54 protein-coding genes and 7 pseudogenes (2 of these 61 only partly in view) are annotated in these 57,671 nt (G+C 35.0%); 9 read left to right on the top strand and 52 right to left on the bottom strand.

Features of this window, described 5'->3' with window-relative positions; all coding sequences use genetic code 11:
• On the bottom strand, positions 1-323 hold the 5' end (the start) of the coding sequence (gene rfbB / locus OQE68_RS21900) for a dTDP-glucose 4,6-dehydratase (RefSeq protein WP_180567596.1). 745 nt of this gene lie to the left of the window's left edge; only the first 323 of its 1,068 coding nucleotides appear in the window; the start codon lies at positions 321-323; its stop codon lies beyond the left edge, outside the window.
• A 1,013-nt stretch (positions 324-1,336) separates the two neighbouring features.
• Here rfbB and OQE68_RS21895 point away from each other — a divergent pair.
• Positions 1,337-1,888 (top strand): sugar transferase, encoded by a 552-nt coding sequence (locus tag OQE68_RS21895; RefSeq protein WP_180567597.1) that lies wholly within the window; start codon positions 1,337-1,339, stop codon positions 1,886-1,888.
• Between the two features lie 217 nt (positions 1,889-2,105).
• On the opposite strand, the gene OQE68_RS30975 is transcribed toward OQE68_RS21895, so the two are convergent.
• Entirely contained in the window at positions 2,106-2,339 is a 234-nt protein-coding gene (locus tag OQE68_RS30975; RefSeq protein ID WP_353618526.1) for a DUF6399 domain-containing protein, read from the bottom strand.
• A gap of 12 nt (positions 2,340-2,351) precedes the next feature.
• On the opposite strand from OQE68_RS30975, the pseudogene OQE68_RS21890 reads away from it, so the two are divergent.
• A pseudogene (locus OQE68_RS21890) lies at positions 2,352-2,899 on the top strand (transposase); the annotation flags it as partial.
• Between the two features lie 17 nt (positions 2,900-2,916).
• On the opposite strand, the gene OQE68_RS21885 reads toward OQE68_RS21890, so the two are convergent.
• Positions 2,917-3,810, bottom strand: coding sequence for an IS982 family transposase (locus tag OQE68_RS21885; RefSeq protein WP_266195400.1), 894 nt, complete (start codon positions 3,808-3,810; stop codon positions 2,917-2,919).
• A gap of 36 nt (positions 3,811-3,846) precedes the next feature.
• On the opposite strand from OQE68_RS21885, the pseudogene OQE68_RS21880 reads away from it, so the two are divergent.
• A pseudogene (locus OQE68_RS21880) lies at positions 3,847-4,527 on the top strand (IS3 family transposase); the annotation flags it as partial.
• Here OQE68_RS21880 and OQE68_RS21875 read toward each other — a convergent pair.
• From OQE68_RS21875 to OQE68_RS30970, 4 genes and pseudogenes are all read right to left on the bottom strand, one after another.
• A complete protein-coding gene (locus OQE68_RS21875; RefSeq protein ID WP_353618612.1) occupies positions 4,500-4,736 on the bottom strand; it encodes a transposase in 237 nt (78 codons plus the stop codon). The pseudogene OQE68_RS21880 and the gene OQE68_RS21875 overlap by 28 nt on opposite strands.
• Positions 4,737-5,011: 275 nt before the next feature.
• The gene (gene tnpA / locus OQE68_RS21870) at positions 5,012-5,440 is read right to left on the bottom strand and encodes an IS200/IS605 family transposase (protein WP_180572236.1); all 429 of its coding nucleotides are present in this window, start codon (positions 5,438-5,440) and stop codon (positions 5,012-5,014) included.
• Between the two features lie 256 nt (positions 5,441-5,696).
• On the bottom strand, positions 5,697-6,197 hold the full coding sequence (locus tag OQE68_RS21865) for a hypothetical protein (protein WP_180571686.1): 501 nt from the start codon (positions 6,195-6,197) through the stop codon (positions 5,697-5,699).
• 232 nt (positions 6,198-6,429) lie between these two features.
• A pseudogene (locus tag OQE68_RS30970) lies at positions 6,430-7,461 on the bottom strand (acyltransferase family protein).
• Positions 7,462-7,988: 527 nt separating this feature from the next.
• On the opposite strand from OQE68_RS30970, the pseudogene OQE68_RS30965 reads away from it, so the two are divergent.
• Positions 7,989-8,096 (top strand): annotated as a pseudogene (locus tag OQE68_RS30965) (transposase); the annotation flags it as partial.
• Positions 8,097-8,158: 62 nt separating this feature from the next.
• Here the strand turns inward: OQE68_RS30965 and OQE68_RS21860 are convergent.
• A pseudogene (locus tag OQE68_RS21860) lies at positions 8,159-8,545 on the bottom strand (IS66 family transposase); the annotation flags it as partial.
• A gap of 202 nt (positions 8,546-8,747) precedes the next feature.
• On the bottom strand, positions 8,748-9,830 hold the full coding sequence (locus OQE68_RS21855) for an IS3 family transposase (RefSeq protein WP_266195794.1): 1,083 nt from the start codon (positions 9,828-9,830) through the stop codon (positions 8,748-8,750).
• On the opposite strand from OQE68_RS21855, the gene OQE68_RS21850 reads away from it, so the two are divergent.
• Together OQE68_RS21850 and tnpB are read left to right on the top strand one after the other, a co-directional pair.
• On the top strand, positions 9,797-10,228 hold the full coding sequence (locus tag OQE68_RS21850) for a hypothetical protein (protein ID WP_180571490.1): 432 nt from the start codon (positions 9,797-9,799) through the stop codon (positions 10,226-10,228). The genes OQE68_RS21855 and OQE68_RS21850 overlap by 34 nt on opposite strands.
• Positions 10,229-10,232: 4 nt before the next feature.
• Positions 10,233-10,586 (top strand): IS66 family insertion sequence element accessory protein TnpB, encoded by a 354-nt coding sequence (tnpB, locus tag OQE68_RS21845; protein ID WP_180571489.1) that lies wholly within the window; start codon positions 10,233-10,235, stop codon positions 10,584-10,586.
• 23 nt (positions 10,587-10,609) lie between these two features.
• Here the strand turns inward: tnpB and tnpC are convergent, their stop codons facing one another.
• A complete protein-coding gene (gene tnpC, locus OQE68_RS21840) occupies positions 10,610-12,274 on the bottom strand; it encodes an IS66 family transposase (RefSeq protein WP_266195626.1) in 1,665 nt (554 codons plus the stop codon).
• Between the two features lie 200 nt (positions 12,275-12,474).
• Between tnpC and OQE68_RS21835 the strand changes: the two genes are divergently transcribed.
• On the top strand, positions 12,475-12,777 hold the full coding sequence (locus OQE68_RS21835; RefSeq protein ID WP_180572215.1) for a DUF3144 domain-containing protein: 303 nt from the start codon (positions 12,475-12,477) through the stop codon (positions 12,775-12,777).
• Positions 12,778-12,990: 213 nt separating this feature from the next.
• On the opposite strand, the gene OQE68_RS21830 is transcribed toward OQE68_RS21835, so the two are convergent.
• The 7 genes and pseudogenes from OQE68_RS21830 to OQE68_RS21805 all read right to left on the bottom strand — a co-directional run bounded on the left by OQE68_RS21830 (position 12,991) and on the right by OQE68_RS21805 (position 16,705).
• Positions 12,991-13,473, bottom strand: coding sequence for a hypothetical protein (locus OQE68_RS21830; protein ID WP_180571722.1), 483 nt, complete (start codon positions 13,471-13,473; stop codon positions 12,991-12,993).
• Between the two features lie 21 nt (positions 13,474-13,494).
• Complete coding sequence (locus tag OQE68_RS21825) at positions 13,495-13,680, bottom strand: IS66 family transposase (RefSeq protein WP_180571723.1); 186 nt, start codon at positions 13,678-13,680, stop codon at positions 13,495-13,497.
• A 26-nt stretch (positions 13,681-13,706) separates the two neighbouring features.
• Positions 13,707-13,892 carry an IS3 family transposase gene (locus tag OQE68_RS30960; protein ID WP_180571724.1) on the bottom strand — a complete coding sequence of 62 codons (186 nt, stop codon included), beginning with the start codon at positions 13,890-13,892 and terminating at the stop codon, positions 13,707-13,709.
• Positions 13,893-13,961: 69 nt separating this feature from the next.
• Positions 13,962-15,203 carry a group II intron reverse transcriptase/maturase gene (ltrA, locus tag OQE68_RS21820; RefSeq protein ID WP_219340258.1) on the bottom strand — a complete coding sequence of 414 codons (1,242 nt, stop codon included), beginning with the start codon at positions 15,201-15,203 and terminating at the stop codon, positions 13,962-13,964.
• Positions 15,187-15,354: a hypothetical protein gene (locus tag OQE68_RS21815; protein WP_180571725.1), complete on the bottom strand. Its 168-nt coding sequence runs from the start codon at positions 15,352-15,354 to the stop codon at positions 15,187-15,189. Before OQE68_RS21815 ends, ltrA begins: the two co-directional genes overlap by 17 nt.
• 395 nt (positions 15,355-15,749) lie before the next feature.
• Positions 15,750-16,457, bottom strand: a pseudogene (locus OQE68_RS21810) (IS3 family transposase); the annotation flags it as partial.
• Positions 16,403-16,705, bottom strand: a complete 303-nt coding sequence (locus OQE68_RS21805; protein ID WP_180571726.1) for a transposase — start codon at positions 16,703-16,705, stop codon at positions 16,403-16,405. The gene OQE68_RS21805 and the pseudogene OQE68_RS21810, both read right to left, overlap by 55 nt.
• Before the next feature lie 43 nt (positions 16,706-16,748).
• Between OQE68_RS21805 and OQE68_RS21800 the strand changes: the two genes are divergently transcribed.
• Positions 16,749-17,177: an IS1595 family transposase gene (locus OQE68_RS21800; protein WP_266195793.1), complete on the top strand. Its 429-nt coding sequence runs from the start codon at positions 16,749-16,751 to the stop codon at positions 17,175-17,177.
• A gap of 578 nt (positions 17,178-17,755) precedes the next feature.
• On the opposite strand, the gene OQE68_RS21795 is transcribed toward OQE68_RS21800, so the two are convergent.
• Positions 17,756-18,793, bottom strand: coding sequence for a hypothetical protein (locus OQE68_RS21795; protein ID WP_180569658.1), 1,038 nt, complete (start codon positions 18,791-18,793; stop codon positions 17,756-17,758).
• A 1,151-nt stretch (positions 18,794-19,944) separates the two neighbouring features.
• Here OQE68_RS21795 and OQE68_RS21790 point away from each other — a divergent pair.
• On the top strand, positions 19,945-20,496 hold the full coding sequence (locus OQE68_RS21790) for a sugar transferase (protein WP_180569657.1): 552 nt from the start codon (positions 19,945-19,947) through the stop codon (positions 20,494-20,496).
• 41 nt (positions 20,497-20,537) lie between these two features.
• On the opposite strand, the gene OQE68_RS21785 is transcribed toward OQE68_RS21790, so the two are convergent.
• From OQE68_RS21785 to OQE68_RS21620, 34 genes and pseudogenes are all read right to left on the bottom strand, one after another.
• Positions 20,538-21,500: a UDP-glucose 4-epimerase family protein gene (locus OQE68_RS21785; RefSeq protein WP_180569656.1), complete on the bottom strand. Its 963-nt coding sequence runs from the start codon at positions 21,498-21,500 to the stop codon at positions 20,538-20,540.
• A complete protein-coding gene (locus OQE68_RS21780) occupies positions 21,497-22,687 on the bottom strand; it encodes a glycosyltransferase family 4 protein (RefSeq protein ID WP_180569655.1) in 1,191 nt (396 codons plus the stop codon). The genes OQE68_RS21785 and OQE68_RS21780 overlap by 4 nt, the downstream gene beginning before the upstream one ends.
• A 79-nt stretch (positions 22,688-22,766) precedes the next feature.
• Entirely contained in the window at positions 22,767-24,434 is a 1,668-nt protein-coding gene (locus OQE68_RS21775; protein ID WP_180569654.1) for a heparinase II/III family protein, read from the bottom strand.
• 19 nt (positions 24,435-24,453) lie between these two features.
• Positions 24,454-26,571, bottom strand: a complete 2,118-nt coding sequence (locus OQE68_RS21770; protein WP_180569653.1) for a bi-domain-containing oxidoreductase — start codon at positions 26,569-26,571, stop codon at positions 24,454-24,456.
• A gap of 36 nt (positions 26,572-26,607) precedes the next feature.
• The gene (locus OQE68_RS21765; protein WP_180569652.1) at positions 26,608-27,369 is read right to left on the bottom strand and encodes an AglZ/HisF2 family acetamidino modification protein; all 762 of its coding nucleotides are present in this window, start codon (positions 27,367-27,369) and stop codon (positions 26,608-26,610) included.
• Positions 27,369-27,986, bottom strand: a complete 618-nt coding sequence (gene hisH, locus OQE68_RS21760; RefSeq protein ID WP_180569651.1) for an imidazole glycerol phosphate synthase subunit HisH — start codon at positions 27,984-27,986, stop codon at positions 27,369-27,371. The genes OQE68_RS21765 and hisH (OQE68_RS21760) overlap by 1 nt, the downstream gene beginning before the upstream one ends.
• A complete protein-coding gene (locus OQE68_RS21755; protein ID WP_180569650.1) occupies positions 27,983-29,122 on the bottom strand; it encodes an N-acetyl sugar amidotransferase in 1,140 nt (379 codons plus the stop codon). The genes hisH (OQE68_RS21760) and OQE68_RS21755 overlap by 4 nt, the downstream gene beginning before the upstream one ends.
• Positions 29,123-29,345: 223 nt before the next feature.
• Entirely contained in the window at positions 29,346-30,509 is a 1,164-nt protein-coding gene (rffA, locus tag OQE68_RS21750; RefSeq protein ID WP_255490951.1) for a dTDP-4-amino-4,6-dideoxygalactose transaminase, read from the bottom strand.
• A 2-nt stretch (positions 30,510-30,511) separates the two neighbouring features.
• A complete protein-coding gene (locus OQE68_RS21745; RefSeq protein WP_180569649.1) occupies positions 30,512-31,381 on the bottom strand; it encodes a class I SAM-dependent methyltransferase in 870 nt (289 codons plus the stop codon).
• A complete protein-coding gene (locus OQE68_RS21740) occupies positions 31,378-31,767 on the bottom strand; it encodes a GtrA family protein (protein WP_180569648.1) in 390 nt (129 codons plus the stop codon). The genes OQE68_RS21745 and OQE68_RS21740 overlap by 4 nt, the downstream gene beginning before the upstream one ends.
• 31 nt (positions 31,768-31,798) lie before the next feature.
• Positions 31,799-32,722 (bottom strand): glycoside hydrolase family protein, encoded by a 924-nt coding sequence (locus OQE68_RS21735; protein ID WP_180569647.1) that lies wholly within the window; start codon positions 32,720-32,722, stop codon positions 31,799-31,801.
• 15 nt (positions 32,723-32,737) lie between these two features.
• Complete coding sequence (locus tag OQE68_RS21730; protein ID WP_219340100.1) at positions 32,738-33,403, bottom strand: acetyltransferase; 666 nt, start codon at positions 33,401-33,403, stop codon at positions 32,738-32,740.
• Entirely contained in the window at positions 33,403-34,341 is a 939-nt protein-coding gene (locus OQE68_RS21725) for a glycosyltransferase family 2 protein (RefSeq protein ID WP_180569645.1), read from the bottom strand. Before OQE68_RS21725 ends, OQE68_RS21730 begins: the two co-directional genes overlap by 1 nt.
• A complete protein-coding gene (locus OQE68_RS21720; protein ID WP_219340099.1) occupies positions 34,341-35,039 on the bottom strand; it encodes a WbqC family protein in 699 nt (232 codons plus the stop codon). Before OQE68_RS21720 ends, OQE68_RS21725 begins: the two co-directional genes overlap by 1 nt.
• Before the next feature lie 135 nt (positions 35,040-35,174).
• Positions 35,175-36,092, bottom strand: a complete 918-nt coding sequence (locus OQE68_RS21715) for a DUF6044 family protein (protein WP_219340098.1) — start codon at positions 36,090-36,092, stop codon at positions 35,175-35,177.
• Between the two features lie 37 nt (positions 36,093-36,129).
• A pseudogene (locus tag OQE68_RS21710) lies at positions 36,130-37,190 on the bottom strand (DUF6044 family protein).
• Between the two features lie 186 nt (positions 37,191-37,376).
• On the bottom strand, positions 37,377-38,543 hold the full coding sequence (locus OQE68_RS21705; RefSeq protein WP_180569641.1) for a glycosyltransferase family 4 protein: 1,167 nt from the start codon (positions 38,541-38,543) through the stop codon (positions 37,377-37,379).
• A 144-nt stretch (positions 38,544-38,687) separates the two neighbouring features.
• Positions 38,688-40,556, bottom strand: a complete 1,869-nt coding sequence (gene asnB / locus OQE68_RS21700; protein ID WP_180569640.1) for an asparagine synthase (glutamine-hydrolyzing) — start codon at positions 40,554-40,556, stop codon at positions 38,688-38,690.
• A gap of 22 nt (positions 40,557-40,578) precedes the next feature.
• Positions 40,579-41,919: a lipopolysaccharide biosynthesis protein gene (locus tag OQE68_RS21695; protein ID WP_180569639.1), complete on the bottom strand. Its 1,341-nt coding sequence runs from the start codon at positions 41,917-41,919 to the stop codon at positions 40,579-40,581.
• Between the two features lie 12 nt (positions 41,920-41,931).
• Positions 41,932-42,789 carry a class I SAM-dependent methyltransferase gene (locus tag OQE68_RS21690; protein WP_180569638.1) on the bottom strand — a complete coding sequence of 286 codons (858 nt, stop codon included), beginning with the start codon at positions 42,787-42,789 and terminating at the stop codon, positions 41,932-41,934.
• Between the two features lie 58 nt (positions 42,790-42,847).
• Entirely contained in the window at positions 42,848-43,582 is a 735-nt protein-coding gene (locus OQE68_RS21685; RefSeq protein ID WP_180569637.1) for a class I SAM-dependent methyltransferase, read from the bottom strand.
• Positions 43,583-44,247: 665 nt separating this feature from the next.
• The gene (locus OQE68_RS30955) at positions 44,248-45,429 is read right to left on the bottom strand and encodes an O-antigen ligase family protein (protein WP_180569636.1); all 1,182 of its coding nucleotides are present in this window, start codon (positions 45,427-45,429) and stop codon (positions 44,248-44,250) included.
• A 61-nt stretch (positions 45,430-45,490) separates the two neighbouring features.
• Entirely contained in the window at positions 45,491-46,732 is a 1,242-nt protein-coding gene (locus OQE68_RS21675) for a hypothetical protein (protein ID WP_180569635.1), read from the bottom strand.
• The gene (gene pseI, locus OQE68_RS21670) at positions 46,729-47,787 is read right to left on the bottom strand and encodes a pseudaminic acid synthase (protein ID WP_180569634.1); all 1,059 of its coding nucleotides are present in this window, start codon (positions 47,785-47,787) and stop codon (positions 46,729-46,731) included. The genes OQE68_RS21675 and pseI overlap by 4 nt, the downstream gene beginning before the upstream one ends.
• A 10-nt stretch (positions 47,788-47,797) precedes the next feature.
• Positions 47,798-49,402 carry a UDP-2,4-diacetamido-2,4,6-trideoxy-beta-L-altropyranose hydrolase gene (pseG, locus tag OQE68_RS30950; protein WP_180569633.1) on the bottom strand — a complete coding sequence of 535 codons (1,605 nt, stop codon included), beginning with the start codon at positions 49,400-49,402 and terminating at the stop codon, positions 47,798-47,800.
• Positions 49,399-50,154 (bottom strand): imidazole glycerol phosphate synthase subunit HisF, encoded by a 756-nt coding sequence (hisF, locus tag OQE68_RS21660; RefSeq protein ID WP_180569632.1) that lies wholly within the window; start codon positions 50,152-50,154, stop codon positions 49,399-49,401. The genes pseG and hisF overlap by 4 nt, the downstream gene beginning before the upstream one ends.
• Before the next feature lie 3 nt (positions 50,155-50,157).
• Positions 50,158-50,775: an imidazole glycerol phosphate synthase subunit HisH gene (gene hisH, locus OQE68_RS21655; RefSeq protein ID WP_255490952.1), complete on the bottom strand. Its 618-nt coding sequence runs from the start codon at positions 50,773-50,775 to the stop codon at positions 50,158-50,160.
• Between the two features lie 5 nt (positions 50,776-50,780).
• A complete protein-coding gene (locus tag OQE68_RS21650) occupies positions 50,781-51,923 on the bottom strand; it encodes an N-acetyl sugar amidotransferase (RefSeq protein ID WP_266195900.1) in 1,143 nt (380 codons plus the stop codon).
• A 9-nt stretch (positions 51,924-51,932) separates the two neighbouring features.
• On the bottom strand, positions 51,933-52,553 hold the full coding sequence (locus OQE68_RS21645) for a pseudaminic acid biosynthesis-associated methylase (RefSeq protein WP_180569630.1): 621 nt from the start codon (positions 52,551-52,553) through the stop codon (positions 51,933-51,935).
• Positions 52,554-52,568: 15 nt separating this feature from the next.
• A complete protein-coding gene (pseF, locus tag OQE68_RS21640; RefSeq protein ID WP_180569629.1) occupies positions 52,569-53,258 on the bottom strand; it encodes a pseudaminic acid cytidylyltransferase in 690 nt (229 codons plus the stop codon).
• Positions 53,255-54,412 (bottom strand): UDP-4-amino-4,6-dideoxy-N-acetyl-beta-L-altrosamine transaminase, encoded by a 1,158-nt coding sequence (gene pseC, locus OQE68_RS21635; RefSeq protein WP_180569628.1) that lies wholly within the window; start codon positions 54,410-54,412, stop codon positions 53,255-53,257. The genes pseF and pseC overlap by 4 nt, the downstream gene beginning before the upstream one ends.
• Positions 54,413-54,439: 27 nt before the next feature.
• On the bottom strand, positions 54,440-55,444 hold the full coding sequence (pseB, locus tag OQE68_RS21630) for a UDP-N-acetylglucosamine 4,6-dehydratase (inverting) (protein ID WP_180569627.1): 1,005 nt from the start codon (positions 55,442-55,444) through the stop codon (positions 54,440-54,442).
• Positions 55,445-55,527: 83 nt separating this feature from the next.
• Entirely contained in the window at positions 55,528-56,574 is a 1,047-nt protein-coding gene (locus tag OQE68_RS21625; protein ID WP_180569626.1) for a Wzz/FepE/Etk N-terminal domain-containing protein, read from the bottom strand.
• A 932-nt stretch (positions 56,575-57,506) separates the two neighbouring features.
• Positions 57,507-57,671, bottom strand: the 3' portion of a protein-coding gene (locus OQE68_RS21620) for a transcription termination/antitermination NusG family protein (protein ID WP_180569625.1). Its footprint extends 12 nt past the window's final position; 165 of the gene's 177 nt are visible here — the last part of the coding sequence; its start codon lies off the right edge, out of view; its stop codon occupies positions 57,507-57,509.

The raw sequence follows: 57,671 nt of genomic DNA, 5'->3' as shown, positions 1-57,671 counted from the left end.
AGTAATGTATAGGTACCTACAATATTGGTTTCAATAAACGCTGTAGGACCATCAATGGAACGGTCTACATGACTTTCTGCAGCTAAATGCATTACCACATCAGGCTTGTGTGTAGTAAAAGCTTTCTTCAATAAGAGATGATCACAAATATCAAGTTGTTCAAATACATATCTATCGTTATTAGTTACGTTTTTCAGCGACTCAAGATTTCCTGCATAAGTCAGCTTATCTACATTAATAACACTATCATTTGTTTTATTTATGATATGCCGAACAACAGCCGAGCCTATAAATCCGGCTCCTCCTGTTACTAAAATTTTCATTCTACTCTAACCGCCTAAAATACAACAAAACTTAACAATTAATATCGGTATATAAAGATACTTGTTTTTTACACTTTATTTATGTAAGCAGCCCAAACCAACTTAATAACTTACTACATCAATTCAGCAAATAAAAAATACTAACCACTTTAATATAGGAATATTTTTTAACCACGCTACCGCCCCAGGATTTACCGTTATTTTCCTGAGAACCTTGTAAAAAGGAGCATTTAGCTTTTTGTATGGCCTTGTGATATTCAGCTATTTCTGTCTTTTAAGTTAATTATGGTGATCACCAAAACCACAACAAAACTACAAGACTAAGAGGCTTTGATATATTTTTTTGATAACCATTCTCATTTAAAGACTTACACCAAAACCCCATCGACTATTTTTTGACCTATCTGGTTTAATAGAACCGAAGAAGTATGTAAAGAAAGAGGAGCTATATATAACACTAATATGTGCTTTGTAGATAGGTGTGGCTGGCACTGCATACTTCTACTCCAATTGCTTATCAGGCTACTATTCTGACCTAAATTTACAAAGCCACGATTATATAATAAAAGTGCTAATTAATAATAGATTCTATGTATTAGAAGAGACTTATCAATAGCCAAGACTTTAGATATCCTTTACAACTCACATATCCTTTAGTAATCCACTCACCATAAGTCGTTTAAAAAGAAGCAGATTATATAGCATGTACTATTTTGTAGCATATTACTAAGCATTGATTTGATAAGAGTTAAACAGGAAAGATAGAGATTGAATAGACATTCTTCACTTCTAAAGTAGTTCTAGACAGATTACAAAGGAAGGGAAAATTACGAAGAAGAAGAAAAAGATAAAAACGACCGCGGTCAATATTTAACCAAAACAGTCTATTCGCTTCATTTAAGACCATTAGTTTTTAGACAGCCTCGAATTACCCAGGCCAATCAAGTATAATCATCACTAATTGACTCATTCCAAACGATTTTTGCTAGTGATGGGTAAGTAAGTTTTGACGTATGCTTAGAGTAATTGATTTTTTTGCTGTTTTAGTTGGTTTGTTGTTACTTTGGCCAGTACTACTCGTTATAACATTGGTTGGTTATTTTGATACGGGTAAGCCAATATTCATACAACAACGTATAGGTAAAAGTAGTCAGCCTTTTTATCTGATTAAATTTCGAACTATGCATCCTCGAACAGCTTCTGTTGGAACGCACTTAGTTGATGTAGGAGCAGTTACTCCACTTGGAAGCTTTTTACGAAAAACTAAGCTAGATGAATTGCCCCAATTAATTAATGTGTTATTGGGACAAATGAGTTTGGTGGGGGCTGGACCTTGCTTACCAAATCAGCAAGTACTTATAAAAGAAAGGGCTAAACGAGGAGTTTATAACTACAGGCCAGGTATTACAGGTCTGGCACAAGTTAATAATATAGATATGCCGACACCTAAGAAACTAGCTAAGGTTGATGCTTTAATGCTAAAACAGCTTAACTTCTGTTTATACTTCGGCCTAATCGTTAAAACAGTATCAGGCAGTGGCCAAGGAGATAAACTGAAATCCTGATGATGAAATATACAATTCTACACTCTTTCAGGCAATAGGGTAACTGTAGCCATAGCCATAGCCATTAACTGCATAATATTTGAGCGAGCGTACTTTAAAACAAAATTCGTTCTTGATTGATGGCCTAGTTTCAGTCTACCAAACTCTTTTACTGCTTCAATGGGATTACAAGGAGGAAATACCTCTGCATTGGTATCATCGTTTCGGCCACCACGCGCTATGCAGCCCTCCGTCGTTTAGCTGGATAATCTAAATGATCAATAAGGTATTCAAATAAGTCTATTGGCTTCTCTTCGAAGAACCTTTCTGCGGCCGTCGCTCCATCAGCTCGTTTTATAAAATAATTGTGCACAACAGTTAGTGCTTTTAGTTTGCTACTACTCATCCTTTTCAAATTGTAGTGGTCTAATGGAACCGGACACTTTAATGAGAGATAATAAGTATCAAGCATTAAGGTGTTAGTATGAGTCAGAAACGCAGTTACAAGTCGTACACAAAAGAGTTCAAAGCTGAGGCTGTTGCCTTAGTGTTGGAGCAGGGTTATTCAGTGCCAGAAGCAGCAAAATCATTGGGTATTAACTCAAATATACTGTATCGCTGGAAGGATGATTATGAGCAAAAGCAGGCTGGTAACACCTTAACAGAAAGTGAACGTGAAGAGCTGAAACACCTTCAAAAAGAAGTGAAAACTCTGAGAATGGAAAAGGAAATTTTAAAAAAGGCGAGTGCCTTCTTCGCGAAAGAAATGAAGTAAAATTTAACTTTATTCAAAAACAAGCCGCGACCAACTACCCTGTTAACCTGCTGTGCCGTGTGATGAAGGTAAGTTAGTCAGCTTATTATGACTGGTGTAAGCGCCCAGCCAAATCAATATCAGCTGAAGAACGGGTCCTTCGTCAACGAGCCAAAGCACTCTTTAAGGCAAGTAGAAACAGCTTAGGAAGCCGCATGTTAACCAAGAAACTACGCGAAGAAGGCTTTCAAGTCGGACGCTATCGAGTCCGTACATTAACGCAATGCTCGACTTTTCAGCCTATTAATTTAGATAACTGTAGTGGGGCATTGCCTTGGTTCCTATTAAATAATACACATAAGCTGTGCGATAACAGCTTGCGGGTCATTCGATTAGTCAAACTCCACAGGGTTCTGCCTTTGGTCCGCTGAATATTAAACCTTTCTACTAGCTGACCAATGGTTGTCTCAACTCGTCGTCGTAACCGATTAAGCTGGCTCCTCCAGGACTTGGGTAAAGGATCAATCATGTTATCTCTAACCGGGGTTTCTAGCTGAAGCGATTTTAACTCTAACAATTCAGCTTTAAATTCAGCCCCCAAATAACCTTTATCCCCTAACAACATGCCTGACGGCATACCTTCTGTTAACTCCCATACAGCTTCCCTTTCGCCATCACTTGCTGGGGTTAATGTAAATCCTGCTATGGCTCCATGAAAGTCAATAATGAGGTGCCCTTCAAAGCCATAATAGGTTTCCCCCTTGGATGCACAATAGCCATACTCAGCCTCTTCTTTAAAGCGGCGGCAATTTCTTGCACGTTTAAAGTGGCTAACAGGCAAAGGAAAACCATCGACAACATGTATAGGATCATTAATAGTACCCAGCTCAGCTGTTACTTGCTTTTGTAATTGTTGTTTTATCGCCCATAAATTAGCAGCTTGTTTAGCAAACTGGCTTCTTGAGCCTATGCCTGGAAAATACGCTTTCCAATGCTCTTTGAAGTATTTCCAGATAGCGGTATCAGCATCAAGGCCTTGAAATTCACCAATTAACTCCATGGTAATGACTTCTGCATCCGACAGTGAGGGCTTAATTCCTCGCTGACGTAATCGCCGTTGTTTTAATAAATCAGTTAAAACATCATCGACCCAACAATAAGTAGTTATGATAAACTCTTCCAGTGACATTCCCTTTCCTTGATATCCCTGTTTTCGCAAACTTAGGATGGGGTTAGGGTTTGTCATTTCAAGTTATTAAAAGTCGAGCATCGCGTTACATTAATGAGAAAGTTGCATTTAAAAGTTAAGCAAAGGGTAGCTTATAAGGTAACTACAAAACGTAAGCAAGGTGACCAGGTTGCTGATAACCTGTTAAATCAGAACTTCAATCCAATGGCTTCTAATGAGGTTTGGGCTGGTGATATTACTTATCTGAAGACGGCTGAAGGTTGGGTATATTTGGCAATTGTCATGGATTTATTTTCTCGACGAATTGTTGGCTGGCATATGGCTAGCCATATGAATACAGACTTAATTTGCAAAGCGATGACTAAAGCCATTCATTTACGACAACCGAAAGCCGGTTTAGTATTTCATAGTGATAGAGGATCACAGTATACAAGTCAGCCATTTTGTTGTGGTTTATTAAAAAAGCACCTGATACGGCCATCAATGGGTGATGTAGGGGCTTGTTGGGATAATGCAAATGCAGTAGTGGAACGATTTTTTGGTAGTTTAAAGCACGACTGGATTTTTAAAGCGGAGCAACCGACTCGTCAGGATATAATGCAAGATGTTACAACTTATATGAAGTATTATAATCTGGAGCGCTTGCATACAGCTAATAAAAATATGTCTCCGGTTAACTTTGAACAATATCAGAGAAAAGTGTCTGGTTTAGTTTGACCACAACACTGTAAAGCGGCTTTAACAACCGCTAATACATTATAAGCAATTACAGCAACACAAAAGCAAAATAAGGCGGCTTTGGGATAAGCCAGGGTATTGATTTCAGAATTAAGATACGACTCAAGCTTTTGAAACATCGTTTCTATAGACCAGCGCTTCCGGTAAAATTCAGCTATCTGTGAAGCCTTGGTAACGGATTTTGGCAAGTTGGTGATGAGGGATAATTCTTTATCACATCACGAGTTGCTTGCTTTAAGCGGATAGTAATAAGACGCCACCTTTTGCTGTTAAGCTGATTATCCTCAACTTTTATCCACTGCTCACTTGGCCTGTGTCAGTATCACCTACCATAATAGGCTTACCTATAACCTTATAAGGCAGTTGTTGGTGACGACGACAACTAAACAACCACCTACTAAAGTAGGTGGGTTAGTAATATGGACTGAAAGTCCGGATACGGGTCGAAGACCCGTTTTTTTTATCAGTCTTCAGTCCTAAAATTATCATCAATCCTCGGCTCAAAGTGATGTTCTAAATATTCTTTTATCATTTCTTCTGTTACATCTCCTGAAGTCACACAAAAATAACCTCTAGCCCAAAAATGTCGACCCCAGTATCTTTTCCTTAAATCAGGATAGCTTTCAAACAGTTTTGCCGACGTTCGACCTTTTACTCTTCGCATTATTTCGCTAGGAGCCATATTGGGTGGCGCTGAAACTAGCAGATGTACATGATCCTTACTAATGACACCCTTTAATATATCAATTTCAAAAGTATGGCATGTCTGTCGTATTAACTCTCGAGCCTTTAAACCAACATCACCTTTTAGCACTTGATAACGATATTTCGTTACAAATACAAAATGATACTGAATTTTGAAAACTGTATGGCTACCATATCTATAGTCCATCGCAATACCCCTACAGCATTATATAAGTAGACTCAGAGTATCATAGCTAAAGCTGACCGGCTAAAAGCCGGTGGTTTTAACCTTTCAGGTGACTAATAAAGTAAGCACCTTGATTAGCTATACCCATGAGATGGCTTAATACACAAAAATTACGGTCCATGATGAATACATCATTTTTACTCACCTTTTCACGTACTCGATGGTAGTAGTGAACGTTCCTGTGCATGGCCATCTTCACAAGGAATGACATCAGTAGCTAGATCATTCTCAGGTGTATAAATGACCAGTAATTTTCCCAGCAAAGGCGCACTCGTAATACTTTTAATCGATGCTCAGTCGCTTCAATACAATTACCATCAAGCATTTTAACTTGAAAACCGGGTAACCAAGGCTTGTTTTCACCTTTAAGGCCCTCTGCTAAACTTTTAAAGTCCATAGCGGTATCATGAACAAGAGCAGCAGCGACTTCTGGTTCCAATCCATTCAGCTTGTTATAAACGGACGTAATGGACACTCTTATCTTATCCTTACTAGACTGATAAGCCGAATTAATTGATGGGAACACTTTAGTGACGGTAAGGCTCATTAAGTCAAATAAAGAAGAAAACAAAAGGTCTCGTGTATACTGCTTATCTATAGCGCGATCAAAGCAAGCATTTAAGTTCTCAGGATTAAAGACCCTTTCTAACAACGCTTGCACCATAACTGGAATAGGCGCTTTCTCCATGAAACGTTGTAGTATTGGACTAAAACTCACTCTCCTCACTCCTTAAGAAATAGCTAACAAGTGATGTATTTTAAAGGAAAATTACTTAGCAATACCAGACTGATTAACTAATGATTAATCTGGTTGTTTATTCACCTTGAAAGGGCTGGTATAACCCCCTAGGAACCCATATAGAGCCTGGCATAAATTAACATACCCAGAAAAGGCTTTTTTGTTACTAGAATGGTGAAACTTCAGTTGAAAGTAATTACTAATTTTGTTGCTATTGCTTTTTGATCATGATGAATTTCCAAGTATTACTAAATTTTAATTTACATGCTGACTTGTATAAAGGTAATTCGATGTTTTTATAGAAAAGATGACTTATATATATACAAGTCACTACGAATACTGAAAAACCAATTTCAATAAGCAATTGACCATGACTGGATAGGTAAGTTCGTAAGCCGCTTAGGTAGAATAACTGTAAAAATAATACGTGACTCAGGTATAATGTATAAGAAGAATTTCCAATTGCCACAAATAAGTTCTTTGCTTGAAATATTCTGTGTTTTTCTAATATTAATGCTGTAAGTACGATAGCAAATGATCCAATACCGATTGTAAACACTCTTATAGGACCATTTTGAGCTTCAATATGAATTCCGTAGCTATATGTGATAGTAGCAATAATGAGGCTAAGAAAAATTACCCACTTGTACATCAGTTTATGATAGAAAATATATAATAATGTTCCTAAAAAAAACTCAATCAGGAAGTGAGATAAAAAGAAATATAATAGACTATTGCTGTCAACTGGTATAAAAAGAGTGCGAAGAACTAACAAAATAAATATTAGAGGTAATAAGATCTTTATTATTTTTGTTTGGAAAATAAATAGAAAGGCAAAAATCAAATAAAAGAAAAGTTCATAAGTGAGTGACTAAGTTACTGGGAGTAACAGATCATAAAGATTGCTGTTTGTAAGGAAAAATGAGCCTAGCAAATCTATACGTTCGAGTTTCTGCGGGTCAGAATAGTAGCTGAGCAAAAAAGCTATAAAAAAGAATGGCCAGTAGCCTAAATAAATTCTTAACATTCTATGCTTAACAAATTTATAAAGGTTATGATAATTTCTTTCTTTGTGGATAGTTGTATGACAAATAACAAAACCACTGATGACGAAGAAGATATCAACACCTATATAGCCATATTCTGCAAAAGAGATTAATAATGATGCAGTTCCATTCATAGTTGTATAATGTGGTAGTGCGTGATGTAAAAAGACCACTATCGCAGCGAATGCTCTTAGCATTTGAATATTATAAAACACGTAAAGTTTTCTCTTTAGTCAAAAACGCAAATACTCTCAAATTACCATTGAGTCTGTCTATACTTTGACTGAAATTAAATGAAAGACCTATCTTTTCAATATATTAAACAGTAATATGGGCGTGTTCTTCAGTTACTTAAAAGTGGAACTTCTCTTTGCTTAAGGTGTGTCTATATACCAGGAAAGCCCAAAAATTATACTGTTGGGGAGGGTTAGCTGTTATGCTAGTTGAAGAAGCCTGTGATGGCTTCAAAATGATCAGAGTGCTCTATTTGAACATGAAGGATAAATTAGAAACTGAATAAAAGACTATAGCTTTTCCAGTACATCATTACCCTAGCCAGTAGAAATTGTTTGCTTTATAAACAATTTGGCTCTATATGGATTCCTAGGGGGTAGAACACAATACCACAAAAGAGGCATTATTTGACCTCACTGGAAAGTTGTCATTAAATAATATACAAAAAATGATCAATATTAAGCAGCTGGTAAACGACAAACAGTGATATCAATTCATTCATCAGACTCGCTGGCCCAATGGCGTCAGCTGCCCCCATTGCCAGTTCCAGCAGGTTGAAAGCAAAGTAAGTGCCAAATCAACTACAGGTGTTTGTTAGCAAACCAACTATTGTAAAAAAACTATGCAGCTGATAGCTACCTAAAAATAAATTGAAGTGATTTATTTATCTTCTTGGGTGAGTTGCCAAGGAAGTAGTTTTTCAATATCAGTTAGTGATTGTGCATTAGGTAACTGGGTAAACACATATTGCAAATAAGAGAAAGGGTCAAGATCATTGGCTTTAGTCGTTTCAATTAAGCTATATAAATTTGCACTGGCTTTTGCACCTAGTTGACTATTGGCGAACAACCAGTTTTTTCGCCCTATTACAAAAGGGCGTAGCGCATTTTCGGCGGGATTATTATCAATAGGATAAGCACCATCATCGAGATAGCCGACGAGTCGATCCCATTGATTATGTAAATAGTGAACGGCTTTACCTAGTGCCGTTTTAGGTGGTGTTTGTTGCTGAGTTTTATTGAGCCAATTTTTTAGTTTATCGATAACGGTGTTTGTCAATGTAGTTGTCGTGTTATCTTCATCGGGCTATCTCAAAAAGTGCGGCATAAATATTAATAATCAATTTAGCGTTGCTTATTAATAACACGGACAACCCCCATTGCTCCTTCCGGTGGACGCCTTGCGATGCAAGCCATCCATCCTCAGCAGCTTCAATTAAAGCGTGGCGTTGTACAGCTTTAAATGGATATTAACGAGTTTGAGTTCGCTCAGGATTTAAGTGGACTTCATCTGCCAACTCCCAGTTTCGTATATTCCCACTCCATCGGTTAGGGAAAGCTGCTTTAGCTTGCTCATAAACTTGTTTCCGCCGGCTTAAAATAACCAAGGCTTCCCCAGTATGGCGTTGTACCGGTGTCACAAACTTTAATCCACTATGCTGGTGCTCATGGTTATACCAATGAACAAATTGCTCAACCCACTGTTGAGCGCTTTCTATTGAGGTAAATCCTTGGCGAGGGAAATCAGGTCGGTATTTAGTGGTCTTAAATATGGACTCAGCATAAGCATTGTCATTGCTGACTCGCGGTCGACTATAAGAAGGCTCAATGCCAAGTTCAGTGAGTTTGACTTGCAAAGCGCACCCCTTCATTGGACTCCCATTATCTGAATGTAATATCAACGGCTGTTGGTGAGTTTTATGGAGACTTTCCCGCCAGAAGGCTTTTTGTATTAAGTCTGCTGCTAGGCTACTACGCTCACAATCGTGCACCTCCCAGCCGACTACCTTGCGGCTGAAGACATCAAGGATCAAATACAGGTAAAAAAAGAGACCGGTGGCAGGACCTGGCAACCAAGTGATATCCCAGCACCAAAGTTGATTAGGAGCTGTCGCCGTGTGGGTGGTTTTCGGTTTGGGTTGACGAGGTTGGGTCTTCCCTCGATGGGTTGATAACCCTTCTGCCCGCATGAGCCGATAAAAGCTGGCTTCACTGGCAATATACTCGCCTTGATCCGCTAATTTAGGCACAATCTGAGAAGGTGGGAGGTCAGCAAACTCCGGTGAACTCAGCGTTTCTCGCATCTGTTGATGAACATGGGGAGGAAGTTTATTAGGCGGCAACGGACGCCGTGTAGTAGTGCGGCCATCCGGTTGTAGCTCACCGCCTTGCTGCCATCGTTGATAAGTGCGCGGGGTTAACCCTAATACTTCGTGTCCCCTTGGTAAGCATGCGTGACTCGTACAAACCTTCCCTGATAGCCTAACCTCAACAGTTATCAGCCTTGTTGAGGATAATAATGACCGAAGCAGCAACCCCCACCGAATCTCCATTAACTCTTGAGGCAGTGCAAGCCAAGTTTGAGGCCTGGCGACAGCGACCAGGTAAACGTCAACCATTTCCAAAGGCATATTGGCGTGATGTTATTGCACTTCAGGAGTACTATAAAATATCAAAAATATTATCCACTTTACGGATCAGCCATGCTCAATTAAGGGTGCAAGAGCAAAGATTAAATGGTAAAGCTAAGTCAACTGAAAGAGCAGTTCCACCAGCCAATGAGTTTATTAAAGTCGATTTTAGTGGTGAAACAGCAAAATCATCTGCAACAGAGTCATGTTTGCCAGAGACTTTATCCGTTGAGCTAACGCGGCCTGATGGCACTGTACTAAAGGTGAGTGCAATATCATCACAAGCCGTTGATGCATTAATTACACGGTTTATTGCTTAATATTATGCTGCAACTAACGCCTCAGCATCGGCTGCTATTGGCAGTAAAACCGGTAGACTTCCGAAAAGGAATCAACAGTCTTATAGCTCTTTGTAAATTGCAATTGAGTGAAGAAGCCGATTCGGGGACCATTTTTGTCTTTACCAATCGACGTAAAGAAGCGGTTAAATTATTAGTCTACGATGGTCAAGGGTTTTGGCTTTGCATGAAACGCTTCTCCCAGGGCAAATTAAAATGGTGGCCAAAGGCTGGTGACACTACTTATAAAATCAGTGCTAAAGAGCTACAAATCCTCTTATATCAAGGCGACCCGAGACGCGCTGCCATTATGGAAGATTGGAAATCAGTTGCCGCTTAATGGTTTTTAAATGAGTGTGAATATTATGCGGCGAGTGGAGTTTCCTCTACCAGTGCTTGTAATGTTTGTTGGTAATTCCAGGGCAACCAAGCAAATGGGTCTTGTTTTACTTGCGCTTGGTGTTGCTGTAATGCCGTTAAATAATCAATGGGGTTAATACCATTCTTTAAAGCAGTATGGATAACACTCATTAATTCACTACCCACTTTGGCACCATTGAGGGTTTTGTGGAATAAGCTGCTTTTCCGAATACGGATAGCCAGCTTCAAAGCACGCTCAACTGTATTGGTATCCAACGGTGCACCGACGTGGGTTAAAAACCGAGTCAATGTGTCCCAGCGTTTAAGCCAGTAGCGGTAGCTTTTCGCTAAGGGCGTTTTAGGCTCTTCTACCGCCAATTGCTGCTCCATCCACTGCTTCATTTCTTCCATCAATGGCTTGCTTCTTTCCTGATGGAAAGCCAGTCGGTCTTCAGGGGATAGTGTATGCTTTTTGCAGTGAGCTTCGTTAGCATAAACTTGCCCAACCGTATCCAAGACGAGTGTAGCCTGATCAGGATAATCGGCTTCAAGCTCAACAAATTTTCTGCGACCGTGTACAATACAGTGACAGACAATGGTTTCTAAGGCTTTATCAACATTATTCTGAGATAAGGCATCGCAAGCTTGAAACGGGATAGGTAAATCCTCCTCCCGCTTATTTAATACATCGGTTAGGTTTTGCCCCGCATTTTTGAGGCCGGAGAAAAATAAATAGATAGGATGACCTTGATGATCCGCTACCAGACCGGTAGTAAATGTGCCTTTTTTATCTGGCTTATCAGGATTCACCTCCTTACCCGTCATTACTGATTGCACTTTGACTGTCGTATCATCCTGAAAGAATAAAGGGCTTTGTGCCCCTAAAATGATGCAGGCATTAAAAACATAAGTCGCGACTTGGTGAACATCAACACACAACCCCCATTGAGTCGTATCAGGGATAGGAGCTCCCGTCTGTTGTTGCCACTGAGCAAGTCTATACAGGGGAAGGCCTATTTGGTATTTTAAAACAGCAACCATCGCCTTGGCTCGCTCATCATATTTCTCAGTGATATTGATACCAGCAGGCAACGGTGTTGTATAGAGCTCACCGCATAACCCACAACGTAACCGTTGTCGCTCATAGCGAATGGCATTGAATAGTTGCCCACCCTCAATTCGGACAAAGACACCAGGCTTCTTGATTTGATAGAGCCTACCGCCACATTGAGTAGGACAAGGATCACCTGCTGTATAGTCAGGATGACTCAGTTCAACGGTTTCAGCGGCGGTATAAGCACTGGCAGGTAATCGACCATGACCAGGGCATTTAGGTTTATCTGTCGTATTGGCACTTGACTTAGGCTGGCTGTTGTCAGCCTTATTGGTATCATTATCCTGACTGACGTTACTTTCAATAGATGGCTCATCAGATTCAGTGGGTGGCTTTTTACTGCGAGAACGTTTCTCTGACTGGATACCAAATGCTTTTTTAAGGTTGTTAATACTGATTTTGGAGAATGTCAGTTGTTCCTGAAGCCATAAACACAGCTCCAATACACCGATAACTAAAATCTTGTGTGCCTCTGTTAAATTTGACTGCTCAATGGCCAGGCGTAATTGTTCAAAGCCTTCGACGGTTAGTGTCTCAATTTTGGGTGATTTCATTACAACGATAAACGGCTGTCAACTAGATGTGAGCAGCGTACTAGAGCGGATAGGTGATTGAATAGACGATATTAATCGTATAATGTGTAAGTTATTTACTGTTATAGTCGTGAGCTTTAAAGGGGTAGAGGTTTCAGTCAAAATAAGGCCGCAACGGGTACATCATACTGATGTTTATTAAAAGCTAGTGAGCAAATTATATGAGCAACTACACTAAAGATCATGAATTCTTCAAGCGAGCAGACGAAATAATTAGTCTTGCTAACACTCAATGTGACAGTACAGCAAATGAAAGTGTAAGCTTATCTCTACTTTTCGCTGCAGCTAGATTTAATGCTTTTATTGTAGCCTCGTCAGTCAGGAACATTGAAGAATTAAAAGCGGAAAAACCAGAAGCAGTAAAATATTTTAAAGAGCAATATGAAAAAATGCTTGTTGAAAACATTGATGAATATATTAAAAACTACAGTAACAACATTGAAAAACAAAGAAGTCAATATTAGGAGGAGCTTACTTGAATAATTGCCTTAGTCTGCTCAGTTGAAGCCTAAAGTAGACCATATTCCCTTGGAAACCCTGCATCGATGCTTAAAATATTTCTACTATTGCATGGTTGCCGAGGGAACACAATACTTCACAGGCCTTAAATTGTCGAGCCCCTGCGGTTGTGGCTTCCCTAATTAACTGAACCGTTTGTTGCCTATCCGCATACGGCGTTAAGCTTCCTCGTCCTGTCCCCAGATTGACTGAGCTTTTTTTTGAAGGACTAACAGCGCGGCGGCTTCTGCCAGCGCTTTTTCTTTTCGTTTCAGCTCTTTTTCAAGTTGTTGACACCGCTGCTTTTCCACTTGCAAGCTTTTCTTTAGCTTCTGAGAGGGTTGCTCTGGCTGAATAAATTCCCGTTTCCACTGGTCAACTTGTTCAACATACAGTCCTTTTTTTCGGCAATAGGCTGCTAGCTCTGGTTGAGATAAGGCAGCTGTCTCAATGATCACATTGAGCTTTTGTTCTGATGACCAGCTTTGAATTGGTATTTCTTTCGGCATGTTAACCTGTTGACTTCTTACCTTGGCTTTCCAAGTATGCAGGGTTGACTGAGGAATGCCAGTTAATTTATGTACTACTGGGACTGATTTATTTTCGGGTGGGAACAATAGCTTTAGGATATTTTCTTTTTGCTGCTTGGTATATTTAGCCATCAGTAATTGTCGTCATCTTAGTTAATAAAAACGACAACTAGCCTGACAGAGAGGGATAATGGGTTTGGCTTGTGTTTGTCGAATATGCAAACGTTCATCAGCCTTCTTTCCCTTTAATTGTCGTTCAATCGCGTAGAGTTTTTGAATATAAGCAAGAGCTTGATCCGCTTTACCCGTTTTCCCTTTGGGTTGGCTTGTTGTGGTCAAGTAAATTTGTACAACCTCATGTACTGTTAAACCAGTAACTCTTTAGCTGCAGGTGTTAAATAACCATTGTAACTATGAACCCAGCAGTGGTTGTAATACTTAATGTACTGCATAATATCTTTTTCAGACTCTTGGTAATTTTTGTAAAAAGTAGAAGGCATCCACTCAACTTTATAACTTCTAAAAAATCGTTCCGTTGGGGGTCGAGTCAACCGAAGGGAACCTCCCCCCTCAGTTGCTCACAGATCCGTACGTGAGCCTCTCGACTCATACGGCTCTTGTTATTCAGCCACCCAACGCCAAACTCGCCAATGGGCAAATAACCAAGGCTTATTAGCATACAACGCTCGCAGCCAGTTTCCTGCCCGCGTTTTACGTCGCTTAAGACGTTTACACTTTCGCATCACCCATTTAAGGAGTTTTCCATTGATGTAGTCATAAATCGCTGACAATGATGATTTCCTAAATCTACCGTAGTAATTTATCCATCCTTGAATCATGGGATTAATAGCATTAGCAAGATCTTCAATTGTGAGGCTAAAACAGCTTTTAATAATGGGATGCTCTTTTATCTTGAGCCTCATTGATTTAAGCGCTTTCCGGCTAACTGCCGGTGAAAAACTCACAAAGAATTTACCTTGCCTGTCCCGTGCACTCCTTGGCCTAAAGGTGTATCCCAAAAAGTCAAAACTTTGTACTGGAAAATCACCTTTACGGTTTGAATCCTTACAGTAAACAATCTTGGTTTTCTCTTCACAGAGCTCTAGCTTGCACTGGGTAAATCTCGCCCTAATTTTCTGCTCGATAAATAATAACTGTTGTTGGCTACGACAGTGCACAACAATATCATCCGCATAACGTTCAAACTCTATGCAGGGAAACCACCGCTGCATCCAGTTATCAAACGTTAAATGAAGATAGATATTGGCTATCAAGGGGCTGATAACACCACCTTGTGGTGTTCCCCTTTCCCGTTGTACACAGTCCCCATTAAGCATTATTACATCGGCTTTTAACCAACGCTCAATATACAACAATATCCACCTACATTGTGTAAATCTGGATACCGCTTTTATAACAAGCTTATGATCAAGTGCATCAAAGAAACCTTTAATGTCCATGTCTAAAACCCAGTTATTTCTCCAGCAACGTTGACGTGCCTGTGCTATTGCATCCAAGGCTGACTTTCCCGGACGATAGCCGTATGAGTCGCGATGAAAGAATGGCTCCACCGTGGGCTCCAGTCGATTTTTAACGACCATTTGTGCAATTCGATCCGAGATAGTTGGAATACCTAATGGCCTTACTTTTCCATTGGATTTTGGTATTTCAACCCGTCGTACAGGTGGAGGAAAATAACTGCCTGATGACATTCTATTCCATATTTTATAAAGATTGTTTTTAAGATTTACATCAAAATCGGCTATTGTTTGCTTATCAATACCTGCTGAACCTTTATTGGCTTTCACAGCTAAATAAGCATTCCACACCTCATGTTTGGTAATGTTAAATGACTTTGCCAATATTAATTACTCCTCCCAATTTATATTGGTTGATAAACAATATTGGCTGAATAACGCAACTCCTTCGCTCCACCACCATTACAGTGGCTTCAGCACTACTACGAGTTGCTCCGCCCCTCTGACTCACATTGGTACTTGCAGAATTATTCATTGAATAATTCCTCTTCCCTTCGCATTAAACCAGCAGGTTCCCACGTTCCACATAAGAGCCTGAATCAAGCTCATGCAGCCTCTACACCGAACGCCACTCAGCCCGTAAACAGGTGTCGTCTGAGCTTGTCCCGGGTCAATAACTCTACCCGGTTTTGACGTTAGTTGAATTGCTTTTCGACATGTCATCAGCTGTTCACTTGCGTTCATCTTCTTGATTCATACCTGACACGTTCAGTGCCTTTTCCAGCGACGCTCACCACCATGGCTTTTGACCATAGCAGCTCGTGGTGGTTTGAAGCCGAGCCCTGTAGCCAGACTTCGAGGGGCCTACCCTCATCTCTTATGCAGCACACACAACAGTTGCTATGCAACAAATTGTGCTCGTGGCACACCATTATCCCAGCAATTGCCTCGACGACTCATACTCTGCTTGATGCCGTATGTCGATAGCTGGTCACGGAACGCCTGGCTTGTATAGTGACAACCTTGGTCGGAATGAAATAATACCCCATTGGGTCTGCCTCTGGATTCATAAGCCATTCTGAGTGCTTGAATAGTGAGGTTAGAGTCAGGATGACGAGAGCAAGCCCATCCGACTATACGACGAGCAAAGAGGTCAATCACGATGGCTAAATATAACCACTGGGTGCCAGACCAAACGTAGGTGACATCGCCACACCAGACCTGATTGGGTGCATTAACACTAAACTCACGATTTAACTCATTATCAGCAACGGCTGATGGCTTAGTCGCTTGTTTATAGCGATGCTTTTTAGTCTGTTTGCTCTCTAGCCCCAGTTCTTTCATTAAACGGCCTGCCTTAAACCGGCCTACACATTCACCTTGTTGGGCGAGGGTGCCTGAGATGGTTCTAGCACCTGCAGCTCCACGACTATCATCGTATATTTTTATGACTTTTTCTTTTAAACGCTCTCTTTCAGGGTCCACTGCATTTAACTGTTTAACCCTATAGTTATAGGTACTACGAGGTATATTAAAAACATCACAAAGCTCCGTAACTTTATAATGCTCTCTTAAAGAACCAATCATACTGACGGCTTGATGGAGTCCGACATTAAGAGAGCGGTAGCCTTTTTTAATATATCTTTTTCTCGCTCCAAGCGTTTAATCTTTGCTTCTAAAGCCTGAATATGTTGCTGTTCAGCCGTCAGTGCTTTTCCTTTTGGTGTAATGCCCTGCTTTTCTTGTTGGAGTTTATTCACCCATTTGCGCATGGCTGATTCACTGACACCCACTGCTTCTGCGGCGTCTTTGGCACTGTAACCTTGGTTAATGACCAGGTTAGCTGAGTCAACTTTAAACTCTGTTGAATAATTCGGCTTTTTCAATGTTTGTACCTCTATCAATGCTGGGATGATACCACACAGTTAGGTGTACAAATTTATTAAGCCACAACACTTTGGACTTGTTCAACAAGGTGGGCAAGTGATCATACGGATGTTAGAGAATGTCAAACAAAAAACCATAGAGCCCATAATTAAGCAGTTTGTTAGTCCAGATACGCTCATGCACACTGATGAGTATAATATCTATTCACGGCTGAACAGTTGGGGCTACCAGCATAAAACCGTTTGTCATGGAAAAGGTGAGTACGCTCGAGATGAAGATGGTGATGGCTTTCATGAGGTACACGTTAATACAATTGAAGGTTGCTGGTCTCTATTACGATCATGGCTAAGGCCTCATCGTGGAATATCTCAGGAAAAACTGCCTTATTATTTAGAATTATTTGAGTTCGTATATAACGTAAGACGTCGAGGGAAAAGTTTGCTTAACGACCTAGTGGAGTTATTGGTATAACCCCCCTAGAAATCCATATAGAGCCAAACACAATTATTGGCTTTTTATGATTTTCCTGCTGAACACTAGCGACATATTCGGACAACAAACCCAATAGAGTCTGTGTTTGCAACAGTGCTGGCATCGATTAAGAGGTTTTAAGCTTTTAGCTGGTGTTATTGAAGGTGTCATTTTTAAGAATGGCACTAAAGTAAAATCAACAAAACACTGGCAAGCTTCTCATACACCAGATTTGACCATAACTCCTCATTTCTACCGGTTAACATTCAAGAAAATTTTCAAACGCGGATTGACCAGGCAATTGACATGATATTACATATCGTTAAGGCAACTTCATGTCGCACCACAAAATAAGTTACACTCTCACAAAAGGCTCGGTGAACAGTTTTATCTCTTATCTCGATTGCGCTGTTGCCCCCGTAATTCATTTGCTTTTTCTGATATTTGCCTCCTATTTTCAGAAGCGATTGAACAAAAACCAGAAAAAGTTTAGGCATTTTCAGAAAAACCCACAAAAACAGTTTAATTAGCATAACGCTTAAGCTGGTTGTTAAATTAAAATGGTGAAGCTTTAGTACTTACAATATATCACTTTTATTATATGCCCACATAGAACCAATACTGATTCCAATATGCCCATTTCCCCTAGGTAGATTTAGATTTGGCTTAGTATTTATTTCTACCCCAATAATAGCAACATCTAGCTTCCAGTCTTGAAGACGTGCAGAATAGTTTAAGTTAAATGACTTATTAATATCATTAATTGCTAGCTTAAACTGAGATTGATTGATACAAAAACCATAATCACCTTTTATCTTTGGAATATCTTTGTTATAGAAAGAAATTAATGCATCTCCATATCTATCTACACTTGATGTATATTTTATATTTGGATTATTACTATATTGCGATTGAGCATGTGAAATGATAATAGCTGTGTTTGTATCTTGTGTATCCCAGTGTACTTTATCATTTATTTCATATATGCTTCTTGAATCAAATAGCATTACATTTAAAAAAAACATTTTTTTCTGTACACTAACAAAATGTAGTGTATACATGACTTGATTTACCGCCTGCCCTTCAGTATAATTAGTTGATATTTTTAACTCTCCACTTATGCATAACTTTTCATTTGGAAACCATACTTTTTTTCCTTTTTCCCATCCAACATAATATTGAATGGAAGCTGCTGTATATTGAGTCGCCAAATCTGTACCAAATGTATTTAGATGTAAACCTGATGATTCACCTGAAATCTGAACAATTGAATTTCCAAAGTTAGGTAAAAATCCTTTTTTTGCTAGTGCCTTCTGGAAAACATCATTACTTATAAATTCATCAAAATGAGTCCACTGGTTACCATTCCAAATGTTGTTAGGTAATAATTTAAGCTCTTCATTTTCAGAAACAAGATTATTAAATACTAAATGAGGAATTTCATTTAGTTTAGGGGGGCTATCCGCATTATTAATATGGACTCTTTCTATAGAAAGCGCTTTGGGGATATAATGATAACGTTCAATATCATTAGCTAATGATACAACACTATAAAAAAGTATATAAAAAAACAACATAGCAATATTTTTATTAACTTTTATCAGACATATAGGCATCACAAACTATTCCTTATGTTATTTATTATAAATTTAACGCCCAAACTCATTATATCAAACTATTTTATATGATTATGTAATTTTTATAGCCATTACAAAACAAACTCACCCTTTAATAAGTTTTTCTTCAACTTACCTAAAAAGCTATATTTCATCCAAATATTGAATCTAATTATAAATTCAGCTCCTCTTTTCTAAGCTAAATTAAATACCGCATTATTTGTTTATTGAGAGAGTCAGATTTTTTAGTATAATTTGTTCTATAAAACCAGTACTTTAAGTAGAATCTTTCCAAGTTACTTATCTGAAAAGCTATACATTGGCAAAGTAATTCACATAGTGAACATATTAATTAATATTTTATTCCGCACAATTAATTATTACCCAGTAAATATTCATTACAAAAGTGTTTCTCCTAATTCCTGTGATATACAAACTGTACCAAAAACCAACTGAGCTTGAGAATACATAAATAAACCAAATTACTTTTTTCCGACTGATAGTTCTGATAGCAGATGTTAATCCTTCGTCTCTCATGTCATGTCCTTATAAAGTGATCATCTGAACAAAAGGCTTTGTTCAACTAAAATACTTCTACTACCTGCTTTATGCTTTGGCCTATGACTCAGTTTCTTATTTCCACTTTGTGATTTCAACATCATCCCTTTCATAAGTCCTTCGCACTGATCTTTGAGGTATAAGGCCTATTCTATGTGAAAAATGTTCCAGCGTTTGACTTCTTCTGTTTCATATTCAATATTCGACCTGAGTAAGGCTTTGGAGCTAAGGCTTCGATTCCTGCTCTTATCGCAAATATTAAATTTGAAAATACTATTTTTACCCAATCCATAGATATCACTAACATTGACGAGTGACTCACCATCAAATACTTTTTATACTGCTAGCTGTCTGAGTAACATTTTTTTCTTCTGTTGCTAGTTTTCTAGCATCATTTTTCATACTATAAGCATGGCATAATTTTGGAGAGTATCCACTATTTCCGACTCATTAGTAAGCTTTGATATGGCATGTGTATTGTTTCCTTTTATGTGGGGAAGATCAATCTCGCATTGCTCGCATCAATCAAGTAAACTACAGCCCAACTAGAATCAACTTATAGCTTATGCTTTTTCAATAACTAAACACTCTTTATGATTAGAGCAACTGACTTTCTTGCAGCATTGATTGGCTTACTATTGCTTTGGCCAGTACTACTTGTAGTAACCATTATTGGTTATTTTGATACTGGCAAGCCAATATTTGTACAGCGTCGTATAGGTAAAAATAGCTGCACATTCACACTGATTAAATTTCGAACAATGTATCCTCAAACTGCTTCTGTAGGAACACATTTGGTTAATGCAAGTGCAGTTACTCGGTTTGGAACTTTCTTAAGGAAAACGAAGCTAGATGAACTGCCCCAATTAATTAATGTTTTACTGGGACAAATGAGTTTGGTAGGAGCTAGACCTTGCTTGCCAAATCAGCAAGTGCTTATTGAGGAAAGGGATAAACGAGGAGTGTATAACTACAGGCCAGGAATCACAGGCCTGGCACAGGTTAATAACATAGATATGTCTACACCAAAAAAACTGGCTAAAATTGATGCTTTAATGCTCAAACACCTTAATCTCTGTTTATATTTCATTCTAATCGTTAAAACAGTTTCAGGCAGTGGCCAGGGTGATAAGATACAAAACTAGTGGAACCTACGAAGTTGGGTAGTAACTTTACGTATGCCATTTTAGCTACTGTAATTTTCTAAAAAATATTTAGCTGTTTTTTTGAGTGACTCTTCCATCCTGAAAGATGGAGTCCAATTGAGTATTTTTTTTGTTTTGTCTATATCTACATGTAATGAGCCACATAATCTCTGATAAATGTTTTGTTTTCCAATAGCAGTGGCACCTGCTTTTAAAAACCAGTTAGGTAGTCCTATCAGATTGGGCTTCATGTGAAATGCCTCCGATATACATCTTAAAAGCTCTGATGTTGATAAGTCTTTGCCATCTGAAACTAGAAAAACTTGATTCGCAGCTGCCGGATGATCTTTACAGGTATCAATCATATCCACTAAGTTATCCAAAGCAACTAAACTGCGCTGGTTGTATATAGCACCAAAGGGTAAGGGCACCCCTTTATATACCCAGCGCATCATATTAAGAAAATTGGCTTTAACACCTGGACCATAAACAAGTGGAGGTCGAACAATGACTACCTCTAAACCTGTGTCTTGCGCAATTTTCATTAGTCCTTCTTCAGCTTCTAGTTTTGAAACCCCATAGGGGTCAAGTGGGGTAGGCTTATCATCAGCAGTAAAAGCTACTCCTGGCCTAGTATTTTCACCGTTAACCTTAATTGAGCTGATAAAAACAAAGCGTTTGACTCCAACTTCCACAGCCTGACGAGCTAAGTTTAGTGTACCTGCAACATTGACATAACGAAATTTTTCAAGAGGGTTTGGTTCATGCCTATTCAATATGTGTACTCTGGCTGCCGTGTGAATAATCACATCAACCTTCTGAAGAGTTTTTTTCCAAATAGTTGTAGGCTCCAAACTCTTAATATGAACTTCAATATTCTCAGTTATAATAGATGGTATAGAATGCCTAACAGCTGCTAACAATTCAATTTTTTCATACTTTGCTAGCTGTGAAACAACCGCTTGTCCAATAAAACCATTTGCACCAGTCACTAGAATTTTCATTGTAGCTTTACCTCTGGCAACAATGAAATAATATCCCGTGCCATTGACTGCATAATATGCGGCCGGGAATACTTCAAAACGAAGTTAGTTCTTGGTTGGTTCGCTAGTTTAAGTCTGTCAAATGCTTTGACTGCTTCTGTACGATTGCAAGGAGGAAATACCTCTGCATTGGATATTTCAGTGCGAATAAAGTTGGCTGAATAACCTGCCACCCCAGCCCAAATCGGTTTTCCTAACGCTGCATACTCAAATACTTTAGATGGAAGTACCTTCTTAAATGCATCATAATCATTGAGATGGAGAAAAAGAACATCTGCACTCTCATATGCTTCTTTTAGTTTCTCACGTTCCATGGGTGGCAGCAGCTCTACATTGGTTGCAGAATGCTCTACCAGCTGGGATTGTAAAACTGCTTTTCTCCCACCATCACCTATAATTTTGAAACGCACTCGCCCCTGCAAGCAATTTGCTAATTGTGGTACAATTTCATGTAGTCCCTGCCCTTCTCCAATATTTCCTGCATAAAGAACCGTCAATTCTTCCTTTTTTTTGTTAACATATTTGCTTGTGTGGTAGCTACTTAAAAAAGCTTCATCAATACCATTAGTAAAGAAGGTATATTTTGGAAAAGGATAACGAGTTTCAAAGTAGTTTTTAAACCCCGGCGAGACTAAATTAACTTTATCCGCTTGCTTTATTGTTCTTGACTCAGCCTGAGAAAAAAAAGGCTTAACCAACATAGCAAACCAAAAAGGAAGCACATCTTTTATCGTATCTACAAAAATATCACGAATGTCCAGATAAAGCTTTGCTTGATGCTTCCTGGCTACCCAAGCCCCTAATGCAGCAGTCATTAGCCTTGAAGAGGTAGCACAAACTAAATCATAATTTTCTGAGTTTATATACTTAATAACCTCTTTAGCAAAAGAATAAAACGCCTTCGACTGATCTATCATACCACTATTGTGGCTTGGCAATTTAATTCGCCTAATAAATAATGTTTTGAACTTCTCATACTCTACTGCTTTGCTAACATATGACTGATAACGATTAGGTAAGGTCGTTAGTACATCGATTTTTGTATCTTTCGGTAGTTCATTCTGCAAGCTCTTGACGAGTGCAGACGCACGGAATGATCCTGCCGATAAGTCGGGAGGATAATAAAAGGTCAAAATCAGAATTTTCAAGCGTTCCCTCGCATTGTTTCATTATACAGCCAGTTCAACTGATATAGTTAAATCCATCTAACTATACATTAATTATATATCACCAATTTATTTTTGTTTTAATTTCACAATCATTAAATTCTATTTGAATACATTGGTTAGGAATTGATACAGAAAATTCAGGATACCAGTAAGAATTCACTATATTAATACTTTTTGATCCAGTAATTTTAATAAGTGCCTCTTTGAAATTTTCTAATTTTAGTAATATTTTATATACATGACTATCCACATTTAATATTGATGCTTTTACATTTGGATGTAAATAGTAATAGGCAATTGCTTTTGTAAACTGTCCTGAAATATTATCTACAATTGCTAAGCTTTCAGGTGTAAAAATCCACTCTCTTTTATGAATTGGCCTACCAGGTAAACGTCTATACCCATCATGTATACAGCTAACTGTAATAATTTCTCTCTTCTCTTTTATCACTAAGTCACAAGGCCTTGCCCTTCTTGCTACTCTAAATCCCGCCCAAACTTCAGAAGAGTTTTCACCATCAATTTCAACAGTGCTATGTGCAGCTGTAGACCGCTGACGAAGCCGCTCAATAGTTTCTCCATACTGTGAAATACCAGAATTTACTACTGTACGCTGCCCAAAAAGGCTTAATTCAAAGCTTAATGTATCTGCATGAGCATGACCAGGCTGATAATCAGGCCCAATTTTGGCACAATCTAAAATTGCAACAGCGTCCTTACTTTCTAGTCTTAGATAACCAGAGTCAGCTAAGCGACAGAATTGTATAGATTCAGATAAGTTTTGGTTAGTCCTCTTTGTAGTCCCTTCTTTTATATTCAATTTTAGTGCATAGTCTTTTAACTTATCAGGCGAAGGAGCAATGGCTTTTACTGAGTCGTTAAAAAATGCTATATCTCCGTCTTGATGAAGCATCATGTTCATCCATACAAGCATTTTTTCAGCGGTTAGTCGCCAACTATCCTCTCTTTGTTTAAACTCTGAATAAATATAATGCTGAGAAATATTAATTAAGTCTAACAAATCATAAAGCATGATATTATGATACATAGGAGATAACTCAAAATTACCTCCATCAGCCAGCACTTGTTCTTTTATCTCAGTATCTAATATTTCTAACCCTTTCTTTAACCAGCTTTCAGGCTCATCACCCTCAAAAAAAATGCCTGCAAAAATCAACGCTTTACTATTAGCAAATAAATGGTTACCAAGTAAATGATATTCTAAGCTTTGACTTAACACTTTAGCTTGTAAAGCTAAACTATGTAGCCAACCAGGTTCTGGCATTTGCCCATTAAAAAACCATTTAATCCAGTTAACAACTCTCAAAGAGGTGGGATAAGGCTCCCATCCATTGCCATAAGTTACTGGATTATCATTAATCCAGCTACTAATAAGATCTAAGTGCCATTCTTTACGTACTTCTGATTCAATTGCAACTAAATCTTCAAAATAATGTAAGTTATAGAGCCATAATTTTTCAAAAGCTGTATCATTCCAACTATTAACATCTAAGAGCTTTCCTCTTTTGTTCAAGAATATGAACTCTCTACTAGAGAGCATACTCGGTTGAGCAAGGTTAAGCTTTAACCATTTACCAGTTGACTGTCGTATAGCAGGAATAGTGGACAACTGCTGGTTGATTCTACGTACCTTTCGATAAAAACGATCAACTAACTGCTTTATCTTAAGATAACGTAAAGTATAGAAATAATATGAGACTGTCATAAGAAAAAAATTGTTTATACTATGATAGCACTTCAGCTACTTTTACAGCTATACGAGAAACATCCATAATTTCTTCAAAGCTTATTGGTGAATCACTGCCTGAATGGATAGCATCAGTAAAAGCTTTGATACATGCTTTTTGCCCCTTATCTTGAGTCAGCAGTTTTGTCTTTTTAAACCCTTTCCAATCAAAGCCCGTTAGCTGGCGGAAATTATTTAGCTGTAGAGCAGCATTATTACAAAATACCTCTATTCTTTCTTTAGGAAAGGCTTTGCCTCCATTAGCAAAGTAATGAATAGTGCCTAATGAGCCATCTTCAAAACTTAAAGTAATGGAAGACTTATCATTTCTCACTTTAATACCTGGCGCAGCCCCCATCTTCATTGCCTTAAAGTCAACAATTCTACAACCAACTAAAAATCGCATTAAGTCAATATAGTGACAAGCCTCTCCAATAATACGCCCTCCTCCTATGGTAGGATCTTGTGTCCAATGATTACTATCAATAGCACCTGCATTCATAGTCATAATTAAACATTTAGGCTGATTAGCTCTACTCAATAATTCCTTCATCTTAATTACTTGTGGCGCAAACCGTCGATTAAAGCCAACCATTAAACGTAGTTTCCCAACTTGATTTTTATATACTTTCTCTATTTTAGAAAGCTCTTCTTCAGTCAGAGCCAAAGGCTTTTCTACAAAGACATTTTTACCTGCCAGTAACGACTCTATTACTTGCTGCGCATGTAAATTATGGCGAGTAGCTATGACGATAGTATTTATTTTTTCATTATTCAGTGCCACTTTTATATCAGTAGCTGCGGTAGCAAAATTATTTTTTTTTCCATGGTGCACTGCCGTTATTCCACCACTTGTTACTATAGTATCAAGTTTAACACCTGAGTTTACAAAAGCAGGTATCAGTACTCTGGAAGCATAATTACCAGCCCCAAAAAATGCACAAACAACTTCTTCTTTCTGATAACTAAAGTTATTTTCTAAACTAATACTATGTAAATGATTAGATTTTATACTTTGATCTGAGTACTCCAATAATATGCCCAGAGCATATTTATCTTCCAATGCTGTATAAGCAGAAAATACATCTTCAAGTGTAAACCGATGACTTATCAGTGGTTTAACATTTAATTGAGAGGATGCCATTAAATCCAAAACAGCTTCAAAATTACGTTGTTCTGTCCAGCGAACGAACCCTACCGGATAATCATGGCCTTTCTCTTCATACTCTAAGTCATAGCGTCCAGGTCCATAGCTACAGGAAACTTGAAAGGAAATTTCTTTTTGATAAAAATCAGCTCGAGATAATTCAAGACCAACAACACCAACTAATACAATGCGACCACGTTTCCGACACATTTTTGCAGCTTGACTGACAGGCTCATTACTCTTTGTACTCGCAGTAATAATGACAGCATCAACACCACGACCTCTTGAAAAAGCACTGGCTTTCGCAATAGGATCTTCCCCGTTAGATAAATTAACCACTTCAGCACCAAATTGTTTGGCCAATTCACACTTGTAACTGTCAAAATCAATACCCAATACACGGCATCCACTAGCTCGCAATATTTGAACCGTTATAAGCCCTATCAATCCAAGTCCCGTTACAACTACTACTTCACCAAGTGTTGGCTGTATCAGACGAGTCCCTTGTAAAGCTATTGCACCTAACACAGTGAAAGCTGCACTCTCATCATCCACTTCATCAGGCACTCTGACACAAAGATTTTTATAAACACGTACAACTTCTGCATGATGACCATTTGACACAACTCGCTGACCAATTTCAAAGTCTGTACCACCTGGATCAATGACAGTCCCAACATTACAATAACCAAGAGGCAAAGGTTGATCTAATTTAGAGCGAATAGCTTCAATAGTTGAACCCACACCATCTGTTTTGACTTTGTCCAATACCATTTTTACTTTGTCAGGCTGAGAGCGTGCTTTTTCAATCCAGTTAGCCTTACCGAAATCAATCAACATTCGCTCTGTACCTACAGAAATCAGCGATTTTTTAGTTGATACTAACAACTGATTATTTGTTACTTGAGGGCAAGGTACATCAACAAGTTGAGTTTCCCCACTAGACATATTCTGAAGAATTTGTTTCATAAAATTATCAACTAAAGTATAAATATAAAAATCATCTCAATAAAATATTCTTTCTTTATCTTCTTTAGATAAATAATTAATTAATACAGCCCTGTATTTACCTTTGAATACAAAAAGGCTGCCTGCAGCAGCCCCAATTAGCTTAAATCGATCAACCAATCCAGCAATATCTTCTATACTGCCAGCACCACCAAGAAATGTAATAGGCAGGCTAACGGATTCTCTCACTCTATCTGCTAGCTTTAAGTCATAGCCTTTCATTACCCCATCATTATCAATTGAGTTTATTACTAACTCACCAATACCTAATGTTTCGAACTCTTGAACAAGATTCACCAGTTCTTTTTTTACTTTTCTCTTGCCATTATGTGTATAGATGTCATAACCACCGAATAGTGATTTTTTAACATCTACGACAACAACAACACTTTGACAGCCAATTGCCTGTCCTATTTGCTCCAAAACTTCTGGATTATCAATAGCTGCACTGCTAAGTGCTATTTTTTCTACGCCAAGCTGAATTATTTTTTTAGCTTGGCCAGCAGTCTTAACACCACCACCATAACAAAAAGGCATCCGGCACTCCGCAGCCAAATGCGCAATAAGCTCATAGTCAGGCTCAACATTATTAACGGTTGCATCAATATCAAGAACAACCAATTCATCAACTTCTTTTTCATTGAGAATTTTTACAGCATTTATAGGGTCACCTACGTACTTGGGTTCTTGAAATTTAATGGTTTTTACTAACCCTTTATTATGGATAAGCAAGCAAGGGATTACTCTAGACCGAAGCATCAAGCCAGCTCCGCAAAGTTTTTAAATAGGTTAACGCCATTCATATGACTCTTCTCTGGGTGAAACTGAAATCCAAAAATATTTTCCCTATGAATGGCTGAAGCAAACTTTTTGCCATAAGTGGTAAATGCAAAGATATCTTCTTGATTATGGCACTCAAAATAGTATGAATGTAAAAAATAAAATCCTTTATCAACAATTATATCTTCAAATAGAGCATGTGGTTTTGCTGGTTTAACCACATTCCAGCCCATATGGGGTATTTTAGGTTTATATACCAGTTCTTCTTTATTAATTTTTTTCACTTTTGCTGAAAACCATCCTAACCCTGGTAAACGCCCTTCTTCACTACTCACCGCCATTATTTGCATACCAACACATATACCCAAAACAGGGACTTTTTTCTCTAAAACAAAATAATTTAGCGAATCTAGCATACCTGATTGACTCAGTTGATGCATCGACTCGTCAAATGCACCAACTCCAGCTAAAATAATCCTACTTGCTTTTTCGAGTTGTTCAGGAATAGATACAAACTCCGACTCAATACTCAACCTTTTATAAATATTTTTGATTGCCTGAATATTACCTGATCCATAATCAATAATAGCAATCACCTTTTACCACCTTTTTCAATGCCTAACGACCGTAATACTTTTGATCCAAAATCATAGATTGATTGTTGATTTTTATAATCTCTAAAAGTCTTATTTGATGCATTAAAGTATGACCGTAATTCGTCCACTGAAATTCTCAATTTGTTTGATACATATTCAAACTCATCATTGATTGTTTCATTATCATAGGCCAGCTGCTTTAGCTTTGCTAATGCATCTTCTCTTGTCATTTGACCTGTCAGAATCAAGCTGGAGTATTGTACCTTACGTGTATCATAACCAAACTTTTCAGGTAACCAATAGCTTTCGTAAAACCTGGTAAATCTTGATTCAAAGTGTTTTTGAGCATACCGTTGGTACCCAAAGTTTTCCACTAAAAACTGGGTTGCTGTTTCTTTATTATACGGAAAATAGTCTAAAGGCCTATATACTTTTATTCCTCTAATGTAAGGTAAATAAACTTTATGCCAAACAATATTTGTTAAAGGAAAGGTTTTGAGGGAATGAGAGCCATATTTTTTATGGATATCTCTAATTTGTCTTGAGTCTGACTGAAAGTACATCCATTCCAAAGGATTTCTTATACATTCAGTAGAATAGTTACCGCCTGTTAAAATATGTTTTATTTTATATTTTGATGCAAACTTATACATTGTAGCAAAAAAAGCATGGTCTTGCGGTGTATCTATATGAGGCACTCCTGATTTAAAAAAAGCCAGTTGCAGATCTTTCATCTCCTCCCAATCAATAACTTCTGTATATAAATCTAACCCCAATTTATCAACTAGTTGTTCGATATTATTTACTGCTTGTTGTGAATTCCAACCTGCATCAACGTGAAAAACTAAAGGACGTAGCCCCAACTTTTCCTTAGCAACATAGGTTAAATATGAACTATCAATGCCACCACTCATACCAATAATACAGTCAAAATCTTTGTTCTTGCCTCGCTCTTTAATTTTTTCTGCAATAGTTTTAATATGGTTAGCACCTTTTTCATCAGTATGCCAGTTAGGTTTTATTTTATTTAAAAAGGTATTACAATGATCACACACTCCTTTCTCATCAAACGTTATTTTACTGTCAGTAGTATCCATTACACAGTTGGTACATATTTTAATAGACAATCTATTCATAATCATTTACAAAGTCATCTGTAAAAGAAAGGAAAATAATACTATTTGTTACCCGCAATAACTCACTATTATCACAATTAAAGGTGGCAAATCTATTTTATTTAATTAAATTTGAGAATACCACTACAAGAAACCAGCCTATTCCCTACCCACTTTATATATCAACAATAAAAAACCAAATAATTTATACAGCTTATTTTAAATATATTTTCTAAACTAGTATTTATCTTTTAACTCTCGTTAAAATTCCACCTATACTATCTATTATTTGATTTTGCTTTTCCGCTTCTATACCAAACCATAGTGGTAATCGGAGTAAGCGTTCAGACAACCTGTTAGTGACAACCATAGTTCCATGTACCCTACCATAACGTTTTCCAGCAGGTGACGAATGAAGCGGTACGTAGTGAAATAGTGAATTAATTTTTTTGCGTTTTAGTTCTAATAATACCTTTTCCCGATCAATATGCGGTGCTAATAGTACATAATACATATGTGCATTATGATGGCAATGTTCAGGTATAACAGGGCGACTTAATAATTCTCTAGTTTCAAAAAAAGCCAGTAGCTCATGATAATGTTTCCAACTAACCAACCGCCCATCCGTAATAGTTTGAGCATTTTCCAGTTGTGCCCACAAGAAGGCGGCTATAAGCTCACCAGGAAGAAATGATGACCCAACTTCTTGCCATGTATATTTTTCCACCTCTCCTCTGAAAAAACGGCTTCGATCCGTTCCCTTTTCACGAATAATTTCAGCACGATGGGCCAGTTCAGGATCATTAACAAGTAAAGCTCCACCTTCACCTGAAATTACATTCTTAGTCTCATGAAAGCTGTATGCTCCCAAATCACCAATACTGCCCAGGACTCGTCCCTTATAACTAGCTAATATACCTTGCGCAGCATCTTCAACAACTTTTAAATCATGCCTCTTCGCAATCTGCATGATTGTATCCATCTCACACCCCACCCCAGCATAGTGTACAGGAACAATTGCTCGTGTTTTAGGAGTGATAGCAGCTTCTATTAAGCGTTCATCCAAATTCATGGTTTCTTCACGGATATCCACAAAAACTGGTACACCACCTCTTAATACAAAAGCATTTGCAGTCGACACAAAAGTATAAGAAGGCATTATGATCTCGTCACCAGGCTGAATATCCAGTAGCAACGCAGCCATTTCTAAGCCAGCAGTACAAGAATGCGTTAATAAAGCTGTATTACAACCTGTATGCTCCTCCAGCCACTCATGGCAGCGCTTAGTATAAGGTCCATCACCCGCCAAGCGTCCCTTAAGGTAAGACTCCTTAATATAATCTAACTCCTTACCCGTCATATGTGGCCAGTTAAATGGAATAAAATTATTTTTCATACTTTTAACCATAACTATATTTTCCTAGCCACTATCAAACGTGAACCACCAATAGGAATTCTCCCCCCCATTTTTAGAAAGGTCAGCTCAAGCTTCATCAAAATATAGAATATTTTGTTTATCATTTTTGAAATTCTAAGCTCTGCAGTTACATTAGTATTTGTACTTGAACTATTTCCAAACAAACGTGAAAGCACCATAGCTGGTAATAGGATTGAAATAAAAGATGTACTATAAAGTATTGTTAGGTCTACCTGTCTAATTTTTTTATGTAATTCTTTAACTTCATAACGTCTTACATGGCAAGAGTATTCATCAACCTTACTCCAAAGCCATGGATGTTGAGGTACAGTTATTATCAATACTCCTTTTTTCTTTAAAGCTCTAGCCATCTGTGTAAACACTTGTCTATCTTCTTCAATATGCTCTAATACATCAAAAGCTCCTATCACATCAAACTCTTCAATGAAAGGGATTTTCCGCGCATCCATTTGAATGAACTCTACAAATGGTAACCTTTTGGAAGCAGAAGTTAAACCAGCTGTAAGAATTTCACTACCAGAAAGTGAAGCCATAGGGAATGCTTTTGCAATATTCTCAAGCACAAACCCTGTTCCACAGCCAATTTCTAACAGTGAAGAAAAATTAGGAAAGTAGTTATGTAGAGCCCAGACAATTAACTCACTTCTAGATCGAAACCAAAAGTGACTAGACTCAAATTGAGCATAATCGGAATAAAATTCTTCTTTAAAACCTGCGGTATCATTGCAATATTCAGGGGCGTATAATGTAAAACCATCCTTTGTTTGTGATATGCTTCCACACTTATCACATATTTTAGATACTGATGGATAAGGAGTACTACATGTGGCACAAAATTTCATGCTACCACTTTATGAATTTTATTTTTACGAAACACAAAGAGTTTTAATACCATATAAAGAAAACCAGCAACAATAATAATTGCTACAGCCTGAACTGCCTGATGGGGGTAGCCAAGCTTATCAGAAAATATAATTAGCAGACCTAGATTAAGTATATAACCCAAAAAGTGTGCTATATAATAGCGAAGCATCGATAGCCAGGTAAAGCCACAATACTCAAAAGCCCACCCTTTATTACAGAAAAAACCAATAATTGAGCCAAGTATGTATAGAAGCGTCATTGAAATCTTATAATCAATGCTCCAATAAGTCAGTATTAAATAAGTCAGGTAACCTAATAAATTAGTAAATACACCAACCACTCCATATCGAAGCATTGACTTCATTGAACTATAGCTTTAATAATTAACTAAAAGACTATTCATCTATTAACACCGCAATTCCAAATCCGGTTTTACCATAACTGTTTCCATTATAAAGTAGATAACGTAGGCCAGCATGATCAAAGATATATGGATAGCAAATCATTTCAGCATCCCAACCATATTCTGAAACGTCAACACCCACCAAATGATCTTGCCTTTCCCATTTAATACCATCATATGAAATAGCATAACGAATTCTATAATTTGGACAAGTTTTAGTGGCTCTTGAACAAAACCACATTTTATATAAATTACCATCTTTTATTACACGAGGTACACCTAAGGCATACTCAAACTCATCTCGAAAGTCAACTGCAACGGTCCCATTACGAATCCAATTGATACCATCATTCGACTCGGCATACTCAAGCCTGTAAAAATGCTTAGGCTCACTTGCATCTTCTTTCCAACCTACACATGACGTGAACCAAGCACGAAAATGACCATTATCATAATGAACCTCTGGAGTAGCCACAAAATGAGGTAAGTCACGTGTTCTATCAATTATAGGGCCTTCAAAACAGCGCTCGAAGCGTTGTGTTGAATCATTCCACTCAGCTAGTCCTATTGAATTACGAATCTTAACTGTGACACCGGTATTAATTCCAGTGTAATACAGCATTTTTCTGCCGCTCACATTAACAATGGAATTAGGTAACGCACCACTATCATCAAAACATCCTAGTGTTCCAGGCTCCAATACTGGCTGTTCATACACTCTAAGTACACTTGTAGGCTTTCGTATATCAACTTCAAGATAAGCACCATGTCCACGATTATGTTTATCACGAGATGAAAAATAGATACGAAACAAGTCCCCATCAACTTGCTCAGCAATTGGAATCATTGCATGAGAGTATAGCCAGTTACTATGTTTGTCTGCACAGAATATTTTTCCTAGTTTTTTCCACTTCATAATTTAATTTTATAACTAAATTTTACTTATCCTCATACTTGAAGCTTTTGATCGATGTGTAGCATGCCCCTTATAGACCCCAAATTCCTCTACATCATTAAGCAAAAGTGTACCTGCTCCAATAACACACTGTTTACCAACTGAAATATTATCACGCAGGGTAGCATTAACTCCTATAAAACAAGATTTTCCAATATTGACTCTACCTGAAATCACAATATGAGAAGCAAGAAAACAATGATCACCGACCTTGGTATGATGGCCAATATGATTTCCACTCCATAAAGTTATATTATTTCCTATATTCACAAAAGGTTGAATTATATTATTCTCTAGTATAAAGCAATTATCTCCTATACAGTTATTATTAAGTATTATAGCTTTAGAGCTTATATAACTAACAAGCTTATACCCAATAGACCTAGCAATATGGTATTTCTCTTCTCTAATTTTATTTAAGTTTGAATAACCAACTGCAACAAAAAAATTATACTCATCAGTGGGGTAGATATTTACAACATTCTCAAACTCCACTACAGGCAGCCCACAAAATTTACCACCTTCTGGAATATATTTTGAGTCAACAGTAAACGCCGTGACCTGGTAATCTGAATCATTAGTAAAATAATAATATGCAAGTTCAGCAGCATCAGAAACACCAAAAATAATGATTTTTTTCATCACCCCTCTCTAAAATCAGCACTCTTATATATATTTCTAATAATAGTATATGGCCTTTGTTTTGTTTCTGAGTAAACCTTTGAAAGGTATATACCTATTATTCCAAGGAAAGCTGTAACCATTCCCCCAAGTAACCAAATAGACGCCATCAATGATGTATATCCATTAGGAGGCCTCTCCCAAAACAACCAATTTACTATTAAATATCCAGCCCAAAGAGCAGATATCATGAAGATAAAGCAACCAATAATAAAAATTCCAAGAAGAGGCCTCTTTGAAAACGCAGTAACAGAGTTTATAAACTGTGATATTTTTTTATAAAAGCTATAGGTTGTTTCACTACAGTTATGCTTTACTACTTTATATGGTTGCTGGTCAAAACCAGTAATAACCCATAAGCCTGCCATAAATAACTCAGACTCCATATGTGTAAGTAATGCATTAACATAACGACGAGACATAAGGCGTGCAACAACTAAATTTTTTGGCAAATCTAATCCTGAAAGCCACCGGAAAGTAGAATAAAAAATTATTCCACTCCACCTTTCAAACAGATCCCCTTTTCGATGTTCTTGAATACCGCAAACAACATCACAGTTTTTTAAACTCATTTGCTTAGAAAAAAGAAGCAACCACTCTGGTTCTTCCTCTAAGTCACTATCAATAAGAAAAACTTTGTCTCCCTTTGCGTAAGCAAGCCCAGTCATCATTGCTTTGTGATGACCAAAATTTCGAGACAAGTCTACAATAACAAGATTTTCATTATTTTTTGTAAACTCTCTGGAAAGTTCAAGACTTTTGTCAGGCGAACCATCATTCACTAAAATAATTTCAAAATCATTTCCAACTAGTTGCTTCGCTGCATTACTTGCTCTTAATAAGAACTCAGCTATATATGACTCGGAATTATAGAGAGTTGCAACAATTGATAGTTTCATTAGGGTGAATACCTCATATACAAATGTGCATCCCTACCACAGTTAAATAGCAAATCAAGAATAGTAACCTCATGAATAAAATCACCCCAAAGCTGTGGATAACTTGGATAATTAGAGTAGTCAAACCAAGTTAGTTTAATCCCTTGATTGTGAAAAACACTATCATTAATATACCCTTTAGCTGCTGGTCCCGAAATATATTCTGTAGCACCTGATTGATGGCAAAGATCTACTAAACGTTCGGTTTTGCCATTAGACAAAGTGTAATCCCATGAGTTACTTATGTATGTGTTTATATTTAAAAAATCACAAATACATTCAATAAAACAACGATTAAGTTGAGATAAATATGAAAATTTATTTTTCAAATACAATGGACTTAACCATTCAGCAATCTCATTAAAATATGCTGCTTTTTTATAACTACTTTCTAAAGATTTCCAGTGTTTCAACTGCCATGTACTACTAGCTATATGTACATCTCGAATACGTCTATTAATATTTTTTCCAACAGGAATAGTTAACCAATGAATTCCTTGTGATGCCTTAATTATATTACGATTTCGCCAATCATTTTTTGTAAACTGCATATCGTCAAATATAATAAACTCATCAACTGCAGCAATTATGTCGAAGTATCCTTTCCAAGGGATATAATTAGACTGCAGTATAGCAATCTTCTTTATATTTTTATTCATCTATAGCAACTACATTAACTCAATTAACATATAAATAAATTTTTTATATAGAGATATAAACATAAGTATAACACATATCACTATCATACTATGAAATTTAAACTTCTGTAAATTACTTGTTAGTATTTTTTTGTTTCAACTGTCTCCCATAGTAAGTTGCTTATATTTATTATCTTTAGACACCTGATATAAAAAAATTTCCCATGAAGAATATTTATGATTAAATTTTTTCAATATATTTAATCCAATTTTCTCTGCATTTTCTACTTCCAGAGCAGAAAAAACATACTCTCCGCCCATAGAGCTAAATTTCCTAACATTAAATTTTAAATCTTTAATTCTTGCACTATACTTTTTAACCACCTTTTTTGTCATAAGAAGCGCATTTCCGTGAAATGTCTCCAGCTCACTAACAAAAATGTAATAGCGGCTTCCCCAGTTATCAAAGTAATTACGATAAGCTTCACTGTGAACAAGTTCTCCAGCAATTATTTCACGAAATTTTTTCTTATATTCTAGTGGATAGTTAGCGCTATAACCATCTAAGGTAAAAAATCCATTAAAAGCAGCTATTGAAGGATGTAGACCAATTGATACTACCCGATATTCACTTTTTTTTCTGTCTATAAATGTATCAATATCATTGAACAAATCCTTAGAGAAAAATTCTGCATAGGAAGGCTTTTGCGTAATACTTTCCTGATTATTATGAGATACATTGAACAAGTGATGCACTTGCAAAATAAATAAAGTAATAGCAGATAAACGTCCTACAATAGAGAAAAATAAGTTAGTTTGATTCCATAATATATAAAATACGACACCTAATATTAAATACCACAACAATGGTTGCAGCATATAAAATCTTGACAAGTCAAAATAAGGAAAATGGGGAAACAAGAAACTGATAACACTCCATATATTCAACCAAAACCCATACCATATGGATATCAACATGCACATTACTAATAAATACAACACTAATAATATATTTTTTCTATTATATTTATATATATAATGCCATACACAAAAAAGCACAATAATATAAAGCATAATTAAAGCAGCTGGTTTATTTATTGGATATACATTTTTACCAAAAAAATATAAAGGCTCGTACCAAATATTTATATATATATATATATATATATATATAAATGCCAGCCCCTATAAAAACAAATAAAACAAATAAAACATATATATAATCTATATAAGCAGTAAAATATGATACAAAACTACGCTGTAAGACAATAAAAAATACTGCAAGGCCTATTGATGGGATAATATAAATATACTGCTGGCTCAACGCATGCTCTTGCCCCCATATAAAAATCCTAAAAGACTGATTATATGCTGACATTAAACTAATATCATTAAATTCAAATTCTACTCGATGTGAAATAAACCCTTCCACCAAACCTAACATTACAATAACTAATTGATATTCAACTAAAAGTGATATTACAAAATTTACCAAAATGGCTATGCTTAGATTTTTATTAAGTTTTCTATTTTTAATAAAATCTACAATAAAATAACACAAAACAAAACAAAATAAAAAAATCCACTAAGTGTAAATAGCGTATAAAAGGGTAATAAAATTAATATTAACCAGTCTTGCCATCTACCTTTCCCTTGTCCTATGTTGAAAAATGCACTCAATAATAAAGGCTGTCCAGCTATACTCAATCCGAATAAAGAGTAAAACGGTAGTAATGAGAAAGTTAATGAAGCAAAAATTGAGGTTATATACCCTCTTTGACCTTTAGTAACATGCTGTGTTAGTAGTCGATACATTCCCAAATATGCTACTAACCTAATAAATATCTGATTTACAGTAAAAGCATCAAATGGTTCAAACCAGTAATTTAACCAAACAGGTACATAAAGACCAGAAACTAAAGATGCTCGAGGTAAACCATCTGCAAAATTTTCAATTTTCGCAAGTGGGGAAGCAAAAATTTCTCCACTTTTAGCCAAAATACTTAAATCAACAAATATACTATCAAGCTGATCATGTATCATAAGATGCATCGCTTCTCCAAGAAAGAAGTGCGGTGCCAAGTACGAAAATATTATAACTATTGCTATTACATGTAATAGCTTAATAATATTCTTTATTTCAATATTATTAAGCTTTATATAGAAATTCATAGCTTATATAGTATTGTCAATGCCTACACATAAAAAATTTAATTTCAATATTTCTTACAACTAATATCGTAGCTTACACAAAGTGATATAGATAAAACTATTTAGTTCATTATAGAAGCTAAGAAATCAACTACTTTTTCTACATAAAAATTAAGAAGATTCTGTTTAGAGTCACAAAAATCATAGTTATACACTATTGTATATCTCTACAATATACTTCCACGTTTCTTCTGCACAACGAGACCATGTATACTGATTAGAAATCTGTTTTGCTTTACTTGCAATACGCTGACAAAGCTCAGGGTCATTAATAATCATTTCTATTTTTTTAGCAATTGAAATTGAGTTTTCTGGATCAAAATATACCCCCCCACCTTCCAAAACTTCAGGCATTGGGCCTCGGTTCGAACAGGCTATTGGTAAACCCATTGCCATTGCTTCAATAAGTGTATTTGGCATATTTTCACAGCTTGATGCAAATATAAATATATCCGCTTTTTCCAAATAGTCTGGTAATTTATTTTGAGGCACAAAAGGCCTCTGTACAACAAAAGAGTTATTAGGATCAGAAATTTCAATTTGGTTGTCTAATAGTTTTTTAGCTTTTCCCGAACCACCTCCAACTAAAGTAAGTCTTATGTTATATCCTCGATCACGCAGGACAGCAATTGCTTTGACAACTATCCACTGATGTTTATATAAAGCGGCATTAGATATATATAAACATTCAATTGGCTGACTTTTCTCTACAATTCTTAGCTTGGGGGTTTTTGAAGCTTTAAATTTTTCACTGACACCATGTGGAATATGTGCAACACGAGATAGAGGACCACAAGACCTTTGAATAACTTCAGATGCATAACGAGTGAGAAAGACTGCACCATTAGCACGTCGTAAAGCGTTATTTTGTATATAACGTAACAAAATCAGCCGAAGTCGCGCTCTACTAAAACCAAAACGTTCGATCTCTCCTGGTTCATAAGACAACATATCCCGGCTCATAGTAATAGAGGGGCGAAACCGAGATATTGTACCAGCATCAGTGTTCAATATGATCTCACACCCAGCTTTAATAATCTCACTAGGAAGACGAAAACATTGCCAATAAAGCTGTTGATATAAAGGCTTTTCTAGTTCTTTAGGATTATGTTTAACTAACCATGGTTGATCAGGTACTAAATTCAGCAATGACTGATATGACCATAAATGGACTTCCCGAACACCGTATTTAAATGGATCATCTTGAGTCAAGATTCCTACCAAATGCGATTTAGCACCACCTGATCGATTGCGGGATGCATCGATACCAACAACAACTCCCTCCTTTTTGATTCTTTCAACTTTTTTTTCCATAGGCTCACGAGTGTCTTGCTTTTAAAATTACAAATTCTTTATTATTTTTTTAACGAATTTAGCAATAATAAATGCTTACCGTTTTTATAAAAATATAGTATTTTTTGCAGCTTTCTTTGAATTATCGGTATTTATTGATATTGTTTATATCGTAACTGCATATTCTCTTCGCCAAAGTTCAAATAAAACAAGTGCAAATAAACGTTCACTGTTATTCCTTCCAAGATCCTGACCTCGTAGTAAACTGCGAACTATCCTTTGGTCAAAAATCGTTTGTGTGCTAAGCAGTACATCATGAAAAAGTTCTCGAAAAGAGCCAGCTTTAAGCCACGATGACAGTGGGATAGAGAATCCCTGCTTTCGCTGCTGATCAAATTCAGGTGGTAAAATCCTACTAGCTAACTCTTTAAGAAGCAGCTTTTTACTTGTAGCAGTTGCTTTCAAATATGAAGGTATCCGGCAGAAAGCAAACTCTATCAAACGATAATCAAGAAATGGAGCTCTCACTTCTAAAGAATTTAACATACTAGTCCGATCAACCTTAACCAGTATATCTTCGGGTAAGTAATTGGCAAAATCCATTCTAGTAGCTCGCTGGAGAAGATCTGTATTTTTTGGTACACGTTTCTGATCTACTTCTTCAGCTATCAGCGGCCAACTGCTGGTTAATTGAGTCAGTAATTTTCGCCTAGTAGTTTTATCATAGTAAGAAGCAATCAATGGAAGTTCATACTTTAAATCCATATCTAACCCCTGTAGCCAATTGCGTCCCTTGAAACCTACAGGTAAAAACCACTGAGCCATGTTAGAGATAATTAAGCGCAAACTATAAGGAATCCCTCCTAAGTGATTTTGCATCCACAGCAGTCGGCTATAGTGTCTATAACCACCAAATAACTCGTCACCACCATCCCCTCCTAGTGCAACAGTACAGTGTTGACGAACTAACTGACTAACTAAGTAAGTAGGAATCATTGAGGAATCAATAATTGGCTCATCGAATTGTCGTGCCAGTTTAGGCAGAAGATCAGCTGTTGTCGCTTTAGCTTCTAGCTCTACATGCTCAGTATTATAATACTTTGCTATCAAACGAGCATGCTCCGTTTCATCCAGTTTTCCATGCCCAGGAAAGCGAATTGTGAATGTTTTTACTTTTGGTAGTTTTCGTGCTGCCATTGCTGTAATCAAGCTGGAATCCACTCCACCACTCAACAGTACCCCAACGGGAACATCAGCAGTCAATTGTTGGCCTACCGAGCTTTCTAATAAATTCTCTAGCTCATCAAGTATAAGGTTTTTATCCATTGAAGAATTAGATTTACCATTAAATTCAGGAAGCCTCCAATAACTCCAAACCTTTACCTCACCCGTATTAAGCTTAAATAGTAAAGCATGGGCTGGAGGGAGCTTTTTAAAACCCTTTAGAATACATTGTTCACCAGGCACAAACCCCATAGCCAAATAACAATCAAGTGACCCCATATCTATCTGATGAGATACCCCACGGTTAGCCATAAGAGATTTCAACTCAGAAGCAAAGCAAAATACACCTTTTACATGATGATAAAAGAGGGGCTTTTCTCCTGCTCGATCACGTGCTAAGAATAACGACTGAGCCTTTGTATCAAAAATTGCAAATGCAAACATTCCAATTAAATATTTAACACAATCAACTCCCCACATATTATATGCAGCAAGAATCACTTCTGTATCAGAATTTGATTTGAATATTTGACCTTTAGAAGAAAGCTTTAATTGGAGCTCTTTATAATTATAAATCTCCCCATTAAACACAATAGTTAGACTTTTCATAACATTGCTCATAGGTTGATGAGCAGCAGAAGACAAGTCGATTATAGATAAGCGTCGGTGAGCAAGTCCTACTCTTCTATCATTTGTCCACCATTCACCAGCATCATCCGGACCACGATGACTCATAGCTATACTCCCTTCAGAAAACCAGTCTTGGTTTGCTAAAGGAAGTTTTGATGCTATACCTAATATCCCACACATTAAATTTTTGCCTAGATTTTATTTACAAATACTTTGTCGAGATTAAGAGCCCTATGCCAAGTACAAGTATTCCTATTAGTAAACCTTCCCAAGCAATAAGGATAGACCAGTGCTTTTTTGCACCCACAACAGCACCCAAGCTACGTACCAACATTTGAACTAAGAAACCAAGATATATTCCCAAAGAGCCCAATGCCCACATTAAAAATAGCCAAATAATAATTCCTATAAGACTCGTGTTAAATACTACAGTCATGAAATCTCGTCCCTTATCATGAACCAGAAAATAATTCTGACAATGCCAAAAAGGGCTAGTAATAACATAACCTGTAAACATTATAAGCAACTCAACTTGCATTCCCTGATAAGCATTTAAATTTCCACCAAGCATATCAATAACTGCTGGAAAAATGATAATTAATATTCCTCCAGTACCACCCATCAATATTCCTTGAAAACGGAAAAATTTTCTATTTTTTTTTTCTACTGCTAACCCCTCCTGTTCAAAAACCATACGAAAAAAACGTGGACTCCATACTTGATTGAGTGAACTAGCAACAAGTTGTATAATCGAAGATAAGGTAAAGACAAAAGTGAATTTTGCCACTTCAGAAGCATCAAAAAGTGCACTTATAAAGTAATTATTTCCATAACCACTTAACCAACCTAAAAAAGCTATACCAACAAATGGGATAATTCTTAAAAATATAGGAACAATTTCTTTCAAATGAGTAGTAATATTATAAAAACCAACTCTAAAAAAAAGTAGAATCATCAATGATAAAAAAAGACCAAAAACTGCTCCAAGAAAAAAAGAAAACACAGTATTTAAAAGCAAGAAAAATAGTAAGCTGCCAAACAACCCAACTAAAGGAACAAAGAAAGAAAAGCACAGTGAAGCGAAGTGATTTTCTTCAAGTCGTACAAGAGAGGCTTGCATCGTATAAAAAGCTGAAAGATAGCCTGCAAGCAACACAACTATAATTGTAATATATGTATTATTTTTAGGCTGATAAAGTGTCCAACAAACACCAAATATCAAAAAAATAAAAACAATACTCACTAAAAAAAAAATATAATTTGCTGCACCAAATATTCTACGACGTACAACAGGAGATTGATACTCTCTAAGCACACCAATAACAGACTCAATAATCCCGGCAGTAGCAAACGTAGCGAGCCCCATCTGTAATGCATAATATAACCCATAGTTTGCATACTCTTCTACAGATAATGATTTTGCTAGCCAAAGTGAAATTATAAAGCCAAAACTTTTTAAAAATGTGGCTGCTCCACCATATGCAACAGAATATAAAAAAATAGGGTTAATGGATAATAAACGGAAACTCCTACTAAACAACATAATTTAACTCAATTAAAAAATTTTCCGAAATATATAAAAATAAGAAGAAGGGCCTATTTTTTTATACCAGCTATCTCGCCAATAATGATCATTATATGAGATAAGCCAGGAAAATATACGATCTATTTTATAAAGCATAGGGTAAGGGAGCATCCTAAAACCAATTGTTTTCTTTAGAACTTTGTTTAATGGCTCAAAAATAATAGGTATTGGCCTCTTATCTAATATAAATCCTGTTTGCTTTGTAATATTAACCATCATATTACGACTTATGCCACGCTCATTAGGTGTTGCTGATCGAGGATAACGCCAATCTCCCATGGAAGAGCATGGCTCTCTTACCAAAAAGTATCCACCAATCTTAACAACACGAGCAACCTCTTCAATAACTTTACTAACATTTGGTATATGATGAAGGACAGAAAAAGCACAAACTAAATTTTGAGTATTATCATCTAATTCAATGTCACCAGTGATTTTAGGAAATATAATATTTGAACCATGAAATCTTTTTTGTAAAATTTTTTGGAAATTTTCTGATGCTTCTAAAAAATTCAAAGTACAATTTTTATATAGCTTAGAAAACTTTTCAATTTCTTTTCCGGCACCTGGACCTAACACTAATATACTATCTAGATTCATCTTAGTTTTTATAATATGTTCAAATCCTAGGCATTCGTTAACATAGTGCATATATTCATACCATGGATCTATTTCACTATTCCCTGCATCACCTTCAAAAAAAGCTTCCTTTTCTTGTAAAAACCAACATTTAAGTTGATCATCATTAAAATTATCACCAACAAGACAGGTTCCGTCTTTAATTGATTGATCAATCACAGCTGGTAAGCTTGTATATTCTGAATTCATTTGTTAAATCACTAAAGTAGTTATCAGATGAAAAAAAAAAACAACGATAAATTATCTATCAGCTACGTTTTCGACAAACTGAAATTAGTTCTCCTGACATAATCCCTGGAAATTTTCTTCTAAAATATCCAAGCCCAATTGAATTAAAGCGGGTGCCACACCCCATCCATTTATTAGGTATCCAACCACAGTCCTTTAATAAAGTAGTAAATGATGACTTTGTAAAAGTATGTAGATGCATTCCATCCCAACCTTCTTCTCTCCAATTTGAAACTGGTTCATCTGTACCTGTTCTTGGTTGAATTCCAAAAAGTAGTTGTATACGATGCTTAAGGTATGCATAGTTTGGAACACTACAAATAAGAGTAGCAGTTGGCTTTGCTATTCGATATAACTCGTCAAGTACTTTATAAGGATCTAAAACATGTTCAATGGTTGCTACACTAACAATAACATCCATTGATTCAATGGAAATTTCTGGAAGAGAGTCAGATTGAGGATTCATTAGTTTAAGCTTGTTAACATCCACATTTGGAATATTTTTCCAAGCCTTGTCAATAAATGCAATTGCTCTTTCACTTATATCTACCCCTATACAATTTTCAAATCGTTCTTCTTTAGCTAAACCAATTAATAGTGAACCAGAACCACAGCCATATTCAATTAGTTGGCCTGATAAACCTTCTAATAATGGATAAACATCAAGATCTCGACCACACATTCCTTCTAGAGGATCCCAAAATCTCTCGGAATCCTTCTCATAATACTCTTTAAGAATATTTATATTTTCCATTATTAATGGCCTATAGTTTCAAAAAATTATTTTATACTTTTATTGCCAGTTATACTTAGGAGTAAGATTAGCATAGTTTTCAATCTGATAATCATGGAAAGACAGTCATAATAATCACAACATTAAGTCATTGGATTTATTCACCATTTCAGTCTGTGTTAAAAGAACTCTTCAACATACTTTCTTATGGTGTCAAATATTAAGATATTATATCGTCACTCTCCAAGAACTCTCCATATAATCCATCAAAAGCATAAAGGCACTCATACCTTAACAAACAAATATATAGTCGAAATGATGTACAAGCCTAAATAGTTACTAATTAGTAATTGGCAGTAAAGTAGGTAGTTTTATCAATTTGAGTTTACATGTACTCTGATTTACAAGTTTATACTACTTTGAAAGAATTTCACTTGCTGATGCAAGTGAATATTTTATTTATTATAATTTTTTAACTGCTAGTCATAAACTTTTAGAACAATAAATCCCATAGAATGCTATTTTAAGTATGAGATCAAGTCAGCTAAGTTACTTTGTAATTTATCCTTTCATTCTGATAGCATTCTTTTTCTTGTTTGTACAGTAAAATTCTTTACCTCTGGATATAACGTAATAATACGTTTATTAAAATATAATACCTGAATCCATTATGGAAAAATCTATTACTAATCAACAAAATTTGATGAAATATTGTCATAACACTTAAAACTCATTAACAATATAAATGATAAAATAAATAATCCTTGAGATTCTTTAAACGTCTCATGAAATAATCCAAATACTATCACTCCAACATATCCGAAAAACATAGACTGCCTATTTCTATATAATTTTTTCCCTATTTTTAAAAGCATATAAATGTATATTAAAAACCCTAATATCCCTGTCCGAAGTAGAACATCGAAATACTGATTATGCACAGATCCAAAATTATCTTGAATAGCCCATATACCTAAATAGCCAGAGCCAAAAAACGGAGAATTTAATACATAAATTACAGTATATTTCCAAATCGCAAAACGAGTACCTTCAGAAGTAGCACTATTAGAAATATTCTCTTCAATAGAATCAAAATTTGATAAAAATTGAAATAGTCTTAAACTAAAAAATTCTGCTACCATAGGAAACAAGAAAAACAACATTAGTATTATTAAAACAGATACAAATATGGAGTACAAAAAATACACAATAGTTTTGTTTATATCATATTTATTAGAAATAATTAGAAAAAAAACATATAAAATATAACTAAAAACTAAAGAAACAACACTTGCTCTAGAAAATGTAAGAAAAACGCCTATTACTACTATAGCAATAAACAAGTTTTTTACAAATTTATGAATAATATTATTACATATTGACATATATATTAGCCAGAATGCCATAATATATAGAAATCCATATCGTTGACTACCTACAATATCTTTAGCTTCAAAATAAAGTGAATTACCACCACCACTAAAAAATTTTATAATACTTATTAGTGATAGTAAAATTGAAATAAGAATAATGGCTTTGACAAAAGCTCTTTCCATTTCATGACTTATTCTTATAAAAGAAAGAGAGAACATAGAAATAAAAATTAAAAAGCTAATTATTCTACGATGCAAAAACTCAATATTATTTACATTAACAATCAAAGAGGACAGAAAAATAATTAGATACACTACAGCAAAAAAACATATATAAGAATCTGGATAAAATATCCTACCATACAAAAAAATATATATAACAGGAATTAAAACAAAAGTATAGTTAATACTTATACCATTAACAGATATTGGAACCAAACAGACAAAATACAAAATTGCCCACAAATTTTCACGAATATTTTTTGATAGACCCACGAGTTATTATACCAAACAAGCTAATTCTTCTTATTATACATTAAAGAAGCATACATATATTTTATATTTTTAATATATTGTTAACTATAGTATCAGCAGCAACTGGTTTTGTAATTGTAATATTATTCAATATATATTCTCGTCTTTTATCTATATTAATAGAAAGACTTATTTCATCGTCCAGATTATTCCATGGATTAGCGACTTCATTACTTATATAATAATCAATTATTGATTTTGATATCCCCCATGTTGGTACTAATAATGGCTTTTCAAGTAATATAGCAATATCTGCTGCTGATGAAATATGTGATATAGCAAAATCAGAAAAATAGACTAAATTATCAAGAAAAACTGATTTTGCTAATATAATATTTGTATTTACATTTATATTATCAATATTAGTTGAAGGATGAAGTTTAACAACTAAGTTATATCCATATTTTTTCAATTTAATAGCAATTTCATTCAAATGCTTATTTCTTAAATCATTAGTCCAGCCATATAGATTATCTGATTCCACAAATGACTCTTCTATATATACTGCATATTTCTGATTATTATCAATAAACTCTTTAATTTGTAATGGTAGTTCATCTATACAAAATGATTTATCCATCAATTTTTGAAACAATGGATCTTGCTTAGGATTTCCTGTAACTGTAATTTTATTTCTACTGTAACCTAGCTTCTTATAGTATTCTATATACTGATTTGAATAAACTAGACATCTATCATGAATAAGTTCATAAGGATTTTTTGGTAAATAAAATGACCTACCTGGAAATCTATAAGTATCAATTAAAACATTAAGACATCCAAGAATTCCCCAAAAACTATCTCTATTTTTAAGCTTAGAATAAAAGTAATTTGGAATTGTTAATTTTACATATTTCTTTAATCTCATTAATTTTGGTATTAACTTGCCATAAGTAAGTTCTGCATCAGATATTGCTATATCAAGGTTTTTTCCAACAGCCCTAGTACCATGCATCATAAATACACTTTTAATACCTAAAGCTCTACATGCTAAAATTAAAGCTCTATCTAAAATATATGTTGTATTTAATGATATAATCACATCAGGATTAATTGTTTTCAGTGCCTCATATATAAATTTTGTCTTATAAAAGCTAATATCATAGCATTCAATATTATTTATTATTTCTTTCTCTTTAACAGGGTTATTAAATGATCCAATATGAAATAGCATTGTTTCACATCCATTTTTTTTTAACTTTTCATCAATTGTTAAAAAGTTATGGATACCAACTGTCCAATAATCAAAATATACCACTTTCATTTTAGATCTTCTTCACAAACAGCAGTTCCTTTTTTAATATCTTTCTTAACATATTTACCTTGTAATGAATCAATTTTTTCTGGTGACATTCCATAACCAGGCCTTATACTACGTACAGCATCAGAAGTAATTACATCACCAGCTTTAAGGTCTTTCACAAAATAAAGGGAGCGTCGATACTTCATATTTTCTATTTCGCTAGATTTTCTCCCGTAATCAACTTTTCCTATTGACTGCCAAGCAACCTTAGTGTCACTACATAAGCTTTCTAACTCATCAGGTTCTATTGAAAAACTATCATCAGGTCCACCATTATTTCGATTTAGCGTTACATGTTTTTCAATCATTGCCCCCCCCATAGCAATACTAGCTATTGCAGTAACATTAGCAGTCGTATGATCAGACAATCCTGTAACTAATTCAAATCGACTAATTAAATCAGAAATAACTGTCAAGTTGTAGTCACTTGCAGGTGCAGGATAACCACTAACACAGTGTAATATAGCGAGCTCTTCACATCCACCTTCTTTTGCAGCATTTATTGCCTCTTCTATCTCTTGGATATTTGCCATTCCTGTTGAAATTATCATTGGCTTGCCTGTGTTAGCAACATATCTGATTAATGGTAAATCTACTATTTCAAAGGAAGCTATTTTATATGCAGGAGTATTTAAATTTTCTAGGAGATCAACTGCACTATAATCAAATGGTGAGCTAAATATCGTAAGACCTAATTCACTGGCATATTCAAACAAAGGTTTATGCCACTCCCACGGCATATGAGCTGACTGATATAGCTCATACAGGCTCTGACCTGCCCATAACCCACCTTTAATAATAAAATCTTCTGAATTACAATTCAAAGTAATAGTATCGGCTGTGTAACTTTGAAGTTTTACTGCATCAGCTCCAGCGTATTTAGCCGCATCGATTATTTTAAATGCATTTTCAATTTTACCATTATGATTTGCAGACAACTCTGCAATTATATAAGGTAAGTAGTCTCTTCCTATTTTTCTATTATTAATACAAATACATGGATGTTTATTTAGCATAATATATTTATTATATCGTATATTTTATATATGTTGATTCTTGAATTTTTTTATATCCTACTTTTTCAAATAACTTTTGAGAAGAACTGTTTTGTTTTGATACATAGGCCATAATAGTTGATTTTGGTATTAAGCTTTCAATCTTAGAAACTGCAATACTAGCTAATCCTTTACCATATTGATCATCACTAACATAAACAGATATCTCATATAATTGATTTCTTATATCAATATTTGAAAACTTAGCCCTTTCAATGAGATCTAGCCTAACTACACCTGAAGGTATTTCTTTATGTAAAATAATGTAAAAATAATTATTAATATCTTTTAGCTTTTTTTCAAACCAAACAGAATGTTCTTCATAGTCTGGTATATCTGGATTACGAGAATATTTTCTTGTACTTGGTAAAATTTGCCAACTATAAACTAGCTCTTTATCCTTTATTGTGACTGGCCGTATATTAACATATGTATTATCTTTCGACTTTCTAGGTAGTAAAAAATTTATTATTCTATCTACCCCACTTCCATCACATAGTTTAGATGCAATTAGGCCATTTTGTTTCAATTTTGATACGTCGCTTATAAGTTTATACAATTCATCTTTATGAAAATCAGATATTTCTGTAGAATATGATAAAATATCAGCAGCTTCTATAGAAACCAATTTTTTAGCATTCATTAATTGATTTTCAGCACAAACTACTAGTATTGATGGTATACCTAAACAACAGCGCTCCCATGCAGAACTACCTACTCCTCCTATTGCTAAGTCGGCATTTGACATAATTTCAGCCATATTACCTATATCAGAATATATATTTATATTATAAGGAAGCGATTTACTTAGTTGTTTAACTTTTTTATAAGATTTTGAACCTCGACCTATAACTATATCTATACTCTTTATCGTTGTATCTTCAATTTTACCCAGGAGTTCTAGTATTTTTATTGTAATAAAGTCAGGGTCAAGCCCTCCAAAATTTATTAGAATATTTCTAATATTATCTTTAGACCTACGTCTTTTTATTGATTTTTCTCTATAATCTAAGAATTCTGATCGTAAAATTACATAATCACTTCCTAAAAGGAAGGAACAAGTGTTGGGTGCTAGATTCAAATAATTTTTTTTTATACAGCCTAATGTTTGGTCTATAATTAAATTACAATAATGATTTCGATTAGCAAGATCATCAATTGCTACCAAATAATTTACATACTGGGATATCCTTTCTTCCCAACGAAAATCAATACTATATGAATCAACAACAACAATTTCAACTTTACCAATATCTTTTAAATATAAAATACTACTATTAGCATCTTGCTCCCAAGATATATCTAACCATTCGTTATACGGAAACGATACCATCCTAGCATTTTTTATTTTTATTTTTGAAAAGAAATCAATGTAGCTATTACTTAATTTTGTTGTAATTAACTTTAAGTGATATCCTTTTTGTATAATTTTTTTTGTTAGGGTATCGGGAATAACTCGACAAAAAAAATATATATTAGCCCCTAGTTCTTCGAAATGTCTAGCCAGTGTCAAACATCTCATAATGTGTCCAAATCCAATTGTGTTGGATGCATCAGCCCGAAATACTACGTTCACCTTCTTACATTTATTCCTTTAGTATATAAATACTCTTTTATTTCTTGAGGTGTTTGCTCTGTAAAATGAAAAATGCTAGCAGCAGCAATAGCTGATGCCCCTCCCTTTTTTATCACCTCATATATATCTTGAGCACAACCCGCGCCACCAGAAGCAATGACTGGTATATTTACTAAACTAGTAACTTCACCAACAATCTCATAATCAAAACCATCCATCCTTCCATCTTTATCAACAGAGGTTAATAGTATTTCTCCAGCACCCATATTTTCAACAGTTTTTGCCCATTGTGTAACCTCAATAGGCTCAACTTTAGTACCAGCATGACTGACACAAAAAGTTTTGCCATTTACTCGTTTAAAATCAATGCTTGCTACAATACATTGAGAGCCAAATATTTTAGCTCCTTCTTCTATTATATTATTATTTTTATAACTTTCTGTATTAATAGTAACTTTATCTGCACCAGCTAACAGAATATTTTTTATATCTACTGCTTTTTTTATTCCTCCCCCAACTGTAAAAGGAACAAATACTTCCTTTGAAATATCTTTAATAGTTTCTACATCAGCTAATCGATTTTGTTCTGTTGCAGTAATATCTAAAAGAATTAATTCATCTACATCTCTTACTGAATACACTTTTATTGAAGGAAGCAATGCCCCAACTCTTCTGTTTGAGTCAAAAGAAATTCCTTTAACTAAACCAAAGTCTTTCCATAACAAAGTTGGCATAATACGAACTTTTAGCACAACTTATTTTATCTCCAAAAAATTAGTTAATATATTAAGTCCATTTTTTGAGCTCTTTTCTGGATGAAATTGAACTCCGAAAATACTATCTTTACTGACTGCAGAACAAAAGCCTCCACAATACTCTGTAGTGGACACTATATGCTTTTCTGACTCAGGTTTAAAATGATAGCTATGAACAAAATAGAAGTCTGTATTATTTTTAATATTTGAAAAAATATCTGGTTTACTAGCAAACTGGACTTCACTCCAACCTACATGGGGAACTCTTTCTTTATTACACTTCGGCTTTAATTTTTTTACTTCTCCAGGTATATAATCCAAACCTTTTATTTTATCTTCAAGTACTCCTTCTTCACTTGTTGAAGCAAGTAGCTGCATTCCTAAACAAATTCCTAGCAAAGGAACTTGATATTTAATTATTTCATCCTCTAAAGCTTCAACCCAACCATTTTCTTTTAAACTGTTCATTGCTGCAGAAAATGCCCCAACGCCAGGTAGTATTACGTGAGATGCTTTTAAAAGATCAGATACATCATTAGAAATGAAAATTTCATAACCACATCTTTCTATAGCAGACTTCACGGAGGTCAGATTTCCAACCCCATAGTCTATGATCATAGGTTTCATATATTATCATAATTCAATTTTATTAGATTACCCTCATTATCTTTTACTAAGTTGCCTCTTCTATCCATTTTAAATATCTTTTTATTTGTAAACTGATCGCAAATTTTAATAAATTGATCAAGTGATATATTTAACGGTTTTAGTATATCTTCAAGTGACTTACCTAGATAAGTCCAAGGAAATTTTCCATCATTTTTTTGGACAATTTGAAGTCCATCTTCTCTACTAACTCTTCCTCGTCTTATATGTAAACATGTTATATCTGTTGCTCGTCCAAAACCAAATTTCAAATATTTAAAATAATCATGAATACCTGTTTGATAATTATCAAGATTTTCATAGTTTACAGCGGAACCTTCAACAGCCCAGTGAAGTGTTTCAAAACCATATGCTTGAGCCAATAATGCATTACTATATCCATCCCATGGGATGTAATATCCGAGAAACAGTCCTGTCACACCGACTGCTGTTAACTCTTCGTTACTTGGATAGGTATAAGCAACCAAGTGTTTTTGTTCTATTCCATCTATACCTACAACATCACTAACCCTTAATCCTAGAAGTCCACCAAATTCTTCCAACCAGCTTCTATCCAGTGTATTATTCTCAACGGCAGAAGCAGGTCCACCGTATTCATTTTGTGAATTCTCGCCCCAAATTATCAGAGGGACATTATATTGTACAGCTGCTCTTACAGGTATTGTAAAAATACCCACATGTTCTGGCCATGAAATATCACCTACTTGAGTTAAACCTATATGATTTAACTTTCTTCTAATAATAGGATTAGGTGAAAATTCAACATAATCAACACCAAGATTTTTAATATTTTCAATATTACGTCTACCAATATCTGATAAATCACAGGTAGTCGATGTTACACAAAGGGGATTTACCCCTAGTTTAAGTAACTGAATTACCTGATAAGTACTATCTTTTCCACCACTTACAGGTATAATACAATCCCATTTCTTATTATTTTTGTATTTATCAATAATTTGTATTAACTCTTTCTTTCTTTGATCCCAATCTATTCTTTCACGGGTATTATAGTTAATGCACGCATTGCATATTCCTTCATTGAATAACAAATCAGGTTTTGTATCTGGCATTAAGCACTTTATACAATATTTTATCACTTTCAAATCTCATATTTTTTTTAACAAAAACCAAGTTATATCGTCCTGAGGATAATTACTATCTCTATGGTAGCAAAAACCATAATCCACTAACTCTAGACCTGAAAAACTATCCAACATTTCACCAGCAAAATCCCTTTTAAAAAGTCTTTCATTATGACCTCTATAAGATAATGAGACTGGAGTGGGATTATAATATTCACAAATACATATATATTTTTTACTAAAATAGTATAATTTATCGTACACTTTACTTAAATATTCTGGGTTTATATGTATCAGAACACCTTTTGCAAGGCAAAAGTCAAACGTTTCCTTGCTTTCATAGTCTAAAATTGACCCTTCTAAAACTTCAGCCTTCTTCCAAGCCCTTAATTCTTCAACTGCAGATTGATTTATTTCTATTCCTGTTAATCTAATATTATCAGTTAGTTGATCTATAGCTTTTAAATTCAAACCTATATTACAGCCGAACTCAACTACAGATGTAACTTGCTTAGTTTTACTTAAAATTTTTGAAAACAATGTAATATTACTTGATAAATACTTATTTTCATCATTTCTAGTAATATATTTATCACCAAATTCACCAAACCAAAAATCTTCTTGTTCTGTCTTAAATGTTTTCATGGACACCTACATAAATTATAAATCATTTATCAATTTATATTTAAATTCAGCTTCAATCCAATCATCTTCTGTATCAATGTCTTGAACCTGATTTCTTGGTAATATTATAGGGACTGTTGATTCAGAAAAAATTGGTTTTTTTTCTAAAAAAGCATTACTTTTTCCCCAATAAAGTTGTCCAGCATCATGATATGTCTTTATCAGATCCTGTGAGCGTGTTTGGTAATGATCTGGCTGAATCATTTTGATTCGACCTTGCTCAGTAATTTTTATTGCCCGTTGAATAGGAAACGAAAAGTCTGTAACTGTTATTGCATAATCACTGTTACTATTTTTTAAATTTATTAAACCTTTATATATTATATCACCAGTAACAAAAGGAGCTGTTGCATATATACAGCACACATTATCAAAAAACTGATTTTTTTCTTTATAAAATTCTACTGCATGCTTAATCACTGAAATTGTGTCTGCATAGTCATCTGAAATATAATCTGGCCTTGTAAATGGTATTTCTGCTCCTGCAGCTCGCGCCACATTTGCTATTTCTTCACTGTCAGTTGAAACAATCACTTTTTCAAAACAGTTACTTACTTGTGCTGCTTCAATTGAATAGGCAATTATTGGCTTCCCACAAAATATTTTTATATTTTTATTTTTTATGCGTTTACTACCACCTCTGGCCGGAATAATTGCAATATTCAACCTAAAATATCCTGTAATGTTTTTACAACCTTATTTTGCTGTTCTTGACTCATGTAGTGAAAAATAGGTAAACTCATTGCGTTTTCGTAATATGCTTCAGCAGAGGGAAAGTCACCTTTCTTAAATCCCTTCGTTTTATAAAAAGGCTGTGTGTGAATTGGTATATAGTGAACATTAACTCCAATACCTTTTGCTCGAAGCCTTTCAAATATTTCTCGATAGGTTAAATGCGTTTTATTTAGCTCTATACGAATAACGTATAGATGAAAACTAGAGTAATTATATTTTTGTATATATTGTGGTGAAACTGGCAACGAATCTAACATAATTTTATATCTTGTTGCTAGCTTATTCCTATCTTCCACAAACTCGTCTAGCCGACTTAACTGACTCAAACCAAGTGCAGCTTGTATATCTGTCATCCTATAGTTAAAACCAAGCGATATTTGTTGGTAATACCATGGCCCATCAGACTCATGTGTCATCTGCTCTGTATCACGAGTAATTCCATGATTTCGCAGTAAAATCATTTTATCGGCTAGATCTGAGCAAGCAGTTACTGCCATACCACCTTCAGCCGTAGTAATAATTTTAACTGGATGAAAGCTAAATATTGTAATATCACTGTATTTACAACTTCCTATAGGGATCCCTTGATAATACCCTCCAATAGCGTGAGAAGCATCTTCAATAATGTGAAAACCAAATCGTTTACTTAATTGGTAAATTGCCTCCATATCACAAGATGTACCACACAGATGAACTGGAATTACAACTTTTGGGATTTTTTTATCTAATTCAGCTTTTTGTAGTTTCTTTTCTAATTTTATTAGACATATATTAAATGTTTTTGGGTCAATATCAATAAAGTCAATTGATGCATCACAATACAAAGCACAGTTTGCTGATGCTACAAAAGTAATGGGTGACGTCCATACAATATCCCCTTTTCCAACATTTAATGCTAAGCATGCTAAGTGTAATGCAGATGTAGCACTATTTACAGCAACGGCATGATTAACACCTACTTTTTCTGCTATAGCACCTTCAAATAAAGGAACCATTGGTCCCTGCGTAAGAAAATCAGACTTTAATACTTTAACTACAGAGTCAATATCATTTTGATCAATACTCTGTTTACCATAAGGTATCATATTAACCCTTTTATCGTGACTATATCCTTAGTATATCCCCGCCATTTTATTAAACTCTATTATTTCTTCTATAGATAAAAATTTTTCATTTGTTCCAGAGTTATACTCAAAACCTTGTTTCACCGGGAGTCCTTTTTCACCACACGCATTAATTTTATACCCATTTACTCTTCCTGTGAATTTTATTGTAGGGCGTAACACATAATGGTCTTCAAACTCAAGCGTTAAATGAGAATCATCAGCAGGACACATAATTTCGTGTAATTTTTCACCTGGTCTGACTCCAATAATTTTATGCTCTATATTTGGTGCCATTGCTTTGGCTAAATCACTAATCCGTATAGAAGGAATTTTTGGTACAAAAATCTCACCACCATTCATTCGTTCAAAATTCTTTAAAATAAAATCAACACCTTGTTGTAACGTAATCCAAAATCTAGTCATTCTATGATCAGTAATTGGAAGTGCTTTTACCTCTTGTTGTATTAACGTCTTAAACAATGGAACTACAGATCCTCGAGATCCAACTACATTTCCATATCTAACTACACTGAATCGTGTTTTATGTCTACCTGCCATATTGTTTGCTGCTACAAATAATTTATCAGAAGCAAGTTTTGTTGCACCATATAGGTTGATTGGATGAGCAGCTTTATCCGTTGAAAGTGCTATTACTTTTTCAACATTATTTTCTAGAACTGCATTAATTACATTTTCAGCCCCATGAATATTTGTTTTTATACACTCAACCGGATTATATTCTGCTGCGGGGACTTGTTTTAACGCTGCAGCATGGATCACAAAATTGACTCCCCTCATTGCTTGCTTTAAACGTTCTTTGTCACGAACATCTCCAATAAAATAACGCATACAGGGATCGTTATACTGCTGCTCCATCTCATATTGTTTAAGCTCGTCTCTTGAAAATATAATTAATCTATTAGGCTTATATCGAGTAAGTATCGTCTTTACATACTGCTTACCAAATGATCCCGTACCACCAGTGATAAGTATATCTTTTCCATCAAACATAACTTATGCCGCTTATTAATTGTCTAAATCAAGGATTAATTCCAAAAAAACTAAATTACTTTGTTATGTATTTTTTTTCCATCTCAAATAACAGACTTTAGATATATAATTATCATTCCAAGAATAAAACCAACAAATACTGAGACTAATAAAACAATTCCCCCTCTAGGTTTTATTTTTTCACCTGGCTTAAATGCCTTATGTACTAAATTTGCAACTGCAATTTTATCTTTTTCCGGATTCAGCTGTTTCAAATAGTAAATTTGTTTTTCAAGATCAATAATACCTGGTATAAATAAATCATCCTTACTTCTATTTACTAATGTTTGCTTTTCTGCTTCTAACGCCTCATACCCCCTATAATATAGAGGGGTCTGTTGATTACTTATTTCTGCCTTTATTACTGTAGCTGATTTTATATTACTATTTATTCCTTCCCCTTCTTCTTGCAATTTATATGATTTTTTTAATCCTATTGCTCTTGCTATAAAAATAGCTTCATTTATTTTTTCCATTTGTGCTTTCTTAATTACTTCATACGCTTTTTTATTTGCACTAATTTTATGATTCAATTTTTTAATTTTTGCATTTCTTATTTTATCGAGCTCATCTATAAATAAAGTTTTTTCTTTTTCTATTACAAATTTTATATAATTATTTAACAGTATATACCCTTGTACATACGAAGGATATTCAATAGAAAAAGATGTAGATTTTACCTCTTTTTTAGTATCTATAAAATTATTTAAGTTCCATTCTGTTATAATATTACTCAGACTAGCTTCAACATTCTCATTATCTATACTATATCCTGAAAATAGTTTTCTATTATTTCCATAAAACTTATAAAAATACTTATTAATTTTCAGTGCTTCTTTAAAAGATGAAAAAACATCTTCTGCTGTTATTTTAAAAACCCCTTCAGCATCTAATTCCATTATTTGAGAGTTGTAAGGCTTACTAATTATTACTTCAGTTTTATATATTGGTGTTTTAATAAAAAGATAGCTTATTGCAAGAACTAAACTAACAATAGTAGTAATAAAAATTGTTATTTTTTCTCTAAATAAAACAATAAATATATCTTTTATTGATATCCCATTCTCATATGAATAATTTTTTATATCCATTGATCTCTTATATTTACCCACGCTACCGCCACAGGTTTATAATTACTTTCCTGTCACCTGTATTATATTATTTTTTATAAAGAATACAGACCTTTAAACAATATTCTTTTATAATCCATATTATGACAAAATACTAACAGCTTAAGCTATACCAAACTTACAGGTAAGTTCACTTTAAATAGATACTCATCATCATAATAATTAATTTATTATATAGAGTTACACTATAGAAGTTTATATTACAATTTTTAAAGATATAGCAATCTCCTTTGCTCTGAGTATCAATGCATCCAATACATATAATAAATAATTTTAATGAATTCTTAACTACATTAACATTGCTAATTTCATTTTATGCTGACTATTTAGATTACAACATAATTAATAAAAACCTTTAAACTAAATTATACTTATATAAACGTTCTTTTTTTTATCCTGTTGTAGACTTGCATACAGTTTTGTAACTGTTACTTCGAAATAAATCGAAAGAAGTTTTATTTTTTCAGCTAATACCTTTAACTACTTAGATTTACACAGATCCTTAGTAACCAATAACCCTTATTATAATTTATTATCTTCTAAATAAATTTACAAATTTTGTATATCTATTATTTAGCTACTCAATTGATAAGATTTAGCTTAAATAATTAGTGTATCATTAGTAAGCCACAACCTGTCTCTGTTCTGCAATTATTTTCTGTGTTCTATTTAAAATATTTAGCAAGACAACACAAAGCTCCATTCCTGAGTCACAAACATACACTGCTCTTGGGTCCTTAAAAGATCCATCTTTAAGTTGATTCTACTTGAAAACTGGTTAACCAGAGAGAGACTCCTCCTGAGTTTTGATGTTTTCAACAAGTTCATATGGAGCTTTCGCAAACTGCTCTCCAAACCTAACAAAGCCTATTACACCACGAGTAGAGCTTACTTTACTGAACAATTGATTTAGCATTATTTGCTTCTAAAAATAAATAACCCGGAAATAAAGGCTCTTCCTTGCCGTTTTTCTTAGTTATAAAAGAGCAATAAACAGAAAAGTGCTGGTTTTCTAAGTGAAATACCGCTCTTTTATCTTCTCGCAGCTTTGATCTAAT

It is taken from the genome of Spartinivicinus marinus, from assembly GCF_026309355.1.
Taxonomy (GTDB): Bacteria; Pseudomonadota; Gammaproteobacteria; order Pseudomonadales; family Zooshikellaceae; genus Spartinivicinus; species Spartinivicinus marinus.
Note: the sequence above shows the minus strand (reverse complement) of the source record. Positions and strands in the feature narration are given on the sequence as shown.

Bases quoted from the DNA above. Each gene is read 5' to 3' on its own strand.
- OQE68_RS21855 (WP_266195794.1), bottom strand. From the start codon at position 9,830: ATGGAGATTCGGTGGGGGTTGCTGCTTCGGTCATTATTATCCTCAACA.
- OQE68_RS21730 (WP_219340100.1), bottom strand. From the start codon at position 33,403: ATGAAAAAAATCATTATTTTTGGTGTTTCTGATGCTGCTGAACTTGCA.
- OQE68_RS21645 (WP_180569630.1), bottom strand. From the start codon at position 52,553: ATGAAAACATTTAAGACAGAACAAGAAGATTTTTGGTTTGGTGAATTT.
- OQE68_RS21745 (WP_180569649.1), bottom strand. From the start codon at position 31,381: ATGAAATTTTGTGCCACATGTAGTACTCCTTATCCATCAGTATCTAAA.
- OQE68_RS21675 (WP_180569635.1), bottom strand. From the start codon at position 46,732: ATGAAAGTGGTATATTTTGATTATTGGACAGTTGGTATCCATAACTTT.
- OQE68_RS21625 (WP_180569626.1), bottom strand. From the start codon at position 56,574: ATGGATATAAAAAATTATTCATATGAGAATGGGATATCAATAAAAGAT.
- OQE68_RS21735 (WP_180569647.1), bottom strand. From the start codon at position 32,722: ATGAAGTGGAAAAAACTAGGAAAAATATTCTGTGCAGACAAACATAGT.
- OQE68_RS30975 (WP_353618526.1), bottom strand. From the start codon at position 2,339: ATGCTTGATACTTATTATCTCTCATTAAAGTGTCCGGTTCCATTAGAC.
- OQE68_RS21795 (WP_180569658.1), bottom strand. From the start codon at position 18,793: ATGCCTATATGTCTGATAAAAGTTAATAAAAATATTGCTATGTTGTTT.
- OQE68_RS21725 (WP_180569645.1), bottom strand. From the start codon at position 34,341: ATGAAACTATCAATTGTTGCAACTCTCTATAATTCCGAGTCATATATA.
- OQE68_RS21705 (WP_180569641.1), bottom strand. From the start codon at position 38,543: ATGGAAAAAAAAGTTGAAAGAATCAAAAAGGAGGGAGTTGTTGTTGGT.
- tnpB (WP_180571489.1), top strand. From the start codon at position 10,233: ATGCTGCAACTAACGCCTCAGCATCGGCTGCTATTGGCAGTAAAACCG.
- rffA (WP_255490951.1), bottom strand. From the start codon at position 30,509: ATGGTTAAAAGTATGAAAAATAATTTTATTCCATTTAACTGGCCACAT.
- OQE68_RS21850 (WP_180571490.1), top strand. From the start codon at position 9,797: ATGACCGAAGCAGCAACCCCCACCGAATCTCCATTAACTCTTGAGGCA.
- OQE68_RS21740 (WP_180569648.1), bottom strand. From the start codon at position 31,767: ATGAAGTCAATGCTTCGATATGGAGTGGTTGGTGTATTTACTAATTTA.
- OQE68_RS21685 (WP_180569637.1), bottom strand. From the start codon at position 43,582: ATGGAAAATATAAATATTCTTAAAGAGTATTATGAGAAGGATTCCGAG.
- pseC (WP_180569628.1), bottom strand. From the start codon at position 54,412: ATGATACCTTATGGTAAACAGAGTATTGATCAAAATGATATTGACTCT.
- OQE68_RS21835 (WP_180572215.1), top strand. From the start codon at position 12,475: ATGAGCAACTACACTAAAGATCATGAATTCTTCAAGCGAGCAGACGAA.
- pseI (WP_180569634.1), bottom strand. From the start codon at position 47,787: ATGCTAAATAAACATCCATGTATTTGTATTAATAATAGAAAAATAGGA.
- pseB (WP_180569627.1), bottom strand. From the start codon at position 55,444: ATGTTTGATGGAAAAGATATACTTATCACTGGTGGTACGGGATCATTT.
- OQE68_RS21770 (WP_180569653.1), bottom strand. From the start codon at position 26,571: ATGAAACAAATTCTTCAGAATATGTCTAGTGGGGAAACTCAACTTGTT.
- OQE68_RS21885 (WP_266195400.1), bottom strand. From the start codon at position 3,810: ATGTCACTGGAAGAGTTTATCATAACTACTTATTGTTGGGTCGATGAT.
- OQE68_RS21690 (WP_180569638.1), bottom strand. From the start codon at position 42,789: ATGAATTCAGAATATACAAGCTTACCAGCTGTGATTGATCAATCAATT.
- asnB (WP_180569640.1), bottom strand. From the start codon at position 40,556: ATGTGTGGGATATTAGGTATAGCATCAAAACTTCCTTTAGCAAACCAA.
- OQE68_RS21765 (WP_180569652.1), bottom strand. From the start codon at position 27,369: ATGCTTCGGTCTAGAGTAATCCCTTGCTTGCTTATCCATAATAAAGGG.
- hisH (WP_255490952.1), bottom strand. From the start codon at position 50,775: ATGATCATAGACTATGGGGTTGGAAATCTGACCTCCGTGAAGTCTGCT.
- OQE68_RS21895 (WP_180567597.1), top strand. From the start codon at position 1,337: ATGCTTAGAGTAATTGATTTTTTTGCTGTTTTAGTTGGTTTGTTGTTA.
- OQE68_RS21785 (WP_180569656.1), bottom strand. From the start codon at position 21,500: ATGAAAATTCTAGTGACTGGTGCAAATGGTTTTATTGGACAAGCGGTT.
- OQE68_RS21720 (WP_219340099.1), bottom strand. From the start codon at position 35,039: ATGAATAAAAATATAAAGAAGATTGCTATACTGCAGTCTAATTATATC.
- OQE68_RS21815 (WP_180571725.1), bottom strand. From the start codon at position 15,354: ATGAATAATTCTGCAAGTACCAATGTGAGTCAGAGGGGCGGAGCAACT.
- OQE68_RS21715 (WP_219340098.1), bottom strand. From the start codon at position 36,092: ATGCTTTATATTATTGTGCTTTTTTGTGTATGGCATTATATATATAAA.
- tnpC (WP_266195626.1), bottom strand. From the start codon at position 12,274: ATGAAATCACCCAAAATTGAGACACTAACCGTCGAAGGCTTTGAACAA.
- OQE68_RS21790 (WP_180569657.1), top strand. From the start codon at position 19,945: ATGATTAGAGCAACTGACTTTCTTGCAGCATTGATTGGCTTACTATTG.
- OQE68_RS21775 (WP_180569654.1), bottom strand. From the start codon at position 24,434: ATGACAGTCTCATATTATTTCTATACTTTACGTTATCTTAAGATAAAG.
- OQE68_RS21755 (WP_180569650.1), bottom strand. From the start codon at position 29,122: ATGAATAGATTGTCTATTAAAATATGTACCAACTGTGTAATGGATACT.
- OQE68_RS21830 (WP_180571722.1), bottom strand. From the start codon at position 13,473: ATGGCTAAATATACCAAGCAGCAAAAAGAAAATATCCTAAAGCTATTG.
- OQE68_RS21695 (WP_180569639.1), bottom strand. From the start codon at position 41,919: ATGTTGTTTAGTAGGAGTTTCCGTTTATTATCCATTAACCCTATTTTT.
- tnpA (WP_180572236.1), bottom strand. From the start codon at position 5,440: ATGGACTATAGATATGGTAGCCATACAGTTTTCAAAATTCAGTATCAT.